Origin of the sequence: Gluconobacter kondonii (assembly GCF_002723995.1) — a bacterium.
Lineage (GTDB): Bacteria > Pseudomonadota > Alphaproteobacteria > Acetobacterales > Acetobacteraceae > Gluconobacter > Gluconobacter kondonii.
Genome location: NZ_BEWP01000003.1, coordinates 112,229 through 169,899, shown reverse-complemented (window position 1 = coordinate 169,899; position 57,671 = coordinate 112,229). Strand labels below are relative to the sequence as shown.

The window sequence follows — 57,671 nt, the reverse complement described above, 5'->3', positions numbered from 1 at the left end:
TCCACTCTCCCGAAGCCCAAGATAGCAGTCCACAAGCCGCGCGATCGCATCAACGGTCTCGTCTTCCGGAAGCGCTGCCCCCAAAATCGTCCCAAGCGCCGCACCATTCTCGGCTCGGCCACCAACGGTCAACTGGAAGAACTCCTCTCCACGCTTGTCGACGCCCAGAAGTCCGATATGCCCGGCGTGATGATGCCCACAGGCATTGATGCAGCCCGAAATATTGATCCGCAACGCCCCGATTTCCGCCTGAAGCGCCGTATCCGCAAAACGCGCACCCAGCTTCTGCGCAATCGGAATAGACCGCGCATTCGCCAGCGCACAGTAATCCAGTCCCGGGCACGCCACGATATCGCCGATCAGCCCGATATTTGCTTCCGCAAGTCCGACTTCCGACAGCCCAAGCCACAGATCCCGCAACCGGTCCTTACGGACATGCCCCAGAACCACATTCTGCAAATGCGTGATCCGGATTTCCCCAAACGAATACGCATCCGCCAGATCCGCCAGACGCCCGATCTGCGCCGACGTCGCGTCCCCCGGAATCCCCCCTGCAGGCTTTAACGAAATGGTCGCAATGATATGCCCCGGATCGCGATGAACATGCGTATTGCTCCGCACCCAGCGATCAAACAACGGATCATCCCGCCGCTGCTGCGTCAGCACGGCATCCGCATCGTCCGGCGCCTCAAGCAATGGTACGGCAAAACGCGCCCGGATCGCCGCAACCGCTTCGGGCGTCAGCCGATACCGGTCCAGCTCCATCTGACCAAGCTCGGCTTCCACAGCCTCCCGATAGGCCTCAACCCCGATCGCCTGGACGAGGATCTTGATCCGCGCCTTGTAGATATTGTCCCGCCGTCCATGCGCATTATAGACGCGCAGGATCGCCTCAAGCGTCGCCAGAAGATGCTCTTCCCGAACACTGTCAAACAGCTCTTCGCCGATCACCGGCGTCCGCCCCAGTCCTCCGCCCACGAAAATCCGGAACACCGGAGCGCCATCCTCACCCGGACGGGCCAGAATCCCGATATCATGGAAGCGCGCCGCCACCCGGTCATTCGGACTACCCGAAATAGCAATCTTGAACTTGCGCGGCAGGAACGTGAACTCAGGATGCAGGGTGGACCACTGCCGCAGCACTTCCGCATGAACCCGCGGGTCCACCAGTTCATCCGCCGCAGCTCCCGCATACTCGTCCGACGTCACATTGCGGATGCAGTTCCCGCTGGTCTGGATGGCATGCATGTCCACTTCAGCCAGTTCGCGCAGAATATCTGGCGTATCTTCCAGCCGGATCCAGTTGAACTGGATGTTCTGCCGCGTCGTGAAATGCCCATAATCGCGATCATAGCGCCGGGCAATCTCGCCCAGCTTGCGCAACTGCCGACTGTCCAGAATTCCATAAGGAATGGCCACCCGCAGCATATAGGCATGAAGCTGCAAATAAAGCCCGTTCATCAGCCGCAGAGGCTTGAACTCGTCCTCGCTCAGCGTCCCGTCCAGACGACGCTTCACCTGCCCCTCAAACTCGGCAATCCGCGCCTGAAGAAAATCCCGGTCAATCCGGTCATACTGATAATGGCCGACAGGAACGCTCACTGTGCGGTCTCCACTGCAAATTCCGGATGCACAGTCGGGCCATGAGCCCGGATTTTTTCACGAACAGTCACGGGTTCAGGAGGGACAACAGGCAGAACAGCCGTATCGTACACCCCGACAACACCCTTACGCTGGGCCTCTTCCATCGCCCGGGAAAGCGCCGCCTCAGCGACATCCGCATCCAGCAGAACCGCCTGCCCTATCCGAAGATCCCAGCCCCCGTCTTCCCGCCACCACACGGTACGACCGTCCAGCAGCCGGTTGGCCGTCAGAACCAGCTTCTGACCAGCTTCGAGTCTTACAGGACGTTTCATCAGCACTCACCTTCCTGACGAATACGGACCCTACCCTGCGGCTGGCCCCGTCATGAATGCGTCCTCCTCCCCGCTTGCAAACGGCAAGCCGAGGAAACACCAAGGACATGAAACTCACCATGCCAGATCAAAGATTGATCCCTTATGGTAAGATATTCCGTCCTCTAAAACCTATTTTGTAGTTTTTTCAAAATACTTTTTTATAAAGTTATATGGAGAAAGAAATTGGCGCCCTGCTAGGACGCTGCATCCCCGCCTCTTCGGCGTTCTGCAGCAGATGTTCCAATGTAACAGAAGCCATCTTTTCCGATACTTCCTGATCCATCTGTTGCCAGAATGGTTCAAGCACTTTGGCCCGCAGAAGATTAACGTCCTCTTCCTGTGCTTCCTGATCTTCCGTAACAGTCCGGACAATTTCATTCAGCGTGATGGTCCGTGGCGGCCTGCCAAGACGATACCCCCCTTTCGGCCCGCGCACACTTGCCAGCAGTCCGGCCCGAGAGAGTCCTTGCAACACAGGCTCAATCCCCCGACGCAGCATATCACCACGGCGGGCAATATCCGCGCCGCTCACCACCCCAGAGCGCCCTGCATGGAAGGCGACATCCAACATGATGGATACGGCGGTCAAAGCTCTGTCACGGCGGAGATACATGAGAATTCCGATTTGCTACGCCAGACCATGCCATCATGACATAATCCGATTTCAGTTCGTCTATCTTGTTTTCTATGCTGGAATGTCAATCGCCCTTTTGGAACGATTCCCCATTTCCAACATATTCCCGATAAAAACGGTGCCCCAGAGACGTCAGGACCTCATATCCGATTGTCCCTGCTGCCTCCGCCACATCGTCCACACTACGCCGGGGACCGATCAGATCCACCATCATATCGGCCCGCAGCTTCCCCTCCGGCACATCTGAAATATCCACGATCAGGGAATCCATCGAAACACGTCCCAGAATCGGCAAACAGATGTCTTCAAACCACGCACACCCCTGCCCGGCCCCATGTCGTGAAAAGCCATCCGCATACCCAACAGCCACAGTCGCGATTTTCCGAGGTTGATCAGGACGATATGTCATCCCGTAACCAACCCCCTCGCCCGGGAGAATTTCACGAATCTGCAAAACATGAGCCTGCAGTCTGACGACCGCAGACAACGGGTTAGGAGCAGTCTGATTAGGCGCAATTCCATACAGCGCCGCTCCTGGACGAACGACATCCAGATGAAAGTCCGGCCCCAGAAAAATCCCCGACGACGCCGACAGACTCAACGGCGCAGACGGCAATCGTGCCGACATCTTCAACAATTGCTGTTTCTGGGCATTATTGGCAGAATGCTCCGGCGTATCGGCACAGGCCAGATGGCTCATGACCAGACTGATCTTCAGTCCGTCCATAAGCGTCCTGTCCTCATGCAGGACGTCAAGGTCAGCGCCAGAAAACCCGAACCGGGACATCCCGCTATCGACCTGAAGAGCCGCCTCCAAAGGCCGCCCCGCCTTGACCGCTTCAGAGCGCCATACCGCAACCTGATCGAGGCTGTTCAGAACCGGCCTCAATCCATACTGCACACACTCTGTGGTCGCGTCCGGCCTCGGGCCATGAAGCACCGTAATCCGGGCTTTTTCCGAAATCACGGAGCGCAGCCTGATCCCCTCATCAACATGCGCGACGAAAAACTCTCGAGCCCCCGCCTGCTCAAGAACCGGCGCTACACGCTCGATACCCAGTCCGTAAGCATCAGCCTTCACGACAGCCGCGCAGGCAGCACCCGCTGCAAGGTTCTGAAGATACCGATAATTGGAAGCAATCGCGCCCAGATCCACCGTCAGACGGGCTCCAGCACGAGAAGAAGGCCACAGAGGATCAGAACATACACTCATCATGAGAAGTGAGACTATCGCGTTGTGCGCTAGAATATCCTGCCCGATAATCACATAATCTTCCAATACGTGAAAAATATATGATCGATTCTGCGAAAATAGACCGATAATGCCATCATGATCTTCGACCGTATCACCGAATCCATCCTGAGAATCCTTCAACATGACGGGCGCCTCAGCAACGCTGATCTGGCACAACGTGTCGGGCTCTCTCCGTCCGCCTGCCTGCGACGCGTGCGCCTTCTGGAAGAACGCGGCGTCATCCGTGGCTATCGCGCGGTTATTGACGAACGCTCAGCTCACAAGCTGACCACCGTTATCGTACAGATCACGCTTGAACGTCTGACAGACGAAACGCTCCGTCGCTTTGAAACACGCATCCGGGAATGTCCTGATGTTCGGGAGTGTTACCTAATGACAGGTGAAGCCGATTACCTGCTCCACGTCGCAGCCCGAGATCTTGCTGACTACGAGCGCATCCATAAGGAAGAGCTCTCACGCCTTCCGGGCGTCGTCCGCATCCAAAGCAATTTCGCAATACGTCCAGTCGTTCAGCGCTGGATCAGTCAGGATTCGTCATGAGTGCATAAAAGAAAAATGCGTTTGCGAACCATTTGCATTTAAGGTAGTGTTCTTAAATCGGTTCCAGCGAGCGAAGGCCTGCTTTTTCATGATCGTCTGCTCATGCAACGCGCTGTCCCATCAGGATATCGAAATCGCAATCCACAACGGAGCGTCTCGACCAGCGGAAATCTATTCGGCCCGAAAATGCACGGCAAAGTGCGGCAACTGCGTCCCCGGAATTGTCTGTTTGCTCAGATCAGCAATGCAGAAAGCCCATTCCGAACAAGCGCATCTAAACGCCGCATAAAAAACAACCCGGACAATGCCGGGTTGTTTTGAGAAAGCGCTTGCTCAGTCCTGATCAGGCGCCGCAGCAGAATTTTTCTGAATATAGCGTTCAATCCCGATCTGCTTGATCAGATCGAACTGACGATCAATGAAATCTTCATGCTCTTCTTCATTAACGAGAATTTTCAGAAGGAGATCACGCGAAACATAATCACGGACGCTCTCACAGTAAGCAATGCCTTCCCGCAGATCCTGGATCGCCTTTTCTTCAAGCTTCTGATCACACTCCAAAATTTCCTGAACCGTCTGTCCAATCAGAATCGAGTTCAGACGCTGCACATTCGGCAGACCACCCAAAAATAGAATTCGTTCGATCAGCCAATCCGCATGATGCATTTCTTCAATGGATTCTTCATATTCTTTTTTCCCTAAATGCGTCACACCCCAATGCCTCAGCGTTCGGGCATGAAGAAAATACTGATTGATTGCCGTCAATTCATTCGTAAGCTGGGTATTGAGATGCTCGATGACCACTGGATCTTTGATAGCCATTTTCTGAACCTTCCTGAAAAAAAGAAGATTATCGAACAAAATGCATAAAAGAAATCACATCCTCACACATTTCATAAATTGACCGGCTTCTCCAAGCCTCAGTCCTTGTTCCCTTAATTAAAAGGCCTGCCGCATATAAAGAGATGAATATTTAAAAAGCGCCTTTGTATCCCCTGATCAGGATCGACGACCATTCTAACGCCTGAGCCTACCAAACATGGAATATAAAGTTATCAATTCCCATCATCACGAAAGCCAATGGTAACGTAAAGCGAGTCAAACGACACTCCTCATTACAGAAAATCGATTTCCTACAACGCAACACTATCCACGCCCATACGTTGCGTCAGAAGGCATATCATCACGCTCTCAATCAAGCAGGCGTTAATTTTTTAAATGTCAGTATTTTTAATTTACCAAACCTTGGAGAAATACAATAACAATTAAAAAACCACTTGACAATAAGTAATAAATAATATTCAATATCTTATTAAAAATTAATTATCACGTTTATTTAAATATTTATAGGATAAATTATGCATAAGATAACAAAAATTATTTGTATTTCTTTTAGCTTGGCACTTAGTGGATGCTATAGTATAGGGTCACAGAGGCTTGGAAAAGATCAAGATGAATATTCCATATCAATTATAGAATCTAACAAAAGACAAACTCTCCAAAACCTTGTGAGACTCCGGTACGCTGATACTCCCGGTCTTTTAGACACAACACAATTAATCTCAGGCTATCAATTTCAGCAAAGCGCTTTTCTGGGAGTTGCTTCAGATACATTTCCTATTCGTCCCAATGGAGGAATAGCCGCACAATTACAACAAAATCCAACCTTTACTTTTCAGCCTGTGACAGGAGACGCTTATGCACATAGCTTCCTGCGCCCTCTTCCACCTGCAAGTTTATTACCCCTCGCCATGGGAGGGCTGCCCATCGATATCCTGCTGCAACTTTCAGCTCAATCAATTAATTCTATGAGCAATAATAGACCATTCTCAAAAAATTCAGGAGATATGGACAGTAATACCAACTACAACACTGAAGAATTTTTTGAATTAATACATGATTTAAGGTTACTCCAAGCCTCAGGCCTTCTCGGAATCCAACTTCAGCAATCTCCAGAAATTAAAGGAAAAACTTTCGAAACAAGTCACGTATTTTTGAGCATATACCCAACATCAAACCCCAACTTAGCGAAAATCACAGAAATAACTAAGAAATTACTGAATTTTTCTCCGAAATATAAACGTATGGAAGTAGTTTATGGTGTTGGAAACCCAAAACCCGGTGAAATCAATATCTTATCTCGAAGCATGCTATCAATATTAGGACAGGTCGCTTATCAGATAAACATTCCAGAAGACGAATTATTATCAGGGGGAACACAAAAAAACCAAGAAGAATCATTTGTGAATTCGGAAAACTCTATAATAAATGTAAAATATGGAAAGAGTCATCCAAATAACTCATTTGTATCTATTATGTACGATAATTATTACTACTGGATTGACAAAAAAGACTTCAAAAGCAAGTTGGCATTCACTATTACTCAAATGCTTTTAGAATTATCAAAAACAACCCAGCCATCCAGCGCTATCGTAACTATCCCTGTAAACAAATAAATTATATATCATCACTGTGAAAGTCCGTTTTAAATTTGAGTGAAGAGTTTGAAAAACCCTCTGGTTTTGGACCTTTCTGCGTGATTCCATTTTTCGTGCATTGATTGGGGGATAGAAGGTAAAACAGTTCGATTTCTTTAACGTTGAAGAGCGGCTTGCCCGGTTGAGCGAGGTTGGTGACCAACTCAAGGCCTTTTCCCGAACTGTAGATTTCGAGGTGTTTCGCTCTGATCTGACCAGACACTATCTTCTTCAAACGAGAGCAAAAACGGGCGTCCGGCGTTTGAGCCAGCGCTCAGGTCAGGCCAGACCTTCCGCACGCCGTAGACCCCAAAGTGCTCCGAGAAAACGCGCAGGATCTTGTTCGCCTGACGCACTTCGCGTTCCAGCACCTTGAGCAATTGGCGGTCTCGGCCGGACACCAGCGCGCTTGCCATTCTCGACCTCAGCCTTCTTAACCCACTCGTTCAGCGTATGCGCCGAGCAGCCGATCTTGCGGGCGATCGACACCATCGCCGTCCAGCGTGACGGATGCTCGCCCTCATGCTCCAGAACCAGCCGCACCGCACGGGAACGGACTTCAGGAGAAAACTTCTTCACAGAATTGCTCATCAGACCCTCTTCTCAGGTGAATAGGTCTCCGCCAATCCCGGGGCGGTTCACGACGGATCATACAGCGTTATCGCGTGAGAATGAGAGATTACGCCGTGAGAACCTTCTACTACGGGAGGAGAGGGAGCTTTTAAAAAAGGCGACACAGTTCTTCGCGAGCCAAAAGTCGTAAGGTTTGCCTGAAAGCTGAACTCCTGTGACAGCAAGCCTGGATGAGCCGTCAGGAAGTCGAGCAGGCTATCACATCCTACATCAATGATTTCTACAAAGCGCAGAGGCTGCATTCCGCACTTCAATGGAAAAGCCCGCTGGATTATGAGCGCAACGCCGCTTAACAGATAACCACTGGCCCGGAACGAAACTGCGACACGTCCAGTTAAATGCTGGAAAGTCCGTGATCCGCTCGCGTGTCGCGCATGTCTTTGCCGACCATAAATCACAAACAGGACTGTTCGTCCGAACTGTCGGTATCGGGCGAGCCACCATGAGGATCGGCGTGGCCAATATCGTCTATAATATGCGCCGTTTCCTCTTCCCGGAACGGATCAACGCGAGCGTATAGCTATCCAGCGGGTGATCTTCCCGGATCTGCTCAAAACACAGATCAAAAGCAACCCAGAGAAGCGTCAATCAACACACCAAAAGCACAAAACCAGACACAAAACACATCAATTAACGCTTTTTCGATCACTCCACGCGACCTAAACATTTCACAATCAATGATAAGACAATCCACACGTCATCAAAAATAATTATCAATGTAGAATTATATTCTTTTATGAAAGAAGAATAACAATAACCAGACCCCACATAGTTAACAATGTGTTACTCACAGCGTAAGGAACAGTATATCCCAACATAGGAACGTTGCTTTTTGCGACATCAGCCACCATTGCCACAGACGCCGTACTTGTTCTCGCACCTCCACAACAACCAAGATTTATAGCTGGATCAAATCGAAAAATATATTTTCCTATCAGAGGCGCAAAAAGCATTGGTATTGCGCTGGCAAAAAGCCCCCAAAAAAATACACTGATACCTGCTTCATGAAGACCCTTAATAAAAGTTGGTCCGGCTGAAATCCCAACTACAGCAATAAATATATTAAGGCCTACAGTATTCATAAACCATACCGTAGAATTCGGTATGTTCCCAATTTTGGGAGTAACACTTCGAAGCCATCCTAAAATTAGGCCCGAAATTAATGCCCCTCCTGAAGCAGAAACCGTAATGGGGATGCCTGCTACAGGAAGAATAATTGACCCTATCAAACCACCAACAAATATTCCACATCCAACCAACACCATACTGGTCACTTCTGTTGGTCGATCTGCATACCCAATTTGATTAATTAATTTATCTATATTTCTCCTACTTCCGGTAACATTTACAATATCTCCTCGAAATATATCGGTCTCCGACAACAAAGGAACCTCAACACTCATAGATCCTCTATGAAGAGTGTTTATATATATCCCATGAGAATAATCAGATTCGGCCAAATTTCCTAAGCGCTGACCATTTAGTTTTTTGTTTGTTATTACCACATCTACTGTTTCTATAGGGATATTGATTAGTTCACGATCTGAAATCTCTTCGGCATGATTTGACCAATATACTAAAGAATCATGAGACCCAGATACAGCAATACAATCTCCCACTTCTAATACAGTATTTTCATCAAAAGATATTATTTTCCCATTCCGTCGGATATTTTCTAAAAAAATTCTATCTTGTGCCGATTTTTCTGCAGCAAAAACAGTTTTCCCAGCAAATTTTCCTAAAGTTTTCAAACGATACGCACGTATAATATGTTCATGCCAGCCCGTCTCATCATTTCCATTGACAGGCTTAATATTCATTTCACGTTCATATCTTTGACATTCTTCCTCCAAGTTAATTCTGAGGATTTTAGGTCCCAAAAATGCTAAGATCCAACCTGTACCAACAGTCCCAAACAAATAAGTTACAGCATATGCGACAGGTATAGCATTTAATTGTTCTTGAATTTGCTCCGGTGGAAGAGCGCTGCGATTAATTGCATCTGTTGCTAGACCGATTGATGCTGAAATAGTTTGGGACCCTGCCAACAAACCTTCAGCCATACCCGGCCCATAGCCAGAAAAAATTGCTGCAACATAAACGCAAACCAAACATAAAGAGGCAATAACGACCGCAAACAACGCCTGAGGTAGTCCATTATTTGCAATGCCTCGGACAAATTGTGGACCAACACCAAAACCAACAGCAAACAAAAACATAATGAAAAATACTGATTTTATTTGAGGAGATATTACAATTCCCAATTGCCCAATTAATACACCAGCAAGCAATGTTCCTGTTACGGCTCCAAGGCTAAAGCTTCCAAATTTTCGGGATCCAACCCAAAAGCCAATAGCCAAAGCCAAGAATATAGCCAGCTCAGGTGATGATCGTAGCGTCTCCGCAATCCAATCAAGAATCATTCTGAAATACACCTTCTTTCAAGAAGTACGATCGGTAAATTTAAATACTAATTTCATGATATGGATTTTTTATTTAATAGCTTCAAACCTAAATATTTATTAAACCCATGAATTTCTTTCACATCCAATTTTCTCATGAACTCAATAATTTCTTCAGTTATAACTTGCCCAGGCACCATTATCGGAAATCCTGGAGGATATGGAATCACAAAATTAGCCGAAACCAGAACAGGACCAGACTTTAGTCTTTCATCAATTTCAGGACTATTCAGAAGAACATACTCACACCCAGATTCATTATAAGCATCATAGAATGCGCGCCGGATGTCGCCATGAAGCGTATCGGATTTCGGGTCATCACGATAACAATCATCAAATTTACTAAAGTTTGGTAAATTTGGGAGATCATAAACTAATTTATCGATGGAAATTTGGAAGTTTTCTTTATAATCAACACCACCTTTGCGGAATTTATTTTCTAGATCCATTGAAATTTCATTCAAAACACTCAACAGGAGCGCAATATCACTTCTATTGTTATTTATATTAGACTGAAGCAATACGCTGTTTCTTGATGTTTTATTGAGTTGGATATTAAATTTATCGGCAAGTATATTTTTGAAAGTAGTTCCATCGAAACCAGCGTGCCCACAAGATAGGGTCATACGACTAGGGTCAATGATAAACTCATCATCTTTTATTGCCTCAATAGCCTTAGACCAATCGACGTTTGGATCGTTATATTCAGAGAGCCCTGATTCCCTAAATGCCTCTGGTATCATTTCTGAATTATTTAATACCCTAAAATACTTAGATATTACAGGATGACTATTTATCTGTTTTCGAATTTCAAGTGAGACTCTCATCGCATTAGCAACGAGACCGTATCCCTCTAGCTGCATCTGACGCCTAGCAACATCCAGAGAAGCTATAATCTGTAAGTTCGGGCTAGTCGATGCATGAGTGAAGATCGCTTCATGAAACTGTGACTCGACATGCTCGAATTTGGCATCTTTCACCAAAACAATGGATCCTTGACGCAAGGCTGACATTGACTTGTGAATAGAGTTAGTTTGATAAACGCGAACGCTCACACTTCGAGGATCAGGCACTAAACGCGTTGCAAGCAGCATCTCGTCTGTTGGGTTTTCACCAAGTACTTTTTGTTGATCTTCCCAAGCAGCTAATGCTTCAGGCTGATTGAGAGCTTCATCGATAGCAGCGGCAGCCCCCATAGCAGTACGTTGGCGCAGGAGTGGTGACCAATGAGCAAAACCAAACCAAGCTTCATCCCACAGAAAAATCAAGTCTGGTTTGATAGCCAAACATTCTTCCATAACACGACGTACGTCATAAACATGTCCATCAAATGTACAGTTCGTCAGATCTACCATTTTCACACGATTTAATTCCCCTTGAGACTTCAACTTCAAGAGGCTTTGCTTAATTGTTTTTAGAGGAACACCGCCATACATGGAATATTCTACGAGAGGAAAAGCCTCAACATAATAAGGCTGTGCGCCAGACAAAACACATCCATAATGATGTGATTTGTGACAGTTCCTATCTAAAATAACTATATCTCCAGGCACTAACAATGCTTGCAATACCATTTTATTACTTGTTGATGTTCCATTTGTTACAAAAAAGGCATGATCAGCACCAAAGGCCTTCGCGGCCATATCCTGCGCATCTTTTATATTACCAGTTGGCTCCAACAGGCTATCCAAACCACCCGTTGTGGCAGAGCTTTCTGCAAGGAATAGATTTGGCCCGTAAAATTCGCCCATATCACTAATCCAGTTGGACGTGAAAATAGACTTACCTCGTGCGATCGGCAGGGCATGAAAAGTTGCTATTGGCCTTTCTGCATATTTCTTCAAATTATCAAAAAAAGGCGTCCTATAACGACAGTGAATTGCCTCCATAATGGCAAGATGAATTTCTAAAGGTTCTTCCATTTGATAGAAAATGCGATTGAAAATGAGGCTTTCTTTTTTTCCAGAGAAATCCTCAATATTTTGATCGCTTAGAAGAAAAATATCCAACTCTGGTCGAATTTTCTTTATAGCTTGGGCTAAACTTAGAGATAAAAATTCATCTTCTTCCACAGAAGATAAATCTATTACATCTTTAAATACTCTTAAAAAATCATCTTGACTGCTATACCCCGGCTCGAAACCTTCATACAAGACCACTGCCCCAATATCAGAATTTAATAAAATTCCCTTAAGGGCATCTGCAGCAGTCCCAACCACTACCGTTTCATAAATAAATTCATCTTCAGGACGCCGAACACCCCGTGCCTCCTCTTTTATATGTTGCCAACGCGAACGTGCATGAGGGACGACACTCAAAACTTCAAAATACGGTTTTGTTTTTATGCGGGATATTGCTTGTGGCAGCCGATTAAATGGCTCGTCTTCATAATTTTCACCATCCCAAACAGAAATATCTCGATGGAATTTTTTTGAAATTATATTTGTCGAAATTCGCTGCGAAAGTCGCAAAAAAGCCTTAGTATCATTTTCCTGCAAATATTCATTTAAAAGTTTTAAACATATCGCACCCGGGTAAGCAAAATAGATATCTATTTCTTCAAGATTTTTTAATGAAATTAATAATTGTTCTTTGCTTAACGGATTTTTTGTTTTTTCCCATTTTCTGGCTAGATAAAGAACATTCATCCAACGATCTGCACGCAGTTCGGGAGTAGCTAAGGCGCCACTAATCATTGAATGAGAATTCTGATGCTCTGACATATCAATAGCCATGAAAATGTTCCCCTTTGTGCACGTAACGTCGAATGATCTATGAAAGTTCCATCCAAACCCAATTGACTTTCAGATATCTCAAACATTTAGATCGTCGATTCTTGAGTTGTTAAATCGTAGTGCAGAGGTGAAAGTGGAGATCAAATAGCACAACGTGCCACTTTCCAGGAAACCGTAGATATTGATTATTTTTAAAAATTTGATGTTAACTGCCCCCCAATAACAGCTGCATCCTTAAACGTTGTAGTGGCCCCAGGGCGTTGTAGATATTGAAAGTCGGCCTGTAAGGTTGTGCCCCGCATAACATGGGTGCTGTAAAATGCCTCATAAACATTTTCCCAATTCTGTATTCCATAAACAGGACCCCATTGATTATCCAAATAAGGAAGACCAAGAGCTAATGATGATTCCTGCTGCAGCCTAACCGTGTGGCTCATATCCATGTGTTGAAACATGATACCAATCTGATCGCCACTACGATGCCACGGAGTTCCACTTTCGACGAGGCCTATCCATTCATGATCACGCATGGCAACAAGATTGCCCTGAGCATACCCGACACCCCCCAACACGATCAGACCATCTGTAATACCCGGCCCGTTGCGAACAATCATCTGATCAAACATGAACCAGGCAGATGTCATTCCGGCTTCATAACGACGCTCTAGGCCCGTAGCCTGAAACGAATTTCCGTTAATATCTTCATAAAGATTAGGGTACCGGGAATTGTCGTACCAAGCACCAATCTTATAATTCCCTCGGAGTTTGCTTTTACCAAAAGACGGCATCCAGCCGATTTCAATTTGCGACGAAATCTTACCCAGACCGCTTTGAGCTATAGCCCAGCCAGAAATCCCGCCGTTATAACTATGGGGGGAAACCGCAAAAACGCCTCCCATAATGTATGTTTCTTCTGTCGGACGGAGACGCAATACGCCACCCAGATTTCCTGATGGCCAATCCCGGCCGCCTGGAACATATTTTCCGGGAGCAAAATTACTGCAGACTGAGACATTCATAAAAGAACAGGCAATATAATCAAAAGCGAAAAAACTTCCTGTTGGAATATCCCCAAGTGACAGAATAATACGATCATTCAAGAAAGATTTATCCACGTACATTGAAACAAGATGAGCAACGACATTGCCGCGTGCACCATAAATTTGTTCCGGATTTGTTACGGAGTCCCCAAGTGTATGACTAAAACTCCGCCCATGACCGTTAATGACGAGAAGATGAGTCCAAAGCCCCTTGATCCCCGCAAGTTGCTGCCAGTCCACATCCAATTCTGCTGCGACCTGACCAGCCAGCACATTATCTCGTGTGCGACCGCCAGTAACATTCCCCATGTATTCTTCATTAAGAGCGACATTTAGATACAAACCGCGTTTGGTCAGCCATGTTTGTGCACCGCCCCAATCTCCGAAAAGATGAGGATTTCCATAGAGCGACGGAACTAATGGCCCCACAGTAAATGTGCCGACGCCCTCCATTGCAAAAGCACGAGATTTATAGGATTCGGGCGTAGACAAGTTCTGAGATGTTTCGCTCTGCGCGAATGCATGACGGCCGGGGCCCATAATCCCGAAAGCCGCACACAGAAAAAAGACCGCCAGTTTTTTCCTGTGCATGTAACGGCAAGTTTTCATTCAGGGGTCTTTACCTTAGAGGGCTTCAGGAACGTGCTGACAGCAGCTTGCGCAAGACGAGCATCGGTTTCGCCCTCGCCCCCACTTAATCCAAGGGCACCTACAAGCTCATTGTCCACCATAATTGGATATCCCCCCCCTGCCGGTAAAGCATTTGGAAGAGTACTAATCATATAGTTTCCACTATTCAGGGCATGCTCCATCTCAACCGTCGGGCGAGCAAACGAAAGAGAAGTTTTGGCTTTCCGGATCGCCAGTTCGATACTTCCGAGCTGCGTGCCGTCCATCTTCTGGAAAGCCACAAGGTTGCCTCCCGCATCAACAACAGCGATGGCGACGCGATTATGACTGGCCGTAGCCAGTTTTTTAGCCTGATCAATAAGGATATTTGATGTTTCTAGGTTCACAGCTAAATCCTTTGCTGAAACAAATCCTGTCAGCCCCGCTGCTGCAATAACAACACTGAGGACTGCACCGATGTTTTTGCGTCCCATTCTTTTAATCAAAATATTTATCCCTGTTTCAGATCATTGAGGATGGCATCTGCAGCGCGCAATGACAGCGCGGCCATTGTTAACGTTGAGTTGACCGTCCCAGAAGCAGCCATTGCGGCACCCGTTGCCAGGAACAGGTTGGGATGATCATGCGTACGCAACCATTGGTCCACAACTGAATCACGAGGGTCATGCCCCATGATTGTACCACCCGTAATATGATTGTTCGGCGTGAAGTAAGGAGTCATTTCAATCTCGGTCCCGCCCATTGCCTTGGCAATATCCATCAAGCGCTGCCGCGAAATAACAGCCGATTTACGAACATATTCTCCGACATCATACGTCACTTCAGGGTGAGGAATGCCTAAAGCATCTTTATGATCCTTGGAAAGCACAAGACGGTTATCAGGATCTGGGAGGACTTCGTGATTGGCATAAATATCCACACCATGAGCTGTGCGTCGACGGATTTCTTCGTCCAGTTTTCGCCCCACTAACCCCATGGACAACGCCTTCATTCCGGCACGTGAATTCTGGGCTGTGTTATTATATCCGATCTGTGTAGCAGCATAATCCGAACGGAAATCGCCATCGCGAAAGTTGGTTATAGAACTCATCTGGACTGAGCCTCCACCAGCCCAGATAGGCTCGGCTGCCTGGAAACTCATGCCAATACCTGGATGATCCATCATGTTCCGACCAACGAGATCGGAAGAGTTGGCAATTCCTTTAGGATTTCGATCATTGGCCGCGAGAAGAAGCAATTTTGGGGTTTCAATCCCATTGGCAGAAATCACGAATGTTTTTGCAACAACTCGGTGAGATTGCTTGTCAGGATCATAGAAACGAATTGCTGTGATCCTGTTTTTTGCATCCGTTTCCATCGCATAGACGACAGCATTAGGAATAATTTTCGCCCCCAGTTTTTCTGCTTTTATCGCTGCATATACGCCATTGTACATTGCGCCAATCGGACAGATTGGCATGCAGTTATTGTTTCCACAGCATTGCGGTCGACCATCGTAAGGACGGCTATTACGTGCCTGAGGGACCGGTGTATTCGAAAAACCAAGTTTATTAACAATCTCCGTGAAAGTACGATCTCCATATCCGTAAGGCATGGAAGTCATTGGCCATGGATTTTTACGAGGAGCAGACGGTGTAATTTCCTCGCCGTTTGGTCCCATGACACCCATTTCACACTCAGCCTCATAATAATAAGGCTCAAGCTCGTCATAGCTCATGGCATAATCACGCCCCACGCCATAGGTGGAGCGCAGTTTGAAATCGTTCGGAAGATAACGCCAGCTTGAAGCAGCCCAGTGCCAGGTTGTACCGCCGACACCTTTGATAATTCCTTGTTTATAGGCTGTCCGATCAGGACCTTTAACGATCAGATAGTTATTATCCGGAAAATAATTAGTATGTGGTGCCCACGGCACACTTGGATAAGGCGTTGCGTAATCATATTGGGATTTGTTGTCAGGCGGCATATTCCGCCAGTTCTCCAAAATCTGCGAGCGGTCACGACGAGGCCCCGCATCCAGCAGAAGAACTGAAAGCCCGTTCCGAACAAGTTTGTGAGCAAGCAAAGATCCGCAAATGCCTGCACCCACGATGACAACATCAGCCGAAAGCGTTTCACTAGACATGGTTTTATCCTTGAATTTTCTTAAGCGGAACGCTTTTGACGACGGCTGACCAACCACCAAAGGCCACCTATCACCAAAACAACTCCCAAGCCGCCACCTACTCCAAGAAGGATCATCACTCCCGGACTGGCGAGTTTGGCAATTGGAACCTGCTTTCCGCCAGCGCGTACCTGTTTGACAGCATCCGCAGAGACTGTGGCCTGCGCGTTGCCAAAATGACTCAGAACGTAATCGGCAATTGCCGCTATTTGCTCATCAGTCAGCGGCTGCACCAAAGAGTCCGGCCCAAAGGCTGGCATTAGAATTTCATGATCACCCGTCGTGCGATCTACGCCATAAAGAATACTGGCAATCAGATCGTTCGGATTGAGCTGCCCAGTGGTCGTATTTCCAATAAGAGATGGGTAATAGCCGTCTGAAGATCCTCTACCATCAGACTGATGACAACTGGCACACACAGCTTCATAAAGAACCGCCCCATCTGCCGTATTTGGAAGCGTACTGTTGCTACGACGAGAATTGGCCTCACTCACGCTATAACTGGATAGACGGCTAGTATGTGCAAAATTAGCGACCGTCTGACCCACTTCTGCTTTTGCTGGAACTGAACGCAGATACGTTATCATCGCATAAACATCGGAGTCTGGCAGATATTGCAGACTATGTTCGATTGCCTCTGCCATGGGGCCTGCTGCACGAGCGTGGGAGGTTTTCCCGGTCTTGAGATACTGAAAAAGATCCTGATCCGACCAGCCACCAATGCCACTTTGAGGATCATTGGTAATATTGGGCGCACGCCATGATCCTATATCAGCTCCAGCAAGATAAGCGGACTGATTGGGAGCAAGCAGAAAATTACGAGGGGTATGACATTCACCACAATGAGCGAGTTCATCGACCAGATAACGACCGCGGTTCCAATCGTCATTATGGGTATGGTCGAAAACATAAGGCTTGCCTTCAATCCTCGCGGCAATTTTCCAGACACCAAGTGACGCGCGGATCGAAAAAGGAAAGGGAAGTTGCGTTTTAGGCGATGGAATCTCTACAGGCTTTACTTCAGTCATGATGTACACGTAGAGCGATTTGACGTCTTCATCTGTCAGGCGATTGTAAGCATCATAAGGCATTGCTGGATAAAGCTGGGCACCATCTGCGCGAATACCGTGTCGGAGCGCCTGAGAAAACTGCTCCAACGTATAGTTCCCAATACCATACGTCTTCGACGGGGTAATATTGGTCGAGTAAATATTCCCCATCGGGGAAGATATAGCATAACCGCCTGCAAGAAACTGACCAGATTTCCCATTAGTATGACAGGCAGCACAATCTGCGGCAATTGCTAGATAATGACCGCGACTGATTGAAGGGCGGTGAGAGGAAACTGGTGTTGGATCTGTCGGTTGCGCCAGCGCGGACGTACCTGCGAGAAGCAGAACGATTGTCATGGCAGTGCAGGACAGTGAACAAAAATATCGTATAATCACTGAGTAATATCCTTAGAATGCCGGCATGACATCGACGGATACGGGTTCCGAAACCCAGTAATTCGGTCCGTTATGAGCATATGTCGGAATGACAACGACATCGCGGGACGGCTGATACATCAAAGCTTTTTCAAAGGCATAAACTTTTGCGTTCGTTCCGCCTTCAATAACACCAGAATACCAACCACGAATAATCTGGAGCAGCGTAGAATGTAGAGGACCTCCCCCAAGACCCGCCTCCAGCGCCTCAACATCCTGATACCCGCTTTTAGTAATACGTTCGCGAAGCGCTGTTACCTGAGCTGAGAAATCCCGTACCTGCGCTTCAAATGCCAGCAGGAGTGCCGAGCCAATACCGATATCCAGATTTTTATGACCGGTAGCAAAAACTGAAAGCTGCATAAAATCTGAAATGCCATCACGACTGGATGCCACAACGCTCTGAGCAGATCCCTTTTTTCCCTTCCCCGCGACAGTAACTGCCACACAGACGCTGGAAAGAACCAAAAGGCGCCTACGAGAAAGAGGGATTGCAGCAGGGCTGGGATCAGATATTTTTTCCAATGGCGTTCTCCTAGGAGACATAATTCGATATGTGTTTTTCTCTCTTCTAGAATTTTCAATAATAATAGAAATGACTATTTTTTGTTTAGAATAACACAATATTGATTTTTGTTTTTATTATTGGTAACGTTTTTGGGATTAATATTATTAATCAAATTATTTTAAATATGTTTCAGTAATAAATATTATGAAATATTGATTTATAAATAAAGTTATTATTTAATATTTTGCTTGTGTTGAAGTGAAACTTTAATTCTACGAATCATTTTTCGTTAAAGCACTGACATAAATCGCTGGTATAGAAAATCAAAACAACCTAAAATAAAAATATTGCGGTTCCCGAATGTTTTTATTTTAGGCTCTTAAGCCTAGCTGTCGATTTTATATGCCGGCGCCTCATGCCAATAGGCAGATTCCCTCATTATTTGCATTCATCGATTAAGTTCGTTGAATTTAAAAAATTGACTACTCCGGAATTCGGAATAGTAACAAAATATATAGAAATACCCCTTATGTGGCATACGTCTTGATGAAATAAATTGATAAGCTGGCCCCAGCCCCACTCATCAGAGAGAAGGGAGAGCCGTTGTCTGTTGATGCATTCTGCTATCGGCAGACAACGGCATAATACCTGGAATAACTTCTACTTCAGTTCGATCCACGACACGCCCCGTCAGAACCATATGGCTGCTGGCGTTATAAACATGCACGGTATCGCCCTTCCCGCCCGTTTCCAGAACGGTTCCAGACACTGTCAGGTGAAGACTCTGACCAGAAAACGTCGCCACCACCGGCGAGCCTCGATGGACAAGTTGAGGATGTGCAAGTTGCGACACACTGAGAACCTGACCAGCGGCAAGCACGCCACGCGCCTCCAATCCAATTGCATCCTCAGGGTTCTGTAACGCATCATCCGGAATCAGACCGACCCGAACAAACGTCATGCTGACGTCATCCGGCAGAATAGGCTGCCCCAGATGCATGGCGTGGCGCAGAGTCACAGCACGCACTTCCATGGTCGCCGTGCCATTCACATTAAAAGCCGTTCCCTGCCCGCCCTTGGCGGAAGGCACCTCAAGCCGGGCCGTAAAATGTTCGCTGCCATGCGGCGGACGGTCAATATGCAGAATGGCGGGTGCGCCCTGATCCGACATCGGAACTGCCACAGGCTTGAACCCCGTCAGCGCCACTTCCACCCGTGCTTCGGAGGGCAGTTCAAGCCCTTCGCGGATAACAGGCAGGACATCATCTGCCGTAATCATCCGTGCCGTATGTGTTACGGTCACCGACACCAGAGGCGAAGCATCCGGCCAGTCCACGCCGAACTGAGCAGCAATGGCGGTCAGTTGCGGGCCACCCACCACATAACAGGCTCCAAGCGCCGGAGCATCTCCGATTTCGGTGTCCTGCCCCTTGCCCAGATCATCGAACAGGTCCGACAAACGCACGCGTGGGTGATCGACATTGACGGCCGTGCGTAACGTCGCCGCCGACACACAGGAAAATGCGCCGCACCCCGCCAGTAGCAGAATGCCACCCGTCAGCAGGGTGCGGTTCATGTTTTAAGCGCCGCCCAGATTAGTGACTGTTTTCAGCATGTCATCAGACGCAGTGATAACCTTGCTGTTCATTTCATAGGCACGCTGTGCCGTAATGAGGTCAGTGATTTCGGTCACAACATTGACGTTCGAGTTTTCGACATAACCCTGCATGATGCTGCCATAGCCGACGGCTTCAGGATTGCCCATCATGGCATCGCCAGAGGCCGTCGTCTGCGTAAACAGGTTCTGTCCCATCGCGGCCAGACCGTTTTCGTTGGTGAAGATGCCCAGCTGAAGCTGCCCGACGAGCGTCGTATTATTCTGCCCGGCGACCTGCACACTGACCTGACCGGACTGATCGATCGAAATACTTTGGGCATTGTTGGGGATCGTGATCGTGGGGCTGATGAGATAGCCATCTGCGGTCACGAGAGAACCGTTATTGTCCATCGAGAACGTGCCGTCGCGGGTATAGGCAAGCTGTCCCGAGGGAAGCTGGACCTGAAAATAACCCCGGCCCTGAACCGCCATATCAAGAGAGTTGCTGGTCTGCTCAAGGCTACCCTGATCGTTGATGCGATAGATCGCCGCTGTCTTCACACCAAGGCCGACCTGCGCGCCAGCCGGAATGGTCGTCCCGGTATCGGACGAACTTGCGCCCACGCGACGGAGATTCTGGTAGATCAGATCCTGAAACTCGGCGCGGGAGCGTTTATATCCCGTGGTGCTCATGTTCGCGATGTTGTTGGAAATCGTTTCGACGTTGGTCTGCTGGGCCTGCATGCCCGTTCCGGCGATGTCGAGTGCGCGCATGGAAAATTATCCTTGTCCCGTCAGGGGAAATAATCAGGCCGAAACCTGAACGATCTTGTCGATGGCGTTTTTCTGGCGCGTGGCTTCGGCATCTACGAACTGCGCCATGAACTGGAAATTCCGCTGGATTTCCATCATCTTCGTGACTTCGGTCATCATCTGGACGTTGCTGCCTTCCACCATGCCCTGCACGATGTTGGGCCTTTCCACAGCAGTTGTGGGCTGATCCGTCCGCAGAAGCCTGCTACCTTCTGCCTGAAGTTTGTTGTCATCCTGTGCCGTCACGATGCCGATCTGACCCTGTTCGCCCGTTTCGGTCGAGATCACGCCATCGGCGGAAATGGTGATGCGGTGGTCGGTCTGGGGAATAACGATCGGCTGACCATCCCGGTCCAGCAGGGCATTGCCGCTTTCATCGACGACGGCGCCGTCCTGCTGTTCCTCGAACCGCCCTGCCCGGGTCAGGCGCACACCATTGGCGGTACGGACCTGAAAATAACCTTCGCCTCCAAGCGCCAGATCCAGCGGATTGCCGGTGGACTGCATGTCGCCCTGCTGGAAGTCCCGGTATGTCGCACGGTCCTGCGTATAGGATTCCGTATCCGCACCTTCGGCCTGTTTGGAGCCGTGCTGATGGGACAGGAAGTCACTGAAGAGGACATTTTCGCGTTTGTAGCCCACGGTCGATGCGTTCGACATATTGTCCGCAACCACAGACATGGCGCGCTGCTGGGCATCCATGCGCGAAAGCGCGATATAGGTACTGTTCTCCATGGGCGTTACAGGCTCCGGTCAATCCCGATTTCGGAGCACAGCGTAGCGGCACAAAGCTTTCCCAATCGTTAAACGAACGCCCTCAACCCGACTCGCCGTGACGATATGGTGAAAGAGTCAGCAGTTCCGCCGCCTCTGCCTGAAGGGCGGTCCGTTCCTCTTCCACGAAGGCTGCGACCGCCTGTCGCAGACCGGGATCGAGAATGGCATGGGCCGAATGGGTGAAGCTCGGGAGATACCCACGCTGGATCTTGTGTTCACCCTGCGCCCCGGCTTCAACACGAGAGAGGCCGTGTTCGATGGCGAAAGCAATCGCGCGGTAATAACACAGTTCGAAATGCAGGAAGGGCCAATCCCCTTCGCAACCCCAGTTCCGGCCGAACAGCGCTTCCGCCCCCATAAGATTCAGGGCTCCGGCGACAGCGTTTCCGTCATGATAGGCCATCATCAGGACCACGCGGTTTCCGAGGCGTTCGGACAGCATGGGAAAGAAGCGCTCTGTCAGATAGGCACTACCCCATTTGCGGTCGATCGTGGACTGATAGAAGCGGTAGAATGCTTTCCAATCTTCCGGCGTGATGTCGTTTCCGCGGAGCGTGCTGAAGGTCAGACCACAGGACTGGGCGGCGTTACGTTCCTTGCGGATGGACTTGCGCTTGCGGGAGGACAGCGCAGCCAGAAAATCATCGAACGTCGTGTAGCCGTTATTCTGCCAGTGATATTGAAGGCCTGTTCGCGGCAGATAACCCGCCTCGGTAAAGGCCTCGAGCGAAGCCGCATCGCAGAAATTGGCATGTAAAGACGACAAGCCAAGCTGCGCCGTCGCCTGAATAAGTGCGGCGGCGAGGGCCTGCGCCACGGCTTGCTGATCAGGCAGATCCGGACGCAACAGAAGCCTTGGGCCGGGAACCGGTGAAAACGGAACAACGCAGACGAATTTTGGATAGTAGCGGCCGCCCGCGGCTTCATAGGCGCGGGCCCAGCTCTGGTCGAAGACGTATTCGCCCCAGGAATGGGATTTTCCGTAAAGCGGGGCGAGGGCTGCGATGGTGCTGTCCGGCGCGCGCAAAGCGGCATGACGGACCAGCCAGCCGGAGCGGTCCGCGACGGAACCGCTGTCTTCAAGGGCGGACAGGAAACCGAAGGAGACGAACGGATTGTCCGCTCCCGCACAGGCGTCCCAGACTTCGGCCCCGATCTCGTGGATCGAGGCATGAAGGCTCAGGCTCCAGTCGGGGGACGGCAGGGTGTTCGTTTCTCCCATTCGGTTTCTCTCGGATCAGACGATTTCGAACAGCGCCTCGACCTCGACCGGGGCATTCACGGGCAGGCTCGGCACGCCGATCGTGGAGCGTGCATGGCGTCCGGCGTCACCGAACACATCGACAGCCAGATCGGACGCGCCGTTCATGACGGTGGCGTGGTCGGTGAATTCGGGCGTGCAGGCGATGAAGCCACCCAGACGCACAACGCGCGTGATGCGGGAAAGATCGCCGTCGAGCGCAGCCTTGGCCTGTGCCAGAACATTGATGAGGCAGGCGCGGGCACAGGCTACACCGGCATGGGCTGAAACTTCGTCACCGAGCTTGCCCGTAATGAGCAGCTTGCCGTCCACCAGCGGGAGCTGACCGGACACGACGAGCAGATTTCCCGTCCGCACGGTCGTGACGTAGTTCGCAACCGGAGCAGCTGCGACCGGCAGCGTGATGTCGAGGGCAGCGAGGCGGGATTCGGGAGTCGCGGTCATGGAAAAATCTCCGGTTGGGGCGCCCGGAACGGGCATCTGATAGGACTATATGTTGAAGCGGGAACGACCCGATGCCAAGGGGGAAAGACCGGATCCGGGTCAGGTTGGCAGGCTGTCGTCGCCCGCAAGGCTTCTGCGGCTGCGTTCGAGTTCCTCGGCATAGCGGCGCAGGGCGTGCTGTTCGGTCAGGGTTCCGATCACCTGCCGGGATTGTGGATCTTCAACGACAACAAGCGCATCGGCCTCGGCTTTTTCGAACAGTTCGATCGCCTCGCGGACATTCATGAGCGGTGTGAGCATGGCGTTACGGAACAGGGCCAGCGTTCTGATCGGTGTCTGGTCGGAAGGCGCGGCATGCAGTTCCGCCAGATGGACGATACCGTCATAATGACCGGCTTCATCAAGCAGCACGATCCGCTGAGCCGCACCAGGGGGAAAGAGCGTCTGCGCCCGGCTTACGGACGTCTCCGCCGGAAGGGTCCTGACCTGTCCACGCATCATACGACGCACATTCAGAGAGCGCATCCAGCCGATATCAACGGCAGAGCGGATGGATTCGCCGCGCAGATGGAAACGCCATGTTGCAAAGCTGTAGCCGAACAGGCGCCGCACCGTGAGCAGGGAGAGCACTGCGGCCACCAGCGTGGCACCGCTCATAGACACGCTGCCGGTCAGTTCCAGCATCAGACACACCATCGTCATGGGACTACCGATGACGGCCACGGCCATGGCGCTCATGCCAATCAACGCGCAGGCCGTAACGGAATCCGGCGCAACACCCAAGGGTGCCAGAAGCGTGCCATAGATCGTCCCGGCCAGTGATCCGAGATACAACGAGGCGAAAAACAACCCTCCGCGAAACCCCGACCCGATACACAGGCACGATGCCAGCGCTTTCAGGAGCAAAAGCACGACAGCCATTCGCGCAGTAACATTCCCGGCGAAAACAGTCCGCATCGCTTCATGCCCTGCGGACAGAACGGACGGATAAAGTGTTGCCAGCCCTCCCACAATCAACCCGCCCACCGCTGGACGCAGCCAGACCGGGCCGGGCATTCGCCGAAACAGCCCCTCCGTCTGCGTAACGCAGAACATCAGCCCGATGGCCGTCAGCGCCGTCAGAACACTGATGAGAACCGCCCCGGCCGTTCCTTCCCAGGACAGATCTCCGGGAGACGGAATAACGATGCCCGGCGGCACACTACCCAGAAAGCGCGTCACGCCCACACCCGCCAGCGCGGCCACGGCCACGGGGGACAGACTGCCCAAAGAATAGGACCCGATCACCAGTTCGAACGCATAGAACGCCCCGGCCACCGGCGCATCGAACGCCGCCCCGATTGCGGCCCCAGCCCCGGCTCCCACCAGAACCCGCAGATCTTCCCGGCGCACCCGGAAGGAGCGCCCGATCCGCGAGCCAAACGCTGACGCGATCTGGGTAAACCCGGCTTCAAGCCCGATGGAGCCGCCCACGCCATTGGACAGAACCGTCTGACAGACGATGACCAGACTGTCCCGTACCGACATACGTCCGCCATGCAGCGCATTCGCCTCGATGGGGTCCACCGGGCTGCGCGGTATGATTTTTGCGATCAGCACCCCGAACAGGCCGATTATCAGTCCACCGCCACTCAACACGACAACTGTGCGAAGAGGAGGCAGAGCCTTCAAACCAGACAGATGACCGCCAGACACGCCCGAAACGCCAAAAAGCAGTCTGTGCATCCAGAAGGTGAGATGGGTCATGACGACCACACACAGCCCCGACAGAATGCCGACAAATCCCGCCAGAACGCTCAACCAGATCTCGTTGCCACGCACCAGAGTCCGCAGATTCAGGGGGGCGTGTGGAAACAGCCGCGCCTGAAAGCGGTTCAACCGCTGGCGCAGGATGTGCGAACGGTCCTGAAAAGGGGCGGGACTGGTGGACAAGCGGGCTCCCGGGCGGCAGGTGTGATCCTGTTTGACGGCAAGCGTGCTGCCGATCAACAGCTGTCATGGAAGGATCACCGATGAAACTGCATGCCATCGAACGCGGCGAAGGCCCGGAGACGGTCGTTTTCCTGCACGGACTGTTCGGGCGGGCCCGGAATCTCGGCTTTCTCCAGCGCGGCGCATCTACGACCTTCCGGACGCTGGCGCTGGATCTGCGCAATCACGGCCACAGCCCGCATGGTCCCGCCAGCTATGCTCTTATGGCACAGGACGTTCTGGAAACACTGGACGATCTGGGAATCGAGCGCTTTGCGGTCGTCGGACACTCCATGGGTGGCAAGGTCGGCATGATGCTCGCGCTCGCCGCCCCGGAGCGCGTCACGAAGCTGCTCGTTGCAGACATCGCCCCGGCACGGACGGGACATGGACAGCGCGAGATGATCTCGAAGCTCGAAACCCTCACATTCCCCCCCTCGCTGGAACGCCGGGAAGGGCTGGCCCTTCTGGAGCCCATCGCAGGCAGCCGTCCCGTCGCCGAACTCCTGTTGCAAAACATCCGGCTGGGCGATTCTCCAGGCTGGAGCATCGGCTTTGACGCGCTTTCCCGAGACATTCATGACATCGAAAACTGGCCCGACCTTCAGATTGCGCCCTACGAGGGGCCGGTCCTTTTTCTGCGCGGCGGAGCCTCGCCCTATGTCCTGCCCGAACATCACGATCACATCCGGGCACTTTTCCCGCACGCGCTGATCCACTCCCTGCCCGATGCCGGGCATTGGCTGCACGTGGAACAGCCCCGGGCTTTTCTTAAGGAAATGATGGATTTTCTTCAGGGTTCGGCCTGAAGAAAAAACGTTACGACACCAAACAGGACTTAAAGATGGCAGTTTTGCGTCGGTAAATTTATTACGATAAAGCAACATACAGGAAATATAATATATTAATATTTTGCAAATTTAATAAAACTCAATTAAAATTAAAGTAAAAAACTTACTATTCTGGTGAATTACCGACTACAACACCAATGCCAGAACGGCGAATGTAATAAACTTCTTCAGGATTACGCGGATGTACGCTCTACTGTTCTCCGAGCCTTTGGTAAATCGTGCCGAAATGCGTGTCTTTACACGCGAGAAAATCTATTCTTCCGCCCTGGCCCGGGGCGCAGCTCATGGCGATAAAGAGACTATTAAGGCCATGATGATCGGCTGGTGGCCTTTTATTCAGGCTTTTGAGCGCGCTATTGACGTACGCGTCGGTCATCTTCCCATCAAACCGCTCGTCCAGCGTTTCGGACAGACCCGGATCAAGACTTTCTTTTCAGAAGCCCGTGAAGCGGTGCGCGAAATGAAGGAAGAAGAAGGCTCACACGCCATTCTCTGGGCTGATGGCGCAAAAGAATTCGGCCTCGACCTGTATGGAACGCATTACGACACGCTTCCCACGGTCCAGAAGCTGATCGCCAATGCCGACAGTGAAGATCCCGTGGTCTTCTTCTCCTGGCTTGCAGCCGTCGAATACATCGCCGAAGAACTTGCCGCCTATCTGTGTCACGCGCCGAAGTTCACCAACCTGTTCGCCAAGAAGCACTGGACCTGGGGTCTCGCTCATGATGAGCACGAACATGACGGCCCGTCCCATCTGGAAATCGATGAGGATCTGGCCCGCGGGTACTATCCGTCCAACGACCCGGACATCACCCGCGCAGCCCTGACAGCCAATATGCGCGAATGCATTGAAATGTTTGAAAAAGCCAGCCACGAGATTTACGCCACAACGCCAGAAATGGCGCATTAACGAAACCTTAACTCTTTAGCAGCTATCTTCGCGCCAAGGATGCCATACCTGAGGCGCGGAGATGTTGTCTGCAACAGATTCGTTTTCTGCAAAGAAAAACTTCATAAATTTCTGTCATCGTGGCACCCTCCTCCGCTATTGGGAAGGTCCATGATGTCTTTGCCTGTCTCACCGGCTCCCTTTGTCGCCTTCCCGCAATGCGCGACATAATGACAGCCATCCTGACCTTACTGAAACAGACACGGCTTGCCCGGCTTTTTCCCTTCCGGACTGAAATACCGGCAGGAGCGGAAGAAGACATCCGCCTTTCACGTTGCCGGGTTCTGCGCAGCCTGAACTTCTTCCATTTTATCCCCCAGATCAGCTGCGGCCCGATTGCCGGCCTTTGCCTGATGCGGAACAACCCAATCTACGGCACACTTCTGTGCGGAGCAGTTCTATCCCTGCTCGTGATCTACAACATCTGCTTTTATGCGATCCCCACCGAAAAACTGGTCGACACCCGACAGTCATGGATTCTTAAAGGGCTCAATTTCATATTCGCCCTCTGCTGGATCACCCTTCCAGTTGTCGTTTTCCCGTATGGAGACGCCAATGACCGGGTCATGGTCGCAGGAATCATGGTCGGGTTGACCGCAACCACCATCACGCTGATGCCCTTGATCTGGATGGGCGAAATCATCGCGTCAATGCTGATCGTTTCCTGTTTCGTCGCTCTTTTCCAGGCATGGGAAATCGATCACAGCCTGTTTTACCTCTATATTGCCATCGAAATGGCGGTCTATCTGTTTTTCGTCCTGTCCTTGACCATGGCGGTCAGGGCTCTGTTCACGGCATTTCTGATCAACAGATATTCTCTCGAACAGCGAAACAGCATCGTCCAACTCCTGCTTCGCAATGCTGATGATGATACCGGCGACTGGCTATGGGAAACCTGTGCGTCCGGAAGCCTGCGCAATGTGTCAGCCAGCCTGGCTTCGGCTTTCGGCAATAGTCGCGAATGGCTCGAAACCCGTAGCTTCTTTGACATCCTGTCTGACCTGGCAGGCCCTGCCGCTTTTGACGGCGATGAACGAACGGGGCTCGGGCGGCTGCGACAATGCCTCGACAACCGGATTTTCTTCCGGGACATCGTAGTCTCCGGCACTTTGCAGGGACAGCAGCGCTTCTGGTCGCTCAGTGGACGCCCGGTCTTTCAGGACCGCAATTTCGTCGGTTATCGCGGGGTCGGGACGGACGTAACCCAGACGCACTGGGCCCAGGAAAGCGCCTCCTTCAGGGCACGGCATGATCTACTGACTGGCCTACCCAACCGCGGCGCTTTCCTCGACGATATGGAAACCTACCTCATCGAGGCCGCCCGCACGGGCGAAGCGTTTGCACTGCTCAACCTCGATCTGGACGGCTTCAAGCAGATCAACGACCGACACGGCCATTCTGCTGGCGACGAAATGCTCAGGAAAGTCACGGTTGTCCTGAGCCGCACCCTGAGCGAACGCCACAGACTCTATCGTTTTGGCGGCGATGAATTTATGCTGCTCGAACGTCAAACAACTCCGGCTCAGGCTTCCGCCACCGCATCGGGACTCATCAATGCACTGACAAACGTCCCCATCCGGGTTGGCGAAGGCGTGCGCTGCGCGGTCGGTCTCAGTGCGGGAATCGTGTTGTCCATCGGCGGATCAGAACGCGTGGGAAGCCTTTTGGAAGCCAGCGACCTGGCGCTTTACGAGGCCAAGAGCCTCGGGGGACACACGCATCGCTTCTACAATCCGGAACTGCGGACTGTCGCCAAACGGAACAGGGATCTGATCCGTGCGCTCCCCGAGGCGCTGGAGAAGGGGGATCTGGGAATTGTCTATCAGCCTTTCTTCAACACTCAGAGCCAGAAACTCTGCGGATTCGAAGCGCTGATCCGCTGGTCCCATCCCGAATATGGCCGCGTGCCCCCAGAACGGATCATCCAGCTCGCAGAAGAGGCCGGACTGATCCAAAGGCTCGGCGTCTACGTCATGGAGCGGGCCTGCCTCTTTGCCAGCGAATGGGAAGACGGATTGGTGCTGTCGATCAATGTCTCGGTTGGGCAGCTTGAGGCTCCCACCTTCCTCAAGGATACGTTCAGGGTTCTGGAAAAAACAGGCTTCCCAGCCCGCTGCCTTCAGATCGAGATGACCGAAAATATCTTCATGGAGCCGGATGCCGCGACCTTCACGCTGCTCAGCCGCCTGCAGAGCGCCGGGATTTCCATTGCGCTCGACGATTTCGGCAAAGGCTTCTCATCTCTCGGATATCTGCGCTTTTTCCCGTTCTCGAAAATCAAACTGGACGGTCTGTTCGTCAGGGACATGCTCCGCGAATCCCGGGCGGCATCCATTGTGCGCGCCGTGGTCGATCTGTCGATCGATCTGGGCGTAGCCGTAACCGCAGAAGGCGTGGAAAGTCAGGAACAACTCTCCTATCTCAAGCGCCTCGGCTGCACGGAAGTTCAGGGCTATCTGCTGTCCCGCCCCCTTTCTCCCGAAGACACCCGTCAGTTCATGGCGACGATGCCAGTTGTCATGGAAGCATCCTGATCCACCTCAGGCCGTCAGAGGATTGGGAGCCGTCTTTTTTCCTTCTTCCGCCATACGCCAGCAGTACCAGGCCAAGGTTGATCGATAGGGGGAAAAGCGGGCCGTCTCTTCTTTCAGCGCTTTTGGTTTGGGAGGCAGTTCCATCCCCCGCAGGCGCCGCCAACCTTCCCGAACGCCAAAATCATCGACGGGCATCACGTCCGGGCGGTTCAGCGTAAACATCAGCAGCATCTCGACGGTCCAGCGTCCGATTCCTCGCAGGGTCACGAGACGCGCGATCAGTTCTTCATCCGTCATGCTCCCAGCCTCCGCGCGGCTGGGAACAGTTCCGTCCAGACGAGCCTGTGCAACACCCCACATGGCCAGAAGCTTGTTACCCGAAAGACCGCAGGCACGGAGGCTTTCCTCGGGCAGTTCCAGAAGCCGTCCTGGCGCTGGCGGCGGTCCGTCCACCGTGCCCTGTTCTCCCAGCACGCAGAGGCGACCGAAAATCTTCCGCGCGGCGGCTCCATGAAGCTGTTGCCCGGCGATGGCGCGCAGAAGGGCATCATAAGGCTCCTGCCCGTCATCACCCTTCAGGGTGCAGGCTCCGATACGCGCCATGGCCGCCGCCAGACCGGGATCGGAGCCAAGAAGTGTGGCATAATCAGCCATCAGACATGCGCCTTTCCGGAAGTTAAGGTTCGGGTGACTCTTTGTGTCTTTCGTGGGTCTCGCATTACTGCCATGATATGCCAAGACAGACGCCCACCTCCAGCCCCGGATAACCAGCCTGCCGGATGACAACCCCGACCGCCCTGGTGCAAAAGGTCTGGCGATGATGCGACGCCACCCTCTTCTCGCCGACTGGCTGTTTTCTGCCAGCTCCTTTCCCGACAGGATGAGCCGCATATGAACGGATCATCCACCACCACGTCCGGAAAGTCGCAGAAACGCGAGCCCCAGCTCTTCGCCCCCTCTGCGCGAACTGCTCCCACACGCCCGCATTATGCCCCGGCTGGTAGGCGCGAGCGCCTGAGAGATTACGTCCCGCCAGCACTTCCGGTCCGCCCAGTGCTAACGCCGATGATGCGGCCGCAGACCATCGTTGAAAACGGACCGACAGTTCCGTTCATTTTTTCGGCCGGACTCCACGCAGCCATTCTGACCTTCCTGCTGATGCAGCATCAGGGCATGCATGGCTCACCTGCGGGGCAGGAGCAGCCGCAGGTGGAGATGGTTTTCGATACGCCACCCTCGAAAAGCAGCATGCGCGGCCCACGGGCGCATGAAGAAGGCGGTGCGCCACCTCCTCCCTCGGCCCAGAGCCCGCAGGAAACCCAGGAAGACCAGCAACAGCCGCAAAAGGAGCAGTCCACCCCGACGCCTGCCGTTCCGACGCCTGAGACACCGTCCGCGCCTGAAGTGCCAGAAGAACCCTCAGCCGAACTGCCCAAGACAGCGCCTACTCCGGCCCCCATTACCCCCGGAGCAGCGCCAAGCCGCCGCAGCCAGCAGACGTCGCCACATTCCCATCACGCGCAACGGTCGGTCCGCTCCGACCGAAACAATCCGTTCGCCCATCCAATGGATCTGTCCTTCGGTGAACAGCCCTCGCCCTATCGTCGCCACCGTGGCCGCGCCTCGGGGTCCGGTGGGCCGATCGATATGTCTCTTGGGCCGCTCAGTCTGAACGGCGCTATCAATGCGCCTTACCAGACCCGCACTAGCGTCAAGGGCGTCAGCGAGGACTACGGCGGGGAAATCGACCGCTGGATCCGGGCGCATATGTACTATCCAGAAGAGGCCGCCCGCGCGGGCGAGGACGGTCCATCCTCGGTGCATGTCGTGCTGGACCGGTCGGGCCATGTGAAATCCGTCCGGCTCATGAGCCAGTCCGGCTCCTATTCGCTGGATGCGGCAACGACCGGCATGTTCCAGGGCGCACATCTGCCGCCAGTCCCGCCGGACATGAAGGGTGACCATTTCGATATCGACGTCACGATCAACTACATCCTGATCCGCCGGTAAGGGCACGGTATCAAGCGGAGGGCGCGGCTTCGACATCGGAGCCGCAATCCCATACAGTCCGTCAGGTCACCGTCCTGTTGCCGGAGCCCCGATGCGCCGTTTCCGTTCTGCCCTGCTGCCCCTGTGCCTTCCACTTGTTCTGGGAGGCTGCTTCAGCCTTTCCCGCCCCTTCGCCGATCCCGGACAGCAGGCCAGATACCTCACGGCAGCCAATCTCCCTCCTGCCCGCCTCGCCGTCCCAACTCCGCCAAACGCGCTACTGTCTGACGATGCGGCCACGCTCTGGGCCCATGATGTGGCACAGGCCATGGTCAACCAATCCGTTCCCGCCATCGCACAGCCCCGCAAAAAGGGAGACTGGTGGGTGAAGCTAAGTGCGACGACTCACGGAAATACGGTCGTCCCCCACTACGTCATCATGACCCCGGAAGGAAAAGCGCGAGCGGAAACGGACGGGGCGGCCGTGGATATGGCATCCTGGAGCGCAGGAGACCGACTGGCGCTTCAGGACGCCGCCATACAGGAAGCGCCCCAGCTTGCGACCCTGCTGACGGGCATTCAGGCGAACATGATGCAGCAGGACCCGCACAGCCTCATGAACCGCCCCGCGAAGATCTGTTTCAAGGGCGTTACCGGCGCCCCTGGAGACGGAAATATATCCCTCGCCCGCGCGTTCTATTCGTCCTTTCCCGACAAAACCAACACGGTCACAACAACGGAAAAGGGCGCGGACTTTATCGTACGCGGGACGGTCGATCTCAAGACGGGCACTCCCGGCAACATCAGTCATCCGGTCGATCATATCGAAATCGTCTGGCATGTCCTGACGCCGGATGGGAAAGAAGCGGGCGCCGCCACCCAGTTGCACGACATCGCTCCTCATTCACTGGATGGCGCATGGGGTGACACGGCGGATATGGCTGCCGAAGAAGCCGCTCAAGGCGTACGGACCATCGTCACTAACTATTCAGGCCGCGAACACGCCCCCCTGCCGGAGACAAAGGGTCCTCCGAAAAAAGCGGCCTGATACAGAAGAACGGGGGTTCCATTCCATTAATGTAACTCTGAGTATCTTTATGTAATACAGTTTGTTACATCACTCCGGCCTTTTCATACCGGAGTGTCCGATGCGTCTTTCTTTCCGTTTGCTGCTGTCTAGCCTGGGTTTCTGTGCAGGCCTTGCCCCTCTCGCCGCTTTTGCAGACCCAGCTCCGGTTATTGCCGTAAACCGCGAGATCGGTCTTTCAATGACAGGCACGTTCCGCAACAGCGTCAGCGGCAACAGTTCCCACATGACGCAGAGTGGCGGTTCCGGCCGCTATGCTTTCACTGAAGACTCCGCAAGCGCCTCGCGCTACCGCACCATCGGCTGGACCCCCGGCTTTCAGGCGGATGCTTCAGTCATGTTCAACGCCTTCGGGATCGAAAACCTTTACGGCGCACTCCATTTCTCGCTCGAAAACGGCCAGAGAAACTACAAATCCCACTACCGCAGCTATTCCAGCAATTCTGCACCATACGGGTTCTCCGCGGGCGGAAACGACAGCTCCAACGGCACAGACAATCGGGGAGAGATCGGCAAAGGCTTTCTTCTGCTCTCCGATAGCCTGCTGCTGACGCCTTTCATTCAGGGCGGATATGTCACGAACGGCAGTGACGGAGATTTCGGCTACGGTTCTGGCCGTTACTTCGCGGGCGCTGGCCTGAAAGCCGATTACGCTCTCACCTCCCGCCTCGTCCTGCGTGGGAGGTTTGGATGGGCGGAAGTTCTCAATTCCGGCCTTTCCTACAACAGCCAGCCCCGTCCCCTGTGGGAAGGTGGCCTGGGCATGGATTACCGCATGACCCAGCGCCTCCACCTGACGGCAGGAGGAGACTATTCCTATATTTCCTACGGCCATGACCGAAACGTCGAATCCAGCACGGAATTTGGCACAGCCTATTCCTACTCGGGCGTCTCAAGTGCCCTGAGCAACGGTCTGAAGCTACATGCGGGTCTGGCCTGGCAGTTCTGACCCCGTCTGACAGACCGCGTCCGGCTGGCACGACATGCAGTGACCGACCAACTGGTGCGCGGAAAGAATGAAACAGGACGGATGACAGGGGGGCTTTGCGCTGTTAGAAGGCCAGCAACTTCCCTGTCGGACACCGGACGAGGCCGTTTTTCATGAAGATCGTAGCCTGCAACAGTAACCTGCCGCTGGCCCGTGCGGTCGCCCATGAACTCCGGATGCCTTTGTGCAAGACCGTAGTGAAACGCTTTGCTGATGGCGAAGTCTTCGTCGAGATTCAGGAAAACGTCCGCGGTGAGGATGTCTTCGTCGTGCAGAGCACCTGCATGCCGACGAATGACCACTTGATGGAACTTCTGGTCATGTTGGATGCGCTACGCCGTGGATCGGCCAAGCGCGTCACAGCCGTCATGCCGTATTTCGGCTACGCCCGACAGGACCGCAAATCCGGCCCCCGCACGCCCATCAGCGCCAAGCTGGTCGCGAACCTTCTGACGGAAGCCGGTGCCAACCGCATCCTGACGATGGATCTGCACGCCATGCAGATCCAGGGCTTCTTCGACATCCCGACCGACAACCTCTATGCCGCGCCGCTGTTCGTGCGCGACCTCAAGACGCGCCTGCCGGACCGGGAACTCATCATCGTCTCGCCGGATGTTGGCGGCGTGGTCCGTGCGCGCCAGCTCGCACAGCGCCTGAACGTAGATCTCGCGATCATCGACAAGCGGCGTGAACGCGCTGGCGTGTCGGAAGTCATGAACGTCATCGGTGACGTCGCCGGCCGCTATTGCGTGCTGGTCGACGATATCGTCGATAGTGGCGGCTCGCTGTGCAACGCCGCCAACGCACTCATGGCCCGTGGGGCGGAAGGCGTCGAAGCTTACGTCACTCACGGCGTTCTGACTGGCAATGCCTGCCAGCGCGTGAAAGACAGTCCGTTGAACATGCTGACGCTGACGGACAGCATTCCGGCGACCGAGGCCCTCCTCGAGACCCCGAATATCCGTCAGATCACGACAGCCAACCTCCTCGCCCGGGCCATGAGCGCCGTGGCCGATGAAAGCTCAGTTTCCTCACTGTTCGACTGAGCGTCCATCGGTCCACCCTCACGCCCCCATCTTCGTGAACGGACTTACCCATGACCCAGATTCTCCCCAAACCCTTCTGGTATCTGCGTCATGGCGAGACCGACTGGAACGTCAAAGGACTGGCACAGGGTAGAACAGACATCCCTCTCAACGAGACGGGCATCGCACAGGCCGTTCGGGCAGGACAAACATTAGCAGCGCTTTTCCAAAACAACGACCGTCCCTTTGACCACATCATCTCATCGCCTCTCAGCCGCGCCGCCGTCACGGCTATACGCGTGCGTGACGAAATCGACAGACTTGCTGGGATCACCTTACCGTTGCGGATCGAGGAAGATCTTTCAGAAGTCTGCTTTGGTATTCACGAAGGAGAACTAATGAGTGACTGGTATCATGATTGGATTGAAGCTGGCACCTCCCTTGAAAACGGCGAAAGCTTCAAAACCCTCACACAACGCGCTGTAGCAGCAGTAAACCAAGGCTTGGGATCTGAAGGAACACCGCTGTTTGTCGCGCACGGCGCCCTGTTTCGTGGATTACGGGCCGGTATGAATCTGAGTGTGAACGAACGCCTAGCGAACGCCGTGCCCATCAAGGCTCAACCCAAGAATAATAACTGGCTATTACACATGATATAATATTAATATTTTTGAAAAAATACTCAAAAAATAAATGTGTTTATATAATTATACTATAGTTTTTGTTGTGATAACTTAGTTAATAGTCCCCATGCCCCAAACCTGCGAGAAGGGATGAGGCAAACTGCGCCATAGGTATTTTGATGAAAATTGAAATTTTCGATTGGCCCATGGAAAATATCAGCTATATATAAATAGAAAAATATAGACACAAATATGAACTTCTGAAGTATTCCTATTCTGGAGTAAAAAATGAATAAAAATTCATGTGACGTTGGTATCGCAATCACAACGTATTTAAGAAAAGATATGGTCTGTAACTTGGTGGACCGAATACAAGCTCTCACTCGCAGCGATTACAAGATTGTCGTCTGTGATGATGGATCCTCAGACGGAACCGTGGAAGAACTACGCAAAAAAGGTATCACTGTCTTAGGCGGGAAAAATAAAGGTATAGCGTGGAATAAAAATAGAGGATTATTCTATTTTTCAAATATCTGCCGCGCAAAAACAGTTATCCTTTTGGATGATGATGTTTGGCCTGAAGTCGCCGGATGGGAGCAAGAATGGGTTTTAGCTGCTTCTCGCGTCGGACATATCAATTATATCCCACCAAGCTACGAGCGTTACTCTCCGCGTCGTCCAATGACAGCAATGAATCTCGGAGTCGGTGCTGTAGTCGGTGGAATGGCTATGGCACAAACAACTGAGGCCCTCGCATGTGTCGGTTATATGGACACACGTTTCGGGCGTTATGGACACGAACACAGCGATTTCTCCATTCGCTTCCTTCGGGCTGGTTTTGGCGGCGTCCGTTGTCCTGTTGAGGATGGAATACACAATCGCTTTTATCTTCTTGATAGCGGGATCAAACTTCTGGACGCCGTCAGTTCAGCTTCCCATGAAGATCTGGAAAATAATGGAAAGCTTTTGAATGAACTCCAGAAAGAACCAATATACAGAGCACCTTGGTACAACGACGAAGAGATGCGCGAGTTTTTAGCTGAATTCGGACCGGGTTTTTCAGAAATGAATGATCCTCCCTTCAAAGGAAAAACGTTCGACATCAACAGCTATTATCAAAAGCATGAAGATGTTTATTTAAGCGGATATGATGCTTTTTCTCATTATATTGAGAATGGAATCAGAGAAAATAGAGAGCTGTAATTAAATTTTCGGGTAGTGAAACTCTGTATTTACTACCCGATCTTTTAAAGAAGATCCGCTTCTCAATAAAAATTTCCCAAATCTGAAAATTCAAAGATTCCCACGATTCGTAGAAATTCTCTAATTTTAAGAAAAATCAATCAAACCATTTTTTAAATCAGACATCCCGGATTTGTGGCAGAATAACGCATCTTGCCTCCCCGCTCCATCACAGTTACCCGTGATAGAGTCTTGATTACTAACCGGAAATGATGATGTCCCTTCTGCGCCCTCTGATCGCACTGAGCGTGTTCACAGCGCTGGTTTCCCCAGCTCTCGCGCAGTCCCAGCCCATGCCGCTCCCCATGCCCGCTGCCATTCCTGAACCGCAAGACCGGGCGTTCCCCGGGACCATGACGGTCTCGGTTGATGCGACGGATACGCTGCATCATGTGATGTCCATTCATGAAACGATTCCGGTGCCGAAAGAGGCGCAGCAGAAGGGAGAAATGATCCTTCTGTATCCGATGTGGATTCCTGGCGATCATTCTCCCACTGGTGTGATTGAGCAGCTCGCCAGCCTGCATGTGCAGAGCAATGGCCGCACGCTGGATTGGAAGCGCGATACGGTCAACGTCGCCGCGTTCCATATTCCCGTCTCTGCCAGCACCCCGACGCTGGATCTTCATTTCCAGCTTCTGACGCCGATTTCTCCGGGTCAGGGCCGTGTGGTCATGACACCGTCCATCGTCAATGTGCAGTGGGATCAGGTTTCACTCTATCCGGCAGGATATTTCACTCGTGGCATTACGGTTCAGCCTTCCGTGCGCATTCCGCATGGCTGGCAGATCGGCTCGGCCCTTCGCGCCGGAGTGTATGGTGACGAAACGCATTTTAACGCCACAACGTTCAATACGCTTGTCGACTCCCCGATCTTCGCCGGACGTTATTTCCGCAAGTTCGATCTGACCGGCCCCGATCATGTTCCGGTCTCGCTGGATGTTGTGGCAGACGAGCCGGACTCGCTGGATGCAACGCCGTCCCAGATTGCAGCCCATCAGAACCTTGTCCGGCAGGCTACGACGCTGTTCGCCTCGCATCATTACGACCATTACGATTTCCTCCTCGCCCTGACGGACGAACTAGGCAGCATCGGCCTCGAGCATCATCAATCCAGCGAAAACAGCGCCGCTCCGGGGTATTTCACGGAATGGGACAAGACATTCCCCGAGCGTGACCTTCTCGCCCATGAATACACTCACTCCTGGAACGGCAAGTATCGCCGTCCGGCCGATCTGTGGGCACCGAACTTCAACACGCCGCAGCGCGGGTCCATGCTGTGGGTTTATGAAGGCCAGACACAGTACTGGGGCAATGTCCTTGCTGCGCGCACGGGCCTCGTGACGAAGGATCAGGGCTTTGAGGCGCTGGCCTACATGGCGGCGTCTTATGACAACCAGACGGGCCGTCAGTGGCGCCCGCTGGAAGACACGACGAACGATCCGGTGATTGCACAGCGTGCGCCGCTGTCATGGCGCGACTGGCAGCGTTCGGAGGACTATTACGTTGAAGGGCAGCTCGTCTGGCTGGATGCGGATGCTCTGATCCGCAAGCTCTCCAACGATCACAAATCACTGGATGACTTCGCAAAAGCCTTCTTCGGCACCAACAGCGGCAGCTTCGTCGTCAGCCCCTATCAGTTCGACGATGTGGTCGCCACGCTCAACAGCGTGCAGCCTTATGACTGGGCCAAGTTCCTGCACGACCGTCTGGACACGATCCAGCCGCACGCGCCGCTCAACGGCCTGACCAATGGTGGTTACAAGCTGGTCTATACGTCCAAGCCGACCGCCTTCATCAAGGCCAGCGAAGCCGCACGCCACACCACGGACCTGTCCTTCTCACTCGGCCTGACGGTCAATGCGACCGGACGTGTGGGACGTGAGCACTGGATGAGCCCGGCCTTCAAGGCAGGTCTGGTTCCGGGCGTGACGATCGTGGCCGTCAACGACATGAGCTTCACACCGCAGCGTCTGCTTCATGCCGTTACGGACGCGCAGAAGGACCCGAAGCAGGACATCCATCTGATCGTGAAGTCCGGCGACCATGTCACCACGGTCTCCATCCCCTATCATGACGGTCTGCGTTACCCGCATCTGGAGCGTGTCGCAGGTACACCGGATCGTCTGAGCGCAATTTACTCAGCGCGTCAGTAAGATCGACGTCTCCGGGGCACTGCCCCGGAACCCCGCAAAGGGACTCAGTCCCTTTGATCCCGATTCAAACGTAATGGTTTCCAAAGGCCCCTCTTATCGACGTTGGGCCTTTGGTGGGTTTCAGGGCAGAGCCCTGAACCTCACCAAGGCACCAACGACTTCCCAAGCGCCTTCTGGGCCGCTGGTGTCATGCCCATGTCATTCCGGTTCCACCAGCCCCCGCCGAGGGACTGAAACAGCCCGACGCTGTCAGAGAACCGTGCGCCCTCAGCCTGAACATAGGCCAGACGCGCCTGCGCGTCTGTCTGCTGGGCCTGAAGCAGCACGAGCTCGCTGACATCCCCAAGACGCAACTGCCCACGGGCAATCGTCATGCTCTGCGTCGTGGCCTTCAGCAGCTCCTCGTCGGCCTTCAGGGCATCGGCATCGAACGTGACGGCATGCAGACTGTCCGCCACGTCCTGAATGGCGGACAGGACGGTGGCCCTGTAGGTCTCGTTGGCCTGAAGCAGATTGTCACGCGCCTGACGCTCTGCATGCAGGAGCGAACCACCCTGAAAGATCGGCTGCATGACGGTCGCGGCGATCGTCCAGTTGCCATAACCGGGCTTGAAGAAATCGCTCATCACGCCCACGGCCTGCGCCGGTGTGGCGCTGAGCTGCACATTCGGTAAACGGTTGGCGATGGCCACACCGATCTGCGCACTGGCAGACTGGATCTGGGCCTGAGCCGCGCGGATATCGGGGCGCTGGTTCAGCAGGTCAGCCGGCAGCGAGACCGGGAGAGTCTTCGGCAGGGTGAACTGTTCCAGACGAAACTCGGGCAGCGGCGTGTTGGGCGTCACGCCCACCAGAACCGCCATCTGGTCCCGCGTCTGCGCCAGTTGGAGGCTCAGACCGGGCAATGTAGCCTCAAGCTGGGCCACGGAGGCCAGCTGCTGCGCAATGTCCTGTCGGGATGCGTTTCCGATGCCCTGCTCGGCCGTTACCGTCTTCAGCACGGCGCGCTGGCTGCGGATCAGTTCGTTCGTGGCGTCGATCTCGGCGCGGATCGTGGCTTCCTCAATCGTCGCATTCACGAGATCGGAAATCATGGTCAGCGCGGTGGCTTCAAGCTGGAACTTCTGGAGATCCGCCTGCGCTCCGGCGGCCTCGATCGCGCGACGCGTTCCGCCCCACAGATCCGGCACATAACCAATATTCAGCTGCGCGGTGTGGACATTATAGAGCCACACATTCGAGTTCGGAACGGGAGAGTAGACCTTGGACGTCTTGTTCCGCGTCGGGTTGAACGAAGCCGAAAGCGTCGGATAAAGACCCGCCCCCTCGATCCGCCGCTGTTCCCACGCGGATTTCAGCCCCTGCTGCATGGCGCGCAGGGACTGATTGTTGGCCAGCGCCTGATCGACAAGCGCATTCAGGGACGGATTGCCGAACACCATCCACCACTGGCCCGGAATATCCACGCCGGACTGGAACTGCTGCGGTATGGTTGCACCCGCCACACCATGCCCGGCGGTCTCGGTCAGGGGCTGACCCTCATAGGCCGCGTTCTTCGGTAGGTCCGGGCGATGGAAATCCGGGCCGACCGCGCAGGCGGAAAGCGCCGTCAGACACAGCAGAAACGACGCACGACGAGACATCACGGAGCGCATCGTCATGATCCGGCTCCCTCTGAGGCAACTTGCGGACGCTTCTTCGCATCGCGGCGTTCAACCCACATTTCAAGCTCGCTGAAATAGACCGGCAGGGCAAACAGCGTCAGCAGCGTGGCGATCCCCAGACCGCCCACCACAACCGTCGCCAGTCCGCGCTGCACGTCCGTGCCCACACCCGTGGCAAGAGCGGCCGGGAGCATACCAGCCGTGGCCACTGTCGCGGTCATAAGCACCGGACGGAAACGCTCGGCAGCTCCGGCGATGGTGGCGTCGCGCACACCCAGACCTTCCACGCGATGGCGGTTGATACTGGCAATCATGATGATGCCGTTCTGTACAGCCACACCGAACAGCGCGATAAAGCCCACGGCGGTCGCGATATTGAGCGTCTCACCCCGGACATGCAGCGCGATCAGGCCACCCAGCGTCGCCAGCGGCACGACGCTGAGGATCAGCAATGCCTGCCGGATCTTGCGGAACTCGGCAAACAGCAGAACCAACATCACCGCGAACATCACGCCCAACGCAATCATGAGGCGCTTCTGGGCCCGCTCTTCCTGCTGGAAGGAGCCAGCCCATTCGAGCGTGTATTTTTCCTTGTCGAAATGCAGCTGCTGGTCGATCCGGCCCTGCGCATCCGCCAGATACTGCGACAGCGGACGCTTGCCATTATCCACGCGGATAGTGACCTGACGATGACTCATTTCGTGGGCAATGTTGCTCTCGCCCATATGAAGCCCGACATGCGCGACCTGAGACAGCGGAATATAGGCCCCTTCCGCATCCAGAAGGGGGATCTGCGACAGGGACTGCATGTCCTGCAGGTCCTTGCGGCGGATATGGAGCGTCGCGTTATAGAAGCGGTCCCCCACATAAACGGTCGTGATGGGTGCATCGCCAATGGCGTTCGACACGACATCGGAAATATCCGAAATGCTGATGCCGTAACGCGCGGCAGCCTGACGATCGGCCACCACTTCAATCTGCGGAATACGCGGTTCCTGAAAGATCGACGCTTCAGCCGTGCCCGGAACCTGATGGAGAATATCCACGATCTGCTGACCAATACGGCGCAGTTCCTGAAAATCGTTTCCGTAAACGCGCAGGACCAGCGGGCTGTGCGCACCGCCGACCAGATCGCTCATATTGTCCTGAATCGGCTGGCTGATGCCGAAATCGATCCCCGGAATCTGCGACAGACGCCGACGCAGACGTTCGACGAACTGCGCCTTGGTCTCACCTGACGGCCACTGGTCATACGGCTTGAGGCCGACCGGCATTTCAATATGCGACGGCGTCCAGGGGTCGGTTCCGTCGTCTGAACGCCCAAGCTGCGTAATGGCATAGGACGTTTCGGGGAACTCGCGGACTGCATGGCGCAGTTCATTGGCGATGGACTCGCCCTTCTCCAGAGAGATGCCGGTCGGCATCTGCACCTGAAGCCAGAGCGAGCCTTCATCCAGATCCGGCAGGAACTCCCGCCCGATCGACGCCCCGAGGAACACGACCGTGACCATCGCTGCGAGACCCGCGCCATAGGCAATCAGCGGACGGTCGATGAAATGTCCTAGCCAGTAGGTATAGCGGGCATGTAGCCATTCCAGCGGGCGGTTGTGCCAGATATGCTTGGGTTTGCGCAGCGCCAGATAGGTCAGGGCCGGAATGAGCGTTAGGGCGCAGAGCAGAGCACCCAGCAGCGCGAAACTGACGGTATAGGCCATCGGGCGGAAGAGCTTGCCCTCACTGCCCTCGAACGCAAAAAGCGGACTGTAGGCCACGATGATGACGAGCGTGGACGAGAAGATGGCCCGCCCCGCACGCTGCGCGACCGGCAGAACCTCGACAGGATCGAGCGCCTCGGTCGGACGTTCCTCACGGATGCGGAGGATCGTCTCGGTAATGACGATGGCACCATCCACAATCACGCCGAAATCGATGGCGCCAAGCGAAAACAGGTTCGCTGACATCCCGAGACTGTGCATCAGCACGAACACAACCGACAGCGCGAGCGGGATCGTCACGGCCGTGACGATGGCGCTGCGCGGGCTGCCGAGGAACAGGGTCAGGATCACGCAGACGAGGACGATGCCCTCGATCATCGTTTCCGTGACCTTGTGCGTCGTGGAGAGCACGAGATGGTCACGGTCCATATACGGCACGATACGGACATGGCTAGGCGCGAGCTGCTGCTGGAGCTTCGCCACCGTATTATGCAGATCGTCGAGCACGAGCGAGGGGTTTTCCCCGCTCAGCATCGTCACCACACCTTCGATCGTATCGGGGTTGCGGTCCTTGCCGAGAATACCCTGACGGACCTGATGCCCGAACTGGACGCGCCCCAGATCCTTGACGAAAACCGGCACACCACCATGGCTGGCGACAACGATGTTCCCCATGTCATCGAGATTACGGATCATCCCGATCCCACGGATGATATAGGACTGCTCGCCCCGGCTCACACGCCCACCACCCGCATTGGCGTTGCTGTTGCGAATGGCGGTCAGTACGTCTTCGAGGCCGACATGAAAGCGTTGCAGCGAATCAGGATCGAGAACGAGCTGATACTCGCGCGTCAAACCGCCGAAATTGTCCACATTGACAATGCCAGGCACGCGTTGGATCGCCGGAATAATGGTCCAGCGCTGGAGATCGGACAGCTCCATCAGGTTCTTGTCGTCGGATTCCAGCGTATAGCGATAGATCTCGCCGCTCGGCCCTGAAATCGGCCCCAGAGACGGCATGGCGCCATTGTTCAGCGGATTGTTGGCAAGCTGCGTCTCGACGAGCTGACGCGCCGCATAGACATTGGTGCCTTCACGGAAGATCAGCGTAATCAGTGACAGGCCGAACGTGCTGGTGGAGCGGCTGTCCGTCACGCCGGGAACGCTGGCCAGCGTCCGCTCAAGCGGGATCGTGACCTGCTGCTCCATTTCCTCGGCGGCCAGCCCCTCCTGCTGGGTCGTGATCAATACACTGACTGAGCCCAGATCCGGATAGGCCTCGACCGGCAGGATCTTCCACGAAAGACCACCGAGAAGCGCCAGGATCAGGGCGGAAAAGAAAACAATATTCCGGTGATTGAAGCACCAGGAGATGAAACGCTCGATCATCAGCTCAGGGCCACCGGATCAGTCATCGTTCAGGAGAATGGCACCGCTCGTCACGACGCGTTCTCCTGCGGAAATGCCCTTGAGCACACGGACGTTTTCACCTTCATCATAGCTGATGGTGATGTCGCGCCGCTGGAAGGTGTGGGGCGCGGTCTCAATGAAAACCGACACCTGATCGTTGTTCATCAGAAGGGCGGCCTTGGGAATAATGATCTCACTGGGCTGCGGAATGTTCAGGGTCGCATTCACATACATGCCCGGACGCAGGACGCCATCAGTGTTGGGGCAGGCGACATAAGCATTGATCCGGCGCGTATCGATATGAAGTGCCGGATCAAAACTGATGACCTGACCCGAACAGGTCCGTCCCGGAAACTCGTCGAACGTGACGGACAGCACGTTGCCCTCACCGATCTGCGCTAGATTTTCCTGCGGAATGGCCGCGGCAATCCAGACCTGCGACAGGTCCAGAACCGTCATCTGGATGGCGGTCGGATCGGTGATGTTTTCCCCCGGTGCCATGATCGTCGTGGAGACGACACCATCCACGGGGGACACGAGCGGCGCCTGTCCCTTTGCGGAATAGCCTGGGCGCGCGCCCAGAACCTGAAGCCTGCGCTGCGTGCGCTCGGCTTCGGCCTGTGCCTGCGTCAGATCGTTACGGGCGGCTTCGATATCCTTGACGGCATTTCCACCGATCGCCTGAACACCCTGCGCGCGGGCATAGGCACGGCGTGCGAAATCAAGAGCGGCACGAGCACGGGTATCGTCAGCCCAGGCCTGATCCAGATCACCGGCAGCAATCGTGGCCAGAACCTGTCCGCGCTGCACATGCTGACCCAGATGGACCAGAACATCCGTAATCCGACCCGCGACCGGCGCATACACATTCACCTGCCGGTCGGGTTCCGTCATGACCTGCGCGGGAAGCAGAATGCCGTGATCACGCGAGACGCTTACAGCGGCCTGTATCGTCAGACGCTTCTCAAGCGGACTACCTTCCCGGACGACAAGACCGCCCTTCGACTGCGTCACCATAGGAGGTTCGGTCGCTGCAACAGTCGAATGCGGGGATCGGAATCGCAGAACGACGACGAGAAGGATGGTCAGGCACAGCAGGCCAATGGCCCACGCGCCGACGCGGGTAACGCGCATGCTGATAGAAAACCCCGTAACTCTGTCAGGACAGACGTCCCGTTTTGACTGAAACGTCTAGAGAATGGCCTGTTGGCCACGACCCGAACGATTTCATATCCCATGGAAGGACGCCAGACGTCACATACGGAAACGAAGAGATTTTTGCACTGACCGAATGACCGGATTGCAAAAGTTTTATGTGATTGCCGCAAAAATGCAAAAAAGCGGCCCTCCGGAGAAAGGCCGCTTTCCTGATACGCCAGTTTCTGACCCGAAAATCAGAAGCGGTATTCGATACCTGCACCAACGACGGTCGGATCGAGCGAGTCATGCGCCGTGATCTTCGTGGTCTCGGCATTGTTCTGCGCCCAGGCATGGACCCGCATGAACATCTGCTTGACGTCGAAGTTGAAGAACCAGTTGCCAACGACCTGATAGTCGAAACCGACATTGACAGACGGGCCACCCGTCACGCCGATATTGAGCTTCTGCGTGAGCGGACCACCAGCAGGGGACACGTTATGGAACCATGCCAGCGTCGCACCAATACCCGCATAGGGGTTGAAGCGCTTGTGCGGACGGAAATGCCAAGCAAACGTGACGGTCGGCGGCAGAACCCAGGCGCTGCCCACATCAACCTTGCCCAGACCCGGAACGCCTTCAGCAGCGATCTCATGACGCGTGCTGGCGGCAATCAGGTCGACCGAAACGTTGTCCGTGAAGAAATATTCAAACGTCAGCTCCGGCATGACCTGACGCGTCGTCTTGACGCGGCCACCGAGATGCGCGCCGTTCAGTCTCAGGCTGCTGTCACGGTCTTCCGGCATGACGCCAAGGGCGGACAGACGAACGATGAAGTCACCCTTGCCCAGACCGATGCGCGTGTTGGCGCAGGTCTGGAAGAGGCCGCAATGGCCGGACGCAGGTGCATGGATGTTCACGGACGGCACAGGAGCCGCCGTCATCGGCGCACTGACCGTGGCCTGCGGAGCCGGAGCAGAAACCTGTGCAAACGCGGGAGTTGCAACGGCGCCGACTGCGGCAGCCAGCGCGAAAGCGTTAAATTTCATCTGGAATTTCCATCACCATTCGTTGAGCCTCACAAAGCACTCCTCCCCTTCCATCACATTGACCTGAATCAAGTCTGGTAAATTATGTGGTAGTGTGGCTGAAAGTCTTCAGGCTGCGCTCAGCACAACGGGAACAGGATTCATCATGTCTGCGTCACATACTCCTGAAGATGTCCATGATCGATGCGCCCATTGCGTAGGACGACGTCTGAGCGTGTGCAGCAGCATTGACGACTGTGACCTTGCCATTCTTGCCAACGAGTCTTCACGAATGACCGTTGCCGACGGTCGATCCTTTATAGAAGAGGGCGCACCGGCCAACGATTTCTTTGTGGTGACCGGCGGCAGGGTCAAACTCTTCACGCTTCTGCCGGATGGGCGGCGCCAGATTACAGGCTTTGCAGAAGGCGGACATTTTCTCGGACTCGCCGCCTCGACCAGCTACGCTTTCGGCGCCGAAGCCCTCGGCGGAGCAACGCTCTGCCGCTTCCCCCATGCCGGCATGCAGCGCCTGACCGAACGTTTTCCCAACCTTGAACACCGCCTGCGCGAAGAAGCCTCCCGCGAACTCGCCCTGATGCAGGCCCGCATGACCCTGCTGGGCCGCAAGACAGCCCGCGAGCGCGTGGCCACCTTCCTGATCGAACGCTGCCAGCACTTGGAAAAGCCAGACCTCTCCCACCCGGTCGAACTCGACCTGCCAATGCCCCGGACTGATATCGCGGATTATCTCGGACTCACTATTGAAACGGTCAGCCGGATCCTCAGCGCCTTCAAAAAAGAAAAACTCATCAGTATCCGAAGCATTACCCACATCACATTACTGATGCCTGAACGGATATCGACGATCGCAGAAGGCATGGAATAGGACCCTTTTCAAAAAGCCACATTCCCGCCATCAGGACGCTCTATGTTTTACTGATCGTTTACAGGAGATGTCATGATTTTCATTCCTTCCCCCCGCACGATGCTTGCTGTCGGACTGATTGCCGGAGCCGTTTCCCTTGCTCCGCAGGCTTATGCGGCGGGCACCACAGCATCCAGCGCCTGCCAGCAGACTGGCCAGAATGATGTCATCGGACGTCTGGCACAGCGGGAAGACTGCCTGAACAGCAAGGTCCAGAACTACCAGAAGCAGTCGCAGGACGCTCAGGCCGCGCGCGAAAAGCGGATTCAGGACCTGAAGGACAAATACACGAACGCTCCGGCCAACGAGAAGGCGCGTCTTCAGAAGCAGATCGCTGGCGAACAGTCCAAGCTGACCAACCTGCGCGATCAGGAAAACCAGCGCTTGCAGCAGCTCAAGAATGCCCCGCAGGAACAGCGCAACCGCCTCAACGCTCTGGGCAGCAAAACCCGCGGCGATGTCAGCAACTTCCTGAACGGCGGCCTCTGATCCGGTCGCTCCGGCCCCTTTCGCGGGGCCGGAATTTCAGGGCCTCAAAGCGCCCTGAAGGCCTGAAGGGCGCGATCCCGCCCGTCTTTCAGATCGACGATGGGGCGCGGGTAGGTCTTGCCCAGAATCACTCCCCCCTGTCGCAGATCCGCCTCCTTCGCGGCCCAAGGCTCGAACAGCGCTTTTCCTGACAGACGGCGCAGTTCAGGCACCCACTGACGGATATAATCGCCGTCCGGGTCAAACTTTTCGGCCTGTCGCGTCGGGTTGAAAATCCGGAAAAACGGCGTGGCTTCGATGCCCGTCCCCGCGACCCACTGCCAGTTCATGGCGTTGTTCGCAAAATCCGCATCCACCAGCGTATCGCGGAACCACGCCTCCCCTTCTTTCCAGTCGATCAGCAGATGCTTCGTCAGAAACGACCCCACGATCATCCGCGCCCTGTTATGCATCCAGCCCGTCTGCCAGAGCTGGCGCATCCCCGCGTCCACGATCGGCACCCCGGTTTGCCCGCGCTGCCACGCCTTCAGATCTGCGGCACTGTTCCGCCAACGCATCCCGGAAAATTTCGCACTAAGGTTTTCAAACGGCAGTTGCGGCAGGTGATACAGCGTGTAGCGGGCAAATTCCCGCCATCCGAGCTCTGACAGGAAAATCCGCGGCCCATCCGTATGCGCGCCATGCGTCTGCAACGCCGCCCAGACCTGACGAGGTGAAACCGCACCGGACGCAAGATACGGCGACAGGCGCGACGTTCCTTCCTCCGCCACCCTGTCCCGACCCCTCGGATACTCTGCAACAGCATCTTTCAGAAAATCTTCAAGATGCTCCTGCCCTTCCGCTTCTCCCGGCTCCCAAGTTGTGCGGAACCCCGCTGCCCAGTCCGGAACCCGCGGACAGAGATCCGCTTCATTCAACCGTTTATCCGGCAGAACAGAGTCCGGAACATCCTGAAATGATAGCCCGTCCGGCATTCCCAACGGCTCCGGTACGATGTGCGTCTGAAGCGCTTTCCAGAATGAACCGCAGACTTTATAGAATCCACCCTGCTTCGTCCGCACCGTGTCCGGATCAAGCAGAACCGTTCCCCAGTGCGCCCGAACCTCACAGTCCTGCTGTTCCAGAGCCTGCTGGATCCGATCGTCCTGCGCCCGTTCGCGTTCATGCAGACGATAGTGCCAGTGTACTGAACCCGCATCCATGTGCCGCGCAAGCTGCGGAAGCAGATCCTCGGCAGACCCCGCGAGAGTCAACAATGTCCCGCCCCGACTTTCCAGTTGCGCGCGTAGATCCGCCAGTGCCCCATGAAGCCACCACCGCAACGCCGATCCGACCGGATGCAGAGCCGGGGTCACGTCATCAAGAACATAAACACAGATCAGCGGCCGACCGGACGCCGCCTCATGCAGCGCAGGATGGTCCGCCAGACGCAGATCGTCCCGAAACCAGACGATGGCTGGCCGGGTCTGTCGGGAAGAAGAAGATTGGGTCCGGGAACGGGGCATGGATCCTCACAAAAAGCGAAAACTCTTCACAAAGCGCCTCACAGCACCATTCGTTCAGAGCGGATGAAACGACTTTCAATCCGGACCGGGGATAGTCTGAAAAAATTTCTCCCACAGCCGCGAACCATTGTCATGAAATGTCGTTTAGATGGCGAAACGCTCTTCAAGAGGATTTTTTCATGTCCACCAAGTTCATTGCACGTATTGCTCTTTCGCTGGCCCTTCTCTCGGGTTCGGCCGTCACGCTGTCTGCCTGCAACACCGTGCGCGGCGCTGGTCAGGACGTGAGCTCCGTCGGTCACAACGTTACCCGCGGCGCAACCGCAACGCAGGGCGCGATTGACCGTCACACGGGCGTTTCCCCCTGATTTTCGCGAAAACCCCAGTTCGGGCTTTCAGAACCGCCGGTCCCCGACCGGCGGTTTTTTTGTATCGGCACGTCCTGACTTCGGCTTGGAGAACAGGCCTTTGTAGATTTTTGCTTGTCATTCCTGTCCGGACGGTTCCATAGTTTGATTCGAACACAGACGTTCTCAGGGCGGGGTGAAACTCCCCACCGGCGGTATTGGCGGATTTATCCGCCTCAGCCCGCGAGCGCCTTCCGGATTTCGGTCCGGAAGGGACAAGCAGATCCGGTGAGACTCCGGAGCCGACGGTCATAGTCCGGATGGAAGAGAACGCAGCACTTGTCCGGTCACGGACAGGTTGGGCACTTGCCGCCCCGCCTGTTTTCCGTTCCGGCTAAGGGCAGCGTGCGCCTTGCGGACGTCCCGATCGTAACGGGACCAGAAGACGCAACTTGCCTGACCAGACCACCTTTTCCGACACCGTAGCACCGAGCACCATTCGCGACGGATTTCGTGCGGCCATCTCGCAGGCTGTCGAGACCTTTGGTGCCACGGCACCCAACCCGTCCGTCGGATGTGCGCTACTGGATGCGGAAGGCCGTGTGCTGACGGTCGGCGTTCATCCACGCGCGGGACAGCCCCATGCTGAAGCCATGGCTCTGGCGCAGGCGCGTGCGGCGGGTGTACTGGATCAGGCACGGGTGGCCCTCGTCACGCTGGAGCCCTGCAATCACACCGGGCGCACCCCTCCGTGCAGCGAGGCCCTGCGCAACAGCCCGGTTCGGGAGGTCTGGATTGGTGTGGCCGATCCGAACCCGCAGGCATCGGGTGGAGCCGTCCGGCTGCGCGAAGAGCCCGGTGCAAAACGCGTGGTCATGCTGGCGGACCGGCCGGACATGGCCGATCTGGCCCGCGACTGCCAGGCCCTTCTGGCCCCTTTCGCAAGCCGCGTCGTCCGGCACCGCCCATGGATCAGTGTTAAACAGGCGCTGGACAAACACGGCTCCATGGTGCCACCGCCGGGCCAGAAAACCTTCACCTCCCCGACCTCGCTCACCCTCGCGCATCGCCTACGCCGGGCGACGGACGCAATCATCACCGGGATCGGCACCGTTCTGGCGGACCGCCCGCGCTTCACAGTCCGGCATATCCCGGACCATGAGGGCCGCAAGCCGCGCCTTCTGGTCGTCTGCGACCGCCACGGCCGCCTTCCGGCGGACTGGGTTGCGGAGATGACAGAAAATGGGTTCGAGGTCCTTACCAGTTCCGACCTGCTCTCCGTCCCGGCCCTGCTGGCGGAGCGCGGCGCAAACTGGGCGATGATCGAAGCCGGACCGGCCCTGCTGGCCTCCGTCGCCGAGGCCGGGCTGTGGGACGACTGGCTCACCATTCATAAAACTGCGGCCACTGACCGCATCGATCTGAAATCGCGGGACGAAAGCCCGCTGCGACTGCTGAGGGAAAACGCATGTTCTCTGGAATCATAGAGCGTCTGGGCACAGTCCGCGCCGCCTCCGTCCGCGACAAGGCCATGGACCTGACCGTAGAGACCGGATTCCCCGATCTGGAACTCGGCGAAAGCGTGGCGATCAATGGTGTGTGTCTGACGGTCGAGACTTTCGATTCAGCAGGCGTGGCGACGTTCCATCTCAGCGGCGAGACGCTGTCCCGAACACCGCTGGATCAGCTGAAAACCGGATCGCGCGTCAATCTGGAACGCGCCGTCGCCGCCAGTACGCGCCTTTCGGGCCATATCGTGCAGGGTCATGTGGATGGCGTGGCGACCCTCGCCAGCGTTGAAAAAGCCGGGGATTCCTATGCCCTGCGCGTGTTCGTCCCGCAGGCGCTGCGCCAGTATGTCGTGGAAAAGGGCTCCATCACCTTCGACGGCATCAGCCTGACGGTAAACGATCTGCATGACGACATCACGCGCGGCAATCAGCCCGGTTTTGAAGTCGGCCTGACGATCATCCCGCACACCTGGGAGCACACCAACCTCTCCACGCTGTCGGTCGGAGACCGGATGGATGTGGAAGTCGATGTGCTGTCCAAATATGTCGAGAACCTGCTGCGGTTCTCCCCCAGCCTTGGAAAGGTGGCCTCATGAAGCCGTCCCTGAAAACCGCCATCGAGGCCATCCGCGCTGGCGGCATGGTCGTCATGGTCGATGACGAAAACCGGGAGAACGAGGGCGATCTGGTCATGGCGGCGCAGTTCGCCACGCCGGAAGCCATCAACTTCATGGTTCGTGAGGCGCGCGGCCTGATCTGCCTGCCACTGGAAGCCGAACAGGCGGACCGTCTGGCCCTGCCCCCCATGGTGGCCCGCAACCGCGACCCGCGTGGCACAGCCTTCACGGTTTCGATCGAAGCGGCAACAGGTGTGACGACCGGCATTTCTGCCGCAGACCGCGCCCGCACGATCGTCATCGCCGCCAACCCCGCAGCTAAGCCAGACGACCTCGTCTCGCCGGGGCATATCTTCCCGCTCCGCGCGCATCCCGAGGGCGTTCTGGGCCGCAACGGTCATACGGAGGGGTCCATCGACATCGCGCGTCTGGCCGGGCTGGAACCCGCGGGCGTGATCTGCGAGATCATGGCCGATGACGGCAGCATGATGCGCCTGCCGGAACTGCGGAAATACGCCGCCCGCCACAACATGCCCATCGTCAGCATCGCCGACCTTCAGGACTGGTGCCGCGAGCATGGACGTGGCGCCATCGCGGGCCACGATCTGATCTGCACGCCCGTTCCGGCTGCGGGCGAAATGGTGGCCGAATCCGCCCTCCCCAGCATTTTCGGCGGCCACGATCTGCGCATCCACGCCTTCCGCGCCGTCGATGGCGTAGAGCATGTCGCGCTGGTGAAGGGCGATCCATCCAAGGGCGTGCCGTTGGTGCGTCTGCATTCGGAATGTGTGACGGGCGATGCGCTCGGCTCCATGCGCTGCGACTGCGGCGCGCAGCTCCGCGAGGCTCTGGAGCGGATTTCGGCATCCGAGTCCGGCGTGCTGGTTTATCTGCGAGGCCATGAAGGCCGTGGGATCGGACTGGCCAACAAGATCCGCGCCTACGAGCTTCAGGATCATGGCATGGACACGGTCGAGGCCAACGAGGCCCTTGGCCTGCCCGCCGATGCCCGCGAATGGGACGCAGCGGCGGACCTGCTGCGGCATCTGGGCGTGAGTTCGCTCCGTCTTCTGACGAACAATCCGGACAAGGAATCCAACCTCGTCCGCTTCGGCTTTGACGTGCAGTCCAGCGAGCGGCTGGAAATCGAAGCCAATCCTTTCAACCGCGCCTATCTTGCGACCAAACGCACACGGATGGGCCATTTCCTTCAGGAACAGCCGGCATGAGCACCCATATCCCCGTAGCCCCCGACCTGCAGCTTTCTCCCGCACCGAAAGTGGCCATCATCTCCAGCCGCTTCAACACGAGCATCACCGGCGGCCTGAAGAACGGCGCGCTGGAATGGCTCGAAGAGCGCGGCATCACCGATGTGGACGTCTATGACGCGCCGGGCGCGTTCGAACTCCCCATTCTGGCCCAGCGTCTGGCGAAATCCGGCCAATACGAGGGCGTGATCTGCCTCGGCTGCGTCATCAAGGGTGACACCGCGCATTTCGAGTTCATCTCGCTGGGTGCCACCATCGGCATCATGCAGGCCCAGCTTGCCACCGAAGTGCCGATCGCTTTCGGCATCCTGACGACCTACACCGAACAGCAGGCCGTGGACCGCTCCCGCGAAGACGCCGAAAACAAAGGCCGTGAAGCCGCAGCGGCCTGTGTCGAAACACTGGCCTTCCTGCGCAACGTGCCCGTCCGCTCCTGATCCCTGCTGGAAAAGCGCCGCCTGTCAGAAACGCCGGTACACAAGTTCCGGCTTTTCTGATGCTTCCTCCACGGCCTTTTCCACACGGTCGTGAAACGGCGAGAGACTACAGACCGGGTCGGTGTTGGCGGCATTCCCCGTCAACGCCAGCGCCTGACAGCGGCATCCGCCCCAGTCCTGCTCCTTGCGCTCGCAGGACCGGCAGGGTTCCGGCATCCAGTCCGTCCCCCGAAACATATTGAACAGGGGCGAACAGTTCCAGATGTCCGACAGGGTCCCGTCCTGCACATTCGGGAAGGCAACATCGGGAATAATTTCAGCCGCATGGCACGGCAGCACCCGTCCTGAGGGTGTGACATTCACGAAACGCTGACCCCAACCTCCCATACAGGGTTTTGGCCGGTCTGCATGATAATCCGGCGTCACATAATCAACCGAAAGACCACCCTTCGCACGCTCTGCCTCGACAGCGCGTGTGGCCTCCTGAAGCTGCTCACGGCTGGGCAGAAGCGCGTCGCGGTTTTTCAGTCCCCAGCCATAATACTGGGTATGCGCGATCTCCACCCGACCGGCCCCGAGTTCCCGCGCCAGAGCAAACATCTCGGGAATACGGGCCACATTTTCCCTGTGCACCACAAAGTTGAGCGTCATCGGAATACCGGACGCCCGAATAAGCCGTGCCGCCTCGATCTTGCGGGCCTGCGCCCCCTTGAGGCCGCCAATCCGCTCGGCGCCCGCCTCCGTCACGTCCTGAAAGGACAGCTGGATGTGGTCCAGCCCCGCCTTGTCCAGCGCCTCCAGCTTCGCCTCGTCAAGCAGGACGCCGGAGGTGATCAGGTTGGAATACAGATTGAGGTCCCGCGCGAGGGCGACCAGCTCGACGAGGTCGGGTCGGGCCATCGGCTCACCGCCGGAAAAATGAACCTGCAACACACCGAGTTCGGCGGCCTGTTCCAGCACAGAGCGCCAGCCGGCTGTGTCGAGTTCGGCGGCTTTTCGTTCGAGTTCAAGCGGATTGGAGCAATAGGGGCAGGAAAGCGGGCAACGATGCGTCAGTTCAGCCAGAAGGCTCATCGGCGGCGAAGGAAGAGTCATGTGTGCAGGACGTTCTTTTCTGTCAGTTCAGAAAGAAGCGCGAGGACATCCTTCGCAATGACCTCACGCGGGGCGGAAAATTCGTTTGCAAGTTGCTGGATGATGTCGCCGACGCTGCGCTCTCCATCCAGAAGCCGCAGAATATGCGGTGCGGAACCCTCGATCACAAACGCTTTTTCAGGCGCCTGCACGATCCACAGGTCTCTCACGCGATCGTGCTGAAGCCGATGACCGCGCGCAAAGGAGAGAACACTCTCCTCCGCAACACAGGACTGGTCCATCATGGCACGAAGGCGCCCGGCGGAATGTGGCCGTCTACATAGGCATAATCGAGCGCATCCAGCATGGTCCACAGCACGGAGCACTTGAACTCCAGAGCTTCCAGAACCTCTTTCTGCTGCTCGGGCGTACGGGCATTTTCGCGGACATAGGCCAGAGCAAAATCAGAATCCCGCGGCGCCTGGGTCAGACGGGGCGTGAAATAGGCCAGCGTCTTTTCCGACACGAAATCATAGTGCCGCAGCATCCCCGAGACGCGCTCGCTAATGATCGTGGGCGAAAACAGCTCCGTCAGCGAGGACGCGATGGCGGCCAGAATGGAGCGGTCCCGCACGAAGTTCACATACGCATCAACTGAAAAACGCGTCGCCGGAAGCAGGCCGTCGAGGCTTTCCACATAGTCGCGATCCAGCCCCAGACCATCCGTCAGCATCAGCCAGCGCGCGACACCCCCCGTTCCGGGCTCGGTGCCGTCATGATCCTCGATCCGGCGCCGCCATTCCCGGCGCAGTTCGGCTGTGGGCAGACGTGCAAGGAGGGTCGCGTCCTTGGCCGGGATGCGGGCCTGATAATAATAGCGGTTTAGCGCCCAGGCCTGAACCTGCGCGCGGTTGAGCTTGCCGTCATGCAGCTTGCGGTGAAACGGATGCCGATTGTGATACCGCTCGGCACCGATCTGCCGAAGCCTCTCTTCAAGCTGGTCAGGGGTGAGGAGCGTCATGGTGTGTCCAGTCTGAAAGTCATGCCGTCTTCCGCAACCGTCCATCCGGCGCGTTCGACGCTTTTTCGTTCGGGGCTGTCTTCGAACAGAATCGGGTTGGAGTTGTTGATATGAATCAAGACCTTGCGAGGTTTTTCACATATCGTGAAACATTCGACCGGGCCGCCGGCGTCATTGACCGAAACATGTCCCATCCGCTGGCCGCTCTTGGGGCTTAGCCCAGCGCGAATCATTTCGTCGTCCCGCCACAGCGTCCCGTCAAATAACACGAGATCCGCCGCAGCCACCCGCTCCACGATCTCCGGCGTGATATGCGCGCAGCCGGGAATGAAGAGCAGCGTTTTCAGCCCGTCCGTTATGGACAGACCCAGCGTTTCATCGGGCTTCGAGCCTGCGGCTTCCGCATAAAGCGGGGCCTTGCCCGGCACTGCGAAGGCCGTCAGCAGCAGGCCCGAGGGAATCCCGTCCTTGTTCATCAGGGACATGGGTTCGTTGAGAGGCAGCGGGATGCGCGGTACGATCTCAGGGTCGAGCGCGCCGAACATCGGATTGTCCGCCAGTTGCCGAAGCGTCGAGTCGCTGCCCATCAGTCTGAAGGGTTCGCGCTCGCGCAGCGTCAGAAGCCCCGTGATGGCGTCGATTTCGCCGCAGGTCAGAACGACACCCTGAATAGGCGTTCCGCGCAGACTGCCCTGATGATGCAGGGCCGGGGTCTCGATGATCTGCTGACGCAGATCGGGCGAGGCGTTGAGAATGAACCAGCGTTTTCCGTCGGCGCTGACGGCGATGGAGGCCTGGGTCCGGGCTTTCGCGCCCTGTCGCGTGCGGGCGGCCACACAGCCGGGCGCTGCGGAATTCCACTGCGGAAAACCGCCCCCTGCCGCCGCACCAAGCACGATGACATCAATCATTTTTTCACAAACCGTCTGAATCGGGCGCCCTGCGGCTCCCATGAATGAAAACGGCCGCTCCGAAGGGGAGCGGCCGTGCCATATTCCTCAAGGACGGGGCCTCGGGGAAGAGGCTTATTTCTTCTCGCCGCAGACATACGAGTTGATTTCTGCGCCCAGCGGGATTTCGGTAACTTTCGGTGTGTTCCAGGCCATGATTTTTCTCCTTGGTCTCCGATAACCGGCAGATGTGACAACAACACATCCACAGGCGCTCCTCATGATTTAGTGACCGGATGCCACTGGAGTTCAAGGGGTTTTTTGGGCAGAACACGTAACTGTGTCCTTTCGCGGACCGTTCTGGTCCGTAAGCTCCGTCTTCGTTGCAGGCAAAAAAACATGTCCGGCCGTCCCATTGCGTCCTCCGCCGACCCTGCCTGTAGCGATACCGCGTCCCCGTCTGGGAAAGCTGGTGAAAAACTGCTCCCGGACGGCGATTTTCCGGACCCTACGCTCGACCGGAACCTGCTGCGCGACCATCTGAACATCCGGGACATGTGTGTCCTGATCCTGACGATTCTCGCCGTCTTCTATTCGCTGTATTTCACGGCCCCCATCCTCCTGCCTTTCGTCTTCGCGCTCGTGCTGAACCTGCTCATGATCGCACCCATGCGATTCCTGACCCAACGCCTGCGCCTGCCCCGGCATCTGGCGGGACTACTGCTGATTGTCATGATGTTTGGAATTGTGGGTGGAATCGCCACGACGATTTCCGTCCCGGCGGCTGGCTGGATCACCCGCGCGCCGCAGACGCTCCCCGCGTTGCAAAGCAAGCTGGCCGTTCTCAGCGGGCCGATCGACATGATCCAGCACGATTACATGCGTCTGTCGGCCATGTTCAGCGGCCATTCCGGCAGCACGCATACAGCACATGGCGTCACCGGTCCGATCAGCGGGGAGACGGCACTCTCGCGGCTCGGCTCTTCCGTTCTGGCCGGGACGCGGGAGCTTGCAGGCGGCTTCTTCTCGATGCTGCTGATGCTGTTCTTTCTCATGACGGAAGGCGACACGCTTCTGCGCCGCTGCGTCGAGATCATGCCGACTTACGCCAAGAAACGCCGCCTCGTGGAAATGGCGACACAGATCGAACAGAACGTCTCGCTCTATCTCGTGACGATCACGATGATGAATCTGGGTGTGGGGCTGGTGAACATGATCCAGTGCTGGGCGACCGGAATGCCCAATCCGCTTCTGTGGGGCGTCCTGGCCTTCCTGCTGAACTACATTCCCATCATCGGGCCGCTCACGGGTGTGGTGGTCTATTTCGTGGTCGGACTCTTCAGCTTCCCCTCCCTGCTTTACGCGCTCCTTCCGCCGTCGATCTATCTGCTGATCCATGTGCTGGAAGGCGAGACCATCACGCCTATGCTGCTGGCCCGGCGCTTCACGCTCAATCCCGTTTTCGTTATGGGATCGCTGCTGTTCTGGGACTGGATGTGGGGCATCTCCGGCGCGTTCCTGTCCGTGCCAATGCTCGCAGTTTTCAAGATCGTCTGTGACCATATCGAAGTGCTGGCGCCGCTCGGACATATTCTGGGTGGCCCGACGCGGCGGACGATCAGTAGTGCCATTGTTGCGCAGTTGCAGTCCGAGCCGTGAGGATCGGGGCTTTGCCCCGAGCCCCACAAAGGGGCTCGCCCCTTTGATCCTGATTCCAAATTAAGCGGTTTCCAAAGGCCTTGGCCTTTGGCGGGTTTCAGGGCAGAGCCCTAAACAGGCTCTGAATATCTGGTCAAAACT

51 protein-coding genes, 4 pseudogenes and 1 riboswitch (1 of these 56 cut by a window edge) are annotated in these 57,671 nt (G+C 55.1%); of the genes and pseudogenes, 25 read left to right on the top strand and 30 right to left on the bottom strand.

Features of this window, described 5'->3' with window-relative positions:
• The 4 genes from GKO01_RS04820 to alr form a co-directional block, all read right to left on the bottom strand.
• On the bottom strand, window positions 1–1,602 hold the 5' portion of the coding sequence (locus GKO01_RS04820) for a nitrite/sulfite reductase (protein WP_099286006.1). It extends 72 nt beyond the left edge of the window; 1,602 of the gene's 1,674 nt are visible here — the first part of the coding sequence; the start codon lies at window positions 1,600–1,602; its stop codon lies off the left edge, out of view.
• A complete protein-coding gene (locus GKO01_RS04815) occupies window positions 1,599–1,916 on the bottom strand; it encodes a DUF2849 domain-containing protein (protein ID WP_099286005.1) in 318 nt (105 codons plus the stop codon). The genes GKO01_RS04820 and GKO01_RS04815 overlap by 4 nt, the downstream gene beginning before the upstream one ends.
• Before the next feature lie 208 nt (window positions 1,917–2,124).
• Window positions 2,125–2,571, bottom strand: coding sequence for an RrF2 family transcriptional regulator (locus tag GKO01_RS04810; RefSeq protein ID WP_099286004.1), 447 nt, complete (start codon window positions 2,569–2,571; stop codon window positions 2,125–2,127).
• 85 nt (window positions 2,572–2,656) lie between these two features.
• The gene (gene alr / locus GKO01_RS04805; RefSeq protein ID WP_099286117.1) at window positions 2,657–3,805 is read right to left on the bottom strand and encodes an alanine racemase; all 1,149 of its coding nucleotides are present in this window, start codon (window positions 3,803–3,805) and stop codon (window positions 2,657–2,659) included.
• Window positions 3,806–3,922: 117 nt separating this feature from the next.
• Here alr and GKO01_RS04800 point away from each other — a divergent pair, with 117 nt between their 5' ends.
• Entirely contained in the window at window positions 3,923–4,387 is a 465-nt protein-coding gene (locus GKO01_RS04800; protein ID WP_099286003.1) for an Lrp/AsnC family transcriptional regulator, read from the top strand.
• 88 nt (window positions 4,388–4,475) lie between these two features.
• On the top strand, window positions 4,476–4,676 hold the full coding sequence (locus tag GKO01_RS04795; RefSeq protein ID WP_099286002.1) for a (2Fe-2S)-binding protein: 201 nt from the start codon (window positions 4,476–4,478) through the stop codon (window positions 4,674–4,676).
• Between the two features lie 44 nt (window positions 4,677–4,720).
• Here the strand turns inward: GKO01_RS04795 and bfr are convergent, their stop codons facing one another.
• Complete coding sequence (gene bfr / locus GKO01_RS04790; RefSeq protein ID WP_099286116.1) at window positions 4,721–5,209, bottom strand: bacterioferritin; 489 nt, start codon at window positions 5,207–5,209, stop codon at window positions 4,721–4,723.
• Window positions 5,210–5,745: 536 nt separating this feature from the next.
• Between bfr and GKO01_RS04785 the strand changes: the two genes are divergently transcribed.
• Together GKO01_RS04785 and GKO01_RS16265 are read left to right on the top strand one after the other, a co-directional pair.
• Window positions 5,746–6,843 (top strand): hypothetical protein, encoded by a 1,098-nt coding sequence (locus tag GKO01_RS04785; protein WP_099286001.1) that lies wholly within the window; start codon window positions 5,746–5,748, stop codon window positions 6,841–6,843.
• A gap of 163 nt (window positions 6,844–7,006) precedes the next feature.
• A pseudogene (locus GKO01_RS16265) lies at window positions 7,007–7,140 on the top strand (IS5/IS1182 family transposase); the annotation flags it as partial.
• Window positions 7,141–7,157: 17 nt separating this feature from the next.
• Here the strand turns inward: GKO01_RS16265 and GKO01_RS04775 are convergent.
• A pseudogene (locus tag GKO01_RS04775) lies at window positions 7,158–7,455 on the bottom strand (transposase); the annotation flags it as partial.
• Between the two features lie 64 nt (window positions 7,456–7,519).
• Here GKO01_RS04775 and GKO01_RS16610 point away from each other — a divergent pair.
• From GKO01_RS16610 to GKO01_RS04770, 3 genes and pseudogenes are all read left to right on the top strand, one after another.
• Window positions 7,520–7,632 (top strand): annotated as a pseudogene (locus GKO01_RS16610) (IS3 family transposase); the annotation flags it as partial.
• A 35-nt stretch (window positions 7,633–7,667) separates the two neighbouring features.
• Window positions 7,668–7,790 carry an IS3 family transposase gene (locus GKO01_RS16465; RefSeq protein WP_264815887.1) on the top strand — a complete coding sequence of 41 codons (123 nt, stop codon included), beginning with the start codon at window positions 7,668–7,670 and terminating at the stop codon, window positions 7,788–7,790.
• Window positions 7,791–7,819: 29 nt separating this feature from the next.
• Window positions 7,820–8,017, top strand: a pseudogene (locus GKO01_RS04770) (IS5/IS1182 family transposase); the annotation flags it as partial.
• Between the two features lie 214 nt (window positions 8,018–8,231).
• Here the strand turns inward: GKO01_RS04770 and aspT are convergent.
• The 13 genes from aspT to GKO01_RS04705 all read right to left on the bottom strand — a co-directional run bounded on the left by aspT (window position 8,232) and on the right by GKO01_RS04705 (window position 25,293).
• A complete protein-coding gene (aspT, locus tag GKO01_RS04765; RefSeq protein ID WP_099285999.1) occupies window positions 8,232–9,920 on the bottom strand; it encodes an aspartate-alanine antiporter in 1,689 nt (562 codons plus the stop codon).
• A gap of 53 nt (window positions 9,921–9,973) precedes the next feature.
• Window positions 9,974–12,694 (bottom strand): hypothetical protein, encoded by a 2,721-nt coding sequence (locus GKO01_RS04760; protein WP_218017427.1) that lies wholly within the window; start codon window positions 12,692–12,694, stop codon window positions 9,974–9,976.
• 191 nt (window positions 12,695–12,885) lie between these two features.
• The gene (locus GKO01_RS04755) at window positions 12,886–14,274 is read right to left on the bottom strand and encodes a carbohydrate porin (RefSeq protein WP_244901340.1); all 1,389 of its coding nucleotides are present in this window, start codon (window positions 14,272–14,274) and stop codon (window positions 12,886–12,888) included.
• A 65-nt stretch (window positions 14,275–14,339) separates the two neighbouring features.
• Complete coding sequence (locus GKO01_RS04750) at window positions 14,340–14,837, bottom strand: GlcG/HbpS family heme-binding protein (RefSeq protein WP_244901328.1); 498 nt, start codon at window positions 14,835–14,837, stop codon at window positions 14,340–14,342.
• Between the two features lie 17 nt (window positions 14,838–14,854).
• Window positions 14,855–16,489 (bottom strand): GMC family oxidoreductase, encoded by a 1,635-nt coding sequence (locus GKO01_RS04745; RefSeq protein WP_099285996.1) that lies wholly within the window; start codon window positions 16,487–16,489, stop codon window positions 14,855–14,857.
• Window positions 16,490–16,509: 20 nt separating this feature from the next.
• Window positions 16,510–17,937, bottom strand: coding sequence for a cytochrome c (locus GKO01_RS04740; protein ID WP_099285995.1), 1,428 nt, complete (start codon window positions 17,935–17,937; stop codon window positions 16,510–16,512).
• 51 nt (window positions 17,938–17,988) lie between these two features.
• Window positions 17,989–18,540: a sorbitol dehydrogenase family protein gene (locus GKO01_RS04735; RefSeq protein WP_167383430.1), complete on the bottom strand. Its 552-nt coding sequence runs from the start codon at window positions 18,538–18,540 to the stop codon at window positions 17,989–17,991.
• A 566-nt stretch (window positions 18,541–19,106) separates the two neighbouring features.
• Window positions 19,107–20,099 (bottom strand): flagellar basal body P-ring formation chaperone FlgA, encoded by a 993-nt coding sequence (gene flgA, locus GKO01_RS04730; protein WP_174694233.1) that lies wholly within the window; start codon window positions 20,097–20,099, stop codon window positions 19,107–19,109.
• Window positions 20,100–20,102: 3 nt separating this feature from the next.
• Window positions 20,103–20,894 carry a flagellar basal-body rod protein FlgG gene (gene flgG, locus GKO01_RS04725; RefSeq protein ID WP_099285993.1) on the bottom strand — a complete coding sequence of 264 codons (792 nt, stop codon included), beginning with the start codon at window positions 20,892–20,894 and terminating at the stop codon, window positions 20,103–20,105.
• Window positions 20,895–20,927: 33 nt separating this feature from the next.
• Window positions 20,928–21,668, bottom strand: a complete 741-nt coding sequence (gene flgF, locus GKO01_RS04720; protein WP_099285992.1) for a flagellar basal-body rod protein FlgF — start codon at window positions 21,666–21,668, stop codon at window positions 20,928–20,930.
• 82 nt (window positions 21,669–21,750) lie between these two features.
• Complete coding sequence (locus GKO01_RS04715; RefSeq protein WP_099285991.1) at window positions 21,751–22,932, bottom strand: GNAT family N-acetyltransferase; 1,182 nt, start codon at window positions 22,930–22,932, stop codon at window positions 21,751–21,753.
• A 15-nt stretch (window positions 22,933–22,947) separates the two neighbouring features.
• Complete coding sequence (locus GKO01_RS04710; protein ID WP_099285990.1) at window positions 22,948–23,415, bottom strand: RidA family protein; 468 nt, start codon at window positions 23,413–23,415, stop codon at window positions 22,948–22,950.
• Window positions 23,416–23,514: 99 nt separating this feature from the next.
• Complete coding sequence (locus GKO01_RS04705) at window positions 23,515–25,293, bottom strand: chloride channel protein (RefSeq protein WP_099286113.1); 1,779 nt, start codon at window positions 25,291–25,293, stop codon at window positions 23,515–23,517.
• Between the two features lie 134 nt (window positions 25,294–25,427).
• Between GKO01_RS04705 and GKO01_RS04700 the strand changes: the two genes are divergently transcribed.
• From GKO01_RS04700 to GKO01_RS04690, 3 genes are all read left to right on the top strand, one after another.
• Window positions 25,428–26,195, top strand: coding sequence for an alpha/beta fold hydrolase (locus GKO01_RS04700; RefSeq protein ID WP_099285989.1), 768 nt, complete (start codon window positions 25,428–25,430; stop codon window positions 26,193–26,195).
• A gap of 223 nt (window positions 26,196–26,418) precedes the next feature.
• Window positions 26,419–27,147, top strand: coding sequence for a hypothetical protein (locus GKO01_RS04695; RefSeq protein WP_099285988.1), 729 nt, complete (start codon window positions 26,419–26,421; stop codon window positions 27,145–27,147).
• Window positions 27,148–27,356: 209 nt separating this feature from the next.
• A complete protein-coding gene (locus GKO01_RS04690) occupies window positions 27,357–29,720 on the top strand; it encodes a putative bifunctional diguanylate cyclase/phosphodiesterase (protein WP_099285987.1) in 2,364 nt (787 codons plus the stop codon).
• A 6-nt stretch (window positions 29,721–29,726) separates the two neighbouring features.
• Here GKO01_RS04690 and GKO01_RS04685 read toward each other — a convergent pair whose 3' ends face one another.
• Complete coding sequence (locus GKO01_RS04685; RefSeq protein ID WP_099285986.1) at window positions 29,727–30,374, bottom strand: DNA-3-methyladenine glycosylase family protein; 648 nt, start codon at window positions 30,372–30,374, stop codon at window positions 29,727–29,729.
• 237 nt (window positions 30,375–30,611) lie between these two features.
• On the opposite strand from GKO01_RS04685, the gene GKO01_RS04680 reads away from it, so the two are divergent.
• The 7 genes from GKO01_RS04680 to GKO01_RS04650 all read left to right on the top strand — a co-directional run bounded on the left by GKO01_RS04680 (window position 30,612) and on the right by GKO01_RS04650 (window position 38,830).
• Window positions 30,612–31,730, top strand: a complete 1,119-nt coding sequence (locus GKO01_RS04680) for an energy transducer TonB (protein WP_099285985.1) — start codon at window positions 30,612–30,614, stop codon at window positions 31,728–31,730.
• A gap of 91 nt (window positions 31,731–31,821) precedes the next feature.
• Window positions 31,822–32,757 carry a hypothetical protein gene (locus tag GKO01_RS04675; protein ID WP_099285984.1) on the top strand — a complete coding sequence of 312 codons (936 nt, stop codon included), beginning with the start codon at window positions 31,822–31,824 and terminating at the stop codon, window positions 32,755–32,757.
• Window positions 32,758–32,857: 100 nt separating this feature from the next.
• Window positions 32,858–33,745 (top strand): porin family protein, encoded by an 888-nt coding sequence (locus GKO01_RS04670; RefSeq protein WP_099285983.1) that lies wholly within the window; start codon window positions 32,858–32,860, stop codon window positions 33,743–33,745.
• A gap of 152 nt (window positions 33,746–33,897) precedes the next feature.
• Window positions 33,898–34,830, top strand: a complete 933-nt coding sequence (locus tag GKO01_RS04665) for a ribose-phosphate pyrophosphokinase (protein ID WP_062027866.1) — start codon at window positions 33,898–33,900, stop codon at window positions 34,828–34,830.
• 50 nt (window positions 34,831–34,880) lie between these two features.
• Window positions 34,881–35,468 (top strand): histidine phosphatase family protein, encoded by a 588-nt coding sequence (locus GKO01_RS04660; protein ID WP_099285982.1) that lies wholly within the window; start codon window positions 34,881–34,883, stop codon window positions 35,466–35,468.
• A 252-nt stretch (window positions 35,469–35,720) separates the two neighbouring features.
• Window positions 35,721–36,635, top strand: a complete 915-nt coding sequence (locus GKO01_RS04655; RefSeq protein ID WP_099285981.1) for a glycosyltransferase family 2 protein — start codon at window positions 35,721–35,723, stop codon at window positions 36,633–36,635.
• Window positions 36,636–36,889: 254 nt separating this feature from the next.
• Window positions 36,890–38,830: a M61 family metallopeptidase gene (locus tag GKO01_RS04650; RefSeq protein ID WP_099286112.1), complete on the top strand. Its 1,941-nt coding sequence runs from the start codon at window positions 36,890–36,892 to the stop codon at window positions 38,828–38,830.
• Window positions 38,831–38,970: 140 nt separating this feature from the next.
• On the opposite strand, the gene GKO01_RS04645 is transcribed toward GKO01_RS04650, so the two are convergent.
• The 4 genes from GKO01_RS04645 to GKO01_RS04630 form a co-directional block, all read right to left on the bottom strand.
• The gene (locus GKO01_RS04645) at window positions 38,971–40,491 is read right to left on the bottom strand and encodes an efflux transporter outer membrane subunit (RefSeq protein WP_244901327.1); all 1,521 of its coding nucleotides are present in this window, start codon (window positions 40,489–40,491) and stop codon (window positions 38,971–38,973) included.
• Entirely contained in the window at window positions 40,488–43,598 is a 3,111-nt protein-coding gene (locus GKO01_RS04640; protein WP_099285979.1) for an efflux RND transporter permease subunit, read from the bottom strand. The genes GKO01_RS04645 and GKO01_RS04640 overlap by 4 nt, the downstream gene beginning before the upstream one ends.
• An 18-nt stretch (window positions 43,599–43,616) precedes the next feature.
• Complete coding sequence (locus GKO01_RS04635) at window positions 43,617–44,753, bottom strand: efflux RND transporter periplasmic adaptor subunit (protein WP_099285978.1); 1,137 nt, start codon at window positions 44,751–44,753, stop codon at window positions 43,617–43,619.
• Between the two features lie 260 nt (window positions 44,754–45,013).
• On the bottom strand, window positions 45,014–45,805 hold the full coding sequence (locus GKO01_RS04630; RefSeq protein WP_099285977.1) for an OmpW/AlkL family protein: 792 nt from the start codon (window positions 45,803–45,805) through the stop codon (window positions 45,014–45,016).
• Window positions 45,806–46,076: 271 nt separating this feature from the next.
• Here GKO01_RS04630 and GKO01_RS04625 point away from each other — a divergent pair, with 271 nt between their 5' ends.
• Together GKO01_RS04625 and GKO01_RS04620 are read left to right on the top strand one after the other, a co-directional pair.
• Complete coding sequence (locus GKO01_RS04625) at window positions 46,077–46,673, top strand: Crp/Fnr family transcriptional regulator (RefSeq protein ID WP_099286111.1); 597 nt, start codon at window positions 46,077–46,079, stop codon at window positions 46,671–46,673.
• Between the two features lie 72 nt (window positions 46,674–46,745).
• Window positions 46,746–47,201, top strand: a complete 456-nt coding sequence (locus tag GKO01_RS04620; protein ID WP_099285976.1) for a hypothetical protein — start codon at window positions 46,746–46,748, stop codon at window positions 47,199–47,201.
• 44 nt (window positions 47,202–47,245) lie between these two features.
• On the opposite strand, the gene GKO01_RS04615 is transcribed toward GKO01_RS04620, so the two are convergent.
• The gene (locus GKO01_RS04615; protein WP_099285975.1) at window positions 47,246–48,706 is read right to left on the bottom strand and encodes a cryptochrome/photolyase family protein; all 1,461 of its coding nucleotides are present in this window, start codon (window positions 48,704–48,706) and stop codon (window positions 47,246–47,248) included.
• A 179-nt stretch (window positions 48,707–48,885) separates the two neighbouring features.
• On the opposite strand from GKO01_RS04615, the gene GKO01_RS04610 reads away from it, so the two are divergent.
• The 5 genes from GKO01_RS04610 to ribH all read left to right on the top strand — a co-directional run bounded on the left by GKO01_RS04610 (window position 48,886) and on the right by ribH (window position 52,886).
• Window positions 48,886–49,074 (top strand): entericidin A/B family lipoprotein, encoded by a 189-nt coding sequence (locus GKO01_RS04610; RefSeq protein WP_099285974.1) that lies wholly within the window; start codon window positions 48,886–48,888, stop codon window positions 49,072–49,074.
• A gap of 157 nt (window positions 49,075–49,231) precedes the next feature.
• Window positions 49,232–49,389, top strand: a riboswitch (FMN riboswitch).
• A gap of 116 nt (window positions 49,390–49,505) precedes the next feature.
• Window positions 49,506–50,540 carry a bifunctional diaminohydroxyphosphoribosylaminopyrimidine deaminase/5-amino-6-(5-phosphoribosylamino)uracil reductase RibD gene (gene ribD, locus GKO01_RS04605; RefSeq protein ID WP_099285973.1) on the top strand — a complete coding sequence of 345 codons (1,035 nt, stop codon included), beginning with the start codon at window positions 49,506–49,508 and terminating at the stop codon, window positions 50,538–50,540.
• The gene (locus GKO01_RS04600) at window positions 50,522–51,160 is read left to right on the top strand and encodes a riboflavin synthase (protein ID WP_099285972.1); all 639 of its coding nucleotides are present in this window, start codon (window positions 50,522–50,524) and stop codon (window positions 51,158–51,160) included. Before ribD ends, GKO01_RS04600 begins: the two co-directional genes overlap by 19 nt.
• Window positions 51,157–52,410, top strand: a complete 1,254-nt coding sequence (ribB, locus tag GKO01_RS04595) for a 3,4-dihydroxy-2-butanone-4-phosphate synthase (RefSeq protein WP_099285971.1) — start codon at window positions 51,157–51,159, stop codon at window positions 52,408–52,410. Before GKO01_RS04600 ends, ribB begins: the two co-directional genes overlap by 4 nt.
• Window positions 52,407–52,886 (top strand): 6,7-dimethyl-8-ribityllumazine synthase, encoded by a 480-nt coding sequence (ribH, locus tag GKO01_RS04590; RefSeq protein ID WP_099285970.1) that lies wholly within the window; start codon window positions 52,407–52,409, stop codon window positions 52,884–52,886. Before ribB ends, ribH begins: the two co-directional genes overlap by 4 nt.
• 24 nt (window positions 52,887–52,910) lie before the next feature.
• Here ribH and pqqE read toward each other — a convergent pair whose 3' ends face one another.
• From pqqE to pqqA, 5 genes are all read right to left on the bottom strand, one after another.
• Entirely contained in the window at window positions 52,911–53,981 is a 1,071-nt protein-coding gene (pqqE, locus tag GKO01_RS04585) for a pyrroloquinoline quinone biosynthesis protein PqqE (protein WP_099285969.1), read from the bottom strand.
• Complete coding sequence (gene pqqD, locus GKO01_RS04580; RefSeq protein ID WP_244901325.1) at window positions 53,978–54,265, bottom strand: pyrroloquinoline quinone biosynthesis peptide chaperone PqqD; 288 nt, start codon at window positions 54,263–54,265, stop codon at window positions 53,978–53,980. The genes pqqE and pqqD overlap by 4 nt, the downstream gene beginning before the upstream one ends.
• Window positions 54,262–54,981 (bottom strand): pyrroloquinoline-quinone synthase PqqC, encoded by a 720-nt coding sequence (gene pqqC / locus GKO01_RS04575; RefSeq protein WP_099285968.1) that lies wholly within the window; start codon window positions 54,979–54,981, stop codon window positions 54,262–54,264. Before pqqC ends, pqqD begins: the two co-directional genes overlap by 4 nt.
• Window positions 54,978–55,892 carry a pyrroloquinoline quinone biosynthesis protein PqqB gene (gene pqqB / locus GKO01_RS04570; protein WP_099286109.1) on the bottom strand — a complete coding sequence of 305 codons (915 nt, stop codon included), beginning with the start codon at window positions 55,890–55,892 and terminating at the stop codon, window positions 54,978–54,980. The genes pqqC and pqqB overlap by 4 nt, the downstream gene beginning before the upstream one ends.
• Before the next feature lie 114 nt (window positions 55,893–56,006).
• Window positions 56,007–56,087: a pyrroloquinoline quinone precursor peptide PqqA gene (pqqA, locus tag GKO01_RS04565; RefSeq protein ID WP_010502998.1), complete on the bottom strand. Its 81-nt coding sequence runs from the start codon at window positions 56,085–56,087 to the stop codon at window positions 56,007–56,009.
• 183 nt (window positions 56,088–56,270) lie between these two features.
• On the opposite strand from pqqA, the gene GKO01_RS04560 reads away from it, so the two are divergent.
• A complete protein-coding gene (locus GKO01_RS04560; RefSeq protein WP_099285967.1) occupies window positions 56,271–57,530 on the top strand; it encodes an AI-2E family transporter in 1,260 nt (419 codons plus the stop codon).
• The last annotated feature ends 141 nt before the right edge of the window (window positions 57,531–57,671 follow it).

What these genes read in the sequence shown, in the direction of transcription:
- GKO01_RS04810 (WP_099286004.1), bottom strand. Translation starts at nt 2,571, where the DNA reads ATGTATCTCCGCCGTGACAGAGCTTTGACCGCCGTATCCATCATGTTG.
- pqqD (WP_244901325.1), bottom strand. Translation starts at nt 54,265, where the DNA reads ATGATGGACCAGTCCTGTGTTGCGGAGGAGAGTGTTCTCTCCTTTGCG.
- GKO01_RS04655 (WP_099285981.1), top strand. Translation starts at nt 35,721, where the DNA reads ATGAATAAAAATTCATGTGACGTTGGTATCGCAATCACAACGTATTTA.
- GKO01_RS04650 (WP_099286112.1), top strand. Translation starts at nt 36,890, where the DNA reads ATGTCCCTTCTGCGCCCTCTGATCGCACTGAGCGTGTTCACAGCGCTG.
- GKO01_RS04615 (WP_099285975.1), bottom strand. Translation starts at nt 48,706, where the DNA reads ATGCCCCGTTCCCGGACCCAATCTTCTTCTTCCCGACAGACCCGGCCA.
- GKO01_RS04795 (WP_099286002.1), top strand. Translation starts at nt 4,476, where the DNA reads ATGATCGTCTGCTCATGCAACGCGCTGTCCCATCAGGATATCGAAATC.
- GKO01_RS04715 (WP_099285991.1), bottom strand. Translation starts at nt 22,932, where the DNA reads ATGGGAGAAACGAACACCCTGCCGTCCCCCGACTGGAGCCTGAGCCTT.
- GKO01_RS04700 (WP_099285989.1), top strand. Translation starts at nt 25,428, where the DNA reads ATGAAACTGCATGCCATCGAACGCGGCGAAGGCCCGGAGACGGTCGTT.
- GKO01_RS04670 (WP_099285983.1), top strand. Translation starts at nt 32,858, where the DNA reads ATGCGTCTTTCTTTCCGTTTGCTGCTGTCTAGCCTGGGTTTCTGTGCA.
- pqqA (WP_010502998.1), bottom strand. Translation starts at nt 56,087, where the DNA reads ATGGCCTGGAACACACCGAAAGTTACCGAAATCCCGCTGGGCGCAGAA.
- GKO01_RS04610 (WP_099285974.1), top strand. Translation starts at nt 48,886, where the DNA reads ATGTCCACCAAGTTCATTGCACGTATTGCTCTTTCGCTGGCCCTTCTC.
- ribB (WP_099285971.1), top strand. Translation starts at nt 51,157, where the DNA reads ATGAAGCCGTCCCTGAAAACCGCCATCGAGGCCATCCGCGCTGGCGGC.
- flgG (WP_099285993.1), bottom strand. Translation starts at nt 20,894, where the DNA reads ATGCGCGCACTCGACATCGCCGGAACGGGCATGCAGGCCCAGCAGACC.
- ribH (WP_099285970.1), top strand. Translation starts at nt 52,407, where the DNA reads ATGAGCACCCATATCCCCGTAGCCCCCGACCTGCAGCTTTCTCCCGCA.
- GKO01_RS04635 (WP_099285978.1), bottom strand. Translation starts at nt 44,753, where the DNA reads ATGCGCGTTACCCGCGTCGGCGCGTGGGCCATTGGCCTGCTGTGCCTG.
- GKO01_RS04710 (WP_099285990.1), bottom strand. Translation starts at nt 23,415, where the DNA reads ATGACCGCGACTCCCGAATCCCGCCTCGCTGCCCTCGACATCACGCTG.
- GKO01_RS04620 (WP_099285976.1), top strand. Translation starts at nt 46,746, where the DNA reads ATGATTTTCATTCCTTCCCCCCGCACGATGCTTGCTGTCGGACTGATT.
- GKO01_RS04630 (WP_099285977.1), bottom strand. Translation starts at nt 45,805, where the DNA reads ATGAAATTTAACGCTTTCGCGCTGGCTGCCGCAGTCGGCGCCGTTGCA.
- GKO01_RS04680 (WP_099285985.1), top strand. Translation starts at nt 30,612, where the DNA reads ATGAACGGATCATCCACCACCACGTCCGGAAAGTCGCAGAAACGCGAG.
- GKO01_RS04660 (WP_099285982.1), top strand. Translation starts at nt 34,881, where the DNA reads ATGACCCAGATTCTCCCCAAACCCTTCTGGTATCTGCGTCATGGCGAG.
- alr (WP_099286117.1), bottom strand. Translation starts at nt 3,805, where the DNA reads ATGAGTGTATGTTCTGATCCTCTGTGGCCTTCTTCTCGTGCTGGAGCC.
- GKO01_RS04560 (WP_099285967.1), top strand. Translation starts at nt 56,271, where the DNA reads ATGTCCGGCCGTCCCATTGCGTCCTCCGCCGACCCTGCCTGTAGCGAT.
- GKO01_RS04645 (WP_244901327.1), bottom strand. Translation starts at nt 40,491, where the DNA reads ATGACGATGCGCTCCGTGATGTCTCGTCGTGCGTCGTTTCTGCTGTGT.
- GKO01_RS04640 (WP_099285979.1), bottom strand. Translation starts at nt 43,598, where the DNA reads ATGATCGAGCGTTTCATCTCCTGGTGCTTCAATCACCGGAATATTGTT.
- GKO01_RS04750 (WP_244901328.1), bottom strand. Translation starts at nt 14,837, where the DNA reads ATGGGACGCAAAAACATCGGTGCAGTCCTCAGTGTTGTTATTGCAGCA.
- GKO01_RS04755 (WP_244901340.1), bottom strand. Translation starts at nt 14,274, where the DNA reads ATGGGCCCCGGCCGTCATGCATTCGCGCAGAGCGAAACATCTCAGAAC.
- GKO01_RS04800 (WP_099286003.1), top strand. Translation starts at nt 3,923, where the DNA reads ATGATCTTCGACCGTATCACCGAATCCATCCTGAGAATCCTTCAACAT.
- GKO01_RS04685 (WP_099285986.1), bottom strand. Translation starts at nt 30,374, where the DNA reads ATGGCTGATTATGCCACACTTCTTGGCTCCGATCCCGGTCTGGCGGCG.
- GKO01_RS04665 (WP_062027866.1), top strand. Translation starts at nt 33,898, where the DNA reads ATGAAGATCGTAGCCTGCAACAGTAACCTGCCGCTGGCCCGTGCGGTC.
- bfr (WP_099286116.1), bottom strand. Translation starts at nt 5,209, where the DNA reads ATGGCTATCAAAGATCCAGTGGTCATCGAGCATCTCAATACCCAGCTT.
- GKO01_RS04815 (WP_099286005.1), bottom strand. Translation starts at nt 1,916, where the DNA reads ATGAAACGTCCTGTAAGACTCGAAGCTGGTCAGAAGCTGGTTCTGACG.
- GKO01_RS04675 (WP_099285984.1), top strand. Translation starts at nt 31,822, where the DNA reads ATGCGCCGTTTCCGTTCTGCCCTGCTGCCCCTGTGCCTTCCACTTGTT.
- pqqE (WP_099285969.1), bottom strand. Translation starts at nt 53,981, where the DNA reads ATGACTCTTCCTTCGCCGCCGATGAGCCTTCTGGCTGAACTGACGCAT.
- GKO01_RS04785 (WP_099286001.1), top strand. Translation starts at nt 5,746, where the DNA reads ATGCATAAGATAACAAAAATTATTTGTATTTCTTTTAGCTTGGCACTT.
- GKO01_RS16465 (WP_264815887.1), top strand. Translation starts at nt 7,668, where the DNA reads ATGAGCCGTCAGGAAGTCGAGCAGGCTATCACATCCTACATCAATGAT.
- GKO01_RS04740 (WP_099285995.1), bottom strand. Translation starts at nt 17,937, where the DNA reads ATGACAATCGTTCTGCTTCTCGCAGGTACGTCCGCGCTGGCGCAACCG.
- GKO01_RS04600 (WP_099285972.1), top strand. Translation starts at nt 50,522, where the DNA reads ATGTTCTCTGGAATCATAGAGCGTCTGGGCACAGTCCGCGCCGCCTCC.
- GKO01_RS04690 (WP_099285987.1), top strand. Translation starts at nt 27,357, where the DNA reads ATGACAGCCATCCTGACCTTACTGAAACAGACACGGCTTGCCCGGCTT.
- pqqB (WP_099286109.1), bottom strand. Translation starts at nt 55,892, where the DNA reads ATGATTGATGTCATCGTGCTTGGTGCGGCGGCAGGGGGCGGTTTTCCG.
- GKO01_RS04625 (WP_099286111.1), top strand. Translation starts at nt 46,077, where the DNA reads ATGACCGTTGCCGACGGTCGATCCTTTATAGAAGAGGGCGCACCGGCC.
- pqqC (WP_099285968.1), bottom strand. Translation starts at nt 54,981, where the DNA reads ATGACGCTCCTCACCCCTGACCAGCTTGAAGAGAGGCTTCGGCAGATC.
- flgA (WP_174694233.1), bottom strand. Translation starts at nt 20,099, where the DNA reads ATGAACCGCACCCTGCTGACGGGTGGCATTCTGCTACTGGCGGGGTGC.
- flgF (WP_099285992.1), bottom strand. Translation starts at nt 21,668, where the DNA reads ATGGAGAACAGTACCTATATCGCGCTTTCGCGCATGGATGCCCAGCAG.
- GKO01_RS04695 (WP_099285988.1), top strand. Translation starts at nt 26,419, where the DNA reads ATGTACGCTCTACTGTTCTCCGAGCCTTTGGTAAATCGTGCCGAAATG.
- GKO01_RS04760 (WP_218017427.1), bottom strand. Translation starts at nt 12,694, where the DNA reads ATGGCTATTGATATGTCAGAGCATCAGAATTCTCATTCAATGATTAGT.
- GKO01_RS04745 (WP_099285996.1), bottom strand. Translation starts at nt 16,489, where the DNA reads ATGTCTAGTGAAACGCTTTCGGCTGATGTTGTCATCGTGGGTGCAGGC.
- aspT (WP_099285999.1), bottom strand. Translation starts at nt 9,920, where the DNA reads ATGATTCTTGATTGGATTGCGGAGACGCTACGATCATCACCTGAGCTG.